General features: G+C 65.7%; 46 protein-coding genes and 1 pseudogene. 27 read left to right on the forward strand and 20 right to left on the reverse strand.

Features of this window, described 5'->3' with window-relative positions; all coding sequences use genetic code 11:
- The 10 genes from murD to B0E41_RS27000 form a co-directional block, all read left to right on the forward strand.
- Positions 1 to 1,074, forward strand: a 1,074-nt coding sequence (murD, locus tag B0E41_RS02505; RefSeq protein ID WP_143433625.1) for a UDP-N-acetylmuramoyl-L-alanine--D-glutamate ligase, incomplete at its 5' end; no start/stop codon positions are given.
- Positions 1,074 to 2,363, forward strand: coding sequence for a putative lipid II flippase FtsW (gene ftsW / locus B0E41_RS02510; RefSeq protein WP_077328566.1), 1,290 nt, complete (start codon positions 1,074 to 1,076; stop codon positions 2,361 to 2,363). The genes murD and ftsW, both read left to right, overlap by 1 nt.
- Before the next feature lie 82 nt (positions 2,364 to 2,445).
- A complete protein-coding gene (gene murG, locus B0E41_RS02515) occupies positions 2,446 to 3,525 on the forward strand; it encodes an undecaprenyldiphospho-muramoylpentapeptide beta-N-acetylglucosaminyltransferase (RefSeq protein ID WP_077328482.1) in 1,080 nt (359 codons plus the stop codon).
- Positions 3,522 to 4,931 carry a UDP-N-acetylmuramate--L-alanine ligase gene (gene murC, locus B0E41_RS02520; RefSeq protein WP_077328484.1) on the forward strand — a complete coding sequence of 470 codons (1,410 nt, stop codon included), beginning with the start codon at positions 3,522 to 3,524 and terminating at the stop codon, positions 4,929 to 4,931. The genes murG and murC overlap by 4 nt, the downstream gene beginning before the upstream one ends.
- Positions 4,928 to 5,893, forward strand: coding sequence for a D-alanine--D-alanine ligase (locus tag B0E41_RS02525; protein ID WP_077328486.1), 966 nt, complete (start codon positions 4,928 to 4,930; stop codon positions 5,891 to 5,893). Before murC ends, B0E41_RS02525 begins: the two co-directional genes overlap by 4 nt.
- 8 nt (positions 5,894 to 5,901) lie before the next feature.
- Entirely contained in the window at positions 5,902 to 6,696 is a 795-nt protein-coding gene (locus B0E41_RS02530; protein WP_077328488.1) for a cell division protein FtsQ/DivIB, read from the forward strand.
- 14 nt (positions 6,697 to 6,710) lie between these two features.
- Positions 6,711 to 7,940 (forward strand): cell division protein FtsA, encoded by a 1,230-nt coding sequence (gene ftsA / locus B0E41_RS02535; protein ID WP_077328490.1) that lies wholly within the window; start codon positions 6,711 to 6,713, stop codon positions 7,938 to 7,940.
- A 265-nt stretch (positions 7,941 to 8,205) separates the two neighbouring features.
- The gene (gene ftsZ / locus B0E41_RS02540) at positions 8,206 to 9,414 is read left to right on the forward strand and encodes a cell division protein FtsZ (protein ID WP_077328492.1); all 1,209 of its coding nucleotides are present in this window, start codon (positions 8,206 to 8,208) and stop codon (positions 9,412 to 9,414) included.
- Between the two features lie 377 nt (positions 9,415 to 9,791).
- Complete coding sequence (lpxC, locus tag B0E41_RS02545; RefSeq protein ID WP_077328494.1) at positions 9,792 to 10,715, forward strand: UDP-3-O-acyl-N-acetylglucosamine deacetylase; 924 nt, start codon at positions 9,792 to 9,794, stop codon at positions 10,713 to 10,715.
- A gap of 25 nt (positions 10,716 to 10,740) precedes the next feature.
- Positions 10,741 to 10,917, forward strand: coding sequence for a hypothetical protein (locus B0E41_RS27000; RefSeq protein ID WP_171984645.1), 177 nt, complete (start codon positions 10,741 to 10,743; stop codon positions 10,915 to 10,917).
- A gap of 30 nt (positions 10,918 to 10,947) precedes the next feature.
- Here B0E41_RS27000 and ruvC read toward each other — a convergent pair whose 3' ends face one another.
- The 7 genes from ruvC to B0E41_RS02580 all read right to left on the reverse strand — a co-directional run bounded on the left by ruvC (position 10,948) and on the right by B0E41_RS02580 (position 17,838).
- Positions 10,948 to 11,496, reverse strand: coding sequence for a crossover junction endodeoxyribonuclease RuvC (ruvC, locus tag B0E41_RS02550; RefSeq protein WP_077328496.1), 549 nt, complete (start codon positions 11,494 to 11,496; stop codon positions 10,948 to 10,950).
- A gap of 13 nt (positions 11,497 to 11,509) precedes the next feature.
- Positions 11,510 to 12,496 carry a phosphatidate cytidylyltransferase gene (locus B0E41_RS02555; protein ID WP_077328499.1) on the reverse strand — a complete coding sequence of 329 codons (987 nt, stop codon included), beginning with the start codon at positions 12,494 to 12,496 and terminating at the stop codon, positions 11,510 to 11,512.
- 37 nt (positions 12,497 to 12,533) lie between these two features.
- Entirely contained in the window at positions 12,534 to 13,151 is a 618-nt protein-coding gene (locus B0E41_RS02560; RefSeq protein WP_077328501.1) for a lysophospholipid acyltransferase family protein, read from the reverse strand.
- A 136-nt stretch (positions 13,152 to 13,287) separates the two neighbouring features.
- Positions 13,288 to 14,076, reverse strand: a complete 789-nt coding sequence (locus B0E41_RS02565; RefSeq protein WP_077328503.1) for a transglycosylase domain-containing protein — start codon at positions 14,074 to 14,076, stop codon at positions 13,288 to 13,290.
- 136 nt (positions 14,077 to 14,212) lie between these two features.
- Positions 14,213 to 15,079 carry a TonB family protein gene (locus B0E41_RS02570; RefSeq protein WP_253194552.1) on the reverse strand — a complete coding sequence of 289 codons (867 nt, stop codon included), beginning with the start codon at positions 15,077 to 15,079 and terminating at the stop codon, positions 14,213 to 14,215.
- A gap of 22 nt (positions 15,080 to 15,101) precedes the next feature.
- Positions 15,102 to 17,156 carry a ribonuclease catalytic domain-containing protein gene (locus B0E41_RS02575; RefSeq protein WP_077328505.1) on the reverse strand — a complete coding sequence of 685 codons (2,055 nt, stop codon included), beginning with the start codon at positions 17,154 to 17,156 and terminating at the stop codon, positions 15,102 to 15,104.
- Positions 17,157 to 17,205: 49 nt separating this feature from the next.
- Positions 17,206 to 17,838: a YqiA/YcfP family alpha/beta fold hydrolase gene (locus tag B0E41_RS02580; protein WP_077328507.1), complete on the reverse strand. Its 633-nt coding sequence runs from the start codon at positions 17,836 to 17,838 to the stop codon at positions 17,206 to 17,208.
- A 23-nt stretch (positions 17,839 to 17,861) separates the two neighbouring features.
- Here B0E41_RS02580 and rodA point away from each other — a divergent pair, with 23 nt between their 5' ends.
- From rodA to B0E41_RS02620, 8 genes are all read left to right on the forward strand, one after another.
- The gene (rodA, locus tag B0E41_RS02585; protein WP_077328510.1) at positions 17,862 to 19,016 is read left to right on the forward strand and encodes a rod shape-determining protein RodA; all 1,155 of its coding nucleotides are present in this window, start codon (positions 17,862 to 17,864) and stop codon (positions 19,014 to 19,016) included.
- Positions 19,013 to 20,014 carry an NAD(P)-dependent oxidoreductase gene (locus B0E41_RS02590; protein ID WP_077328512.1) on the forward strand — a complete coding sequence of 334 codons (1,002 nt, stop codon included), beginning with the start codon at positions 19,013 to 19,015 and terminating at the stop codon, positions 20,012 to 20,014. Before rodA ends, B0E41_RS02590 begins: the two co-directional genes overlap by 4 nt.
- A gap of 75 nt (positions 20,015 to 20,089) precedes the next feature.
- On the forward strand, positions 20,090 to 21,550 hold the full coding sequence (gene tldD, locus B0E41_RS02595; protein ID WP_077328572.1) for a metalloprotease TldD: 1,461 nt from the start codon (positions 20,090 to 20,092) through the stop codon (positions 21,548 to 21,550).
- 131 nt (positions 21,551 to 21,681) lie between these two features.
- Entirely contained in the window at positions 21,682 to 22,554 is an 873-nt protein-coding gene (locus B0E41_RS02600; RefSeq protein ID WP_077328514.1) for a chromate resistance protein ChrB domain-containing protein, read from the forward strand.
- Positions 22,551 to 23,918, forward strand: coding sequence for a chromate efflux transporter (gene chrA, locus B0E41_RS02605; protein ID WP_077328517.1), 1,368 nt, complete (start codon positions 22,551 to 22,553; stop codon positions 23,916 to 23,918). Before B0E41_RS02600 ends, chrA begins: the two co-directional genes overlap by 4 nt.
- 207 nt (positions 23,919 to 24,125) lie before the next feature.
- Positions 24,126 to 25,256, forward strand: a complete 1,131-nt coding sequence (locus tag B0E41_RS02610) for a 3-deoxy-7-phosphoheptulonate synthase (RefSeq protein WP_077328519.1) — start codon at positions 24,126 to 24,128, stop codon at positions 25,254 to 25,256.
- A 180-nt stretch (positions 25,257 to 25,436) separates the two neighbouring features.
- Positions 25,437 to 26,489 carry a hypothetical protein gene (locus B0E41_RS02615; protein WP_143433626.1) on the forward strand — a complete coding sequence of 351 codons (1,053 nt, stop codon included), beginning with the start codon at positions 25,437 to 25,439 and terminating at the stop codon, positions 26,487 to 26,489.
- Positions 26,490 to 26,568: 79 nt separating this feature from the next.
- A complete protein-coding gene (locus B0E41_RS02620) occupies positions 26,569 to 26,889 on the forward strand; it encodes a hypothetical protein (RefSeq protein ID WP_077328523.1) in 321 nt (106 codons plus the stop codon).
- 14 nt (positions 26,890 to 26,903) lie between these two features.
- Here B0E41_RS02620 and mpl read toward each other — a convergent pair whose 3' ends face one another.
- Positions 26,904 to 28,382 (reverse strand): UDP-N-acetylmuramate:L-alanyl-gamma-D-glutamyl-meso-diaminopimelate ligase, encoded by a 1,479-nt coding sequence (gene mpl / locus B0E41_RS02625; protein WP_077328525.1) that lies wholly within the window; start codon positions 28,380 to 28,382, stop codon positions 26,904 to 26,906.
- Between the two features lie 94 nt (positions 28,383 to 28,476).
- Here mpl and B0E41_RS02630 point away from each other — a divergent pair, with 94 nt between their 5' ends.
- The 7 genes from B0E41_RS02630 to B0E41_RS02660 all read left to right on the forward strand — a co-directional run bounded on the left by B0E41_RS02630 (position 28,477) and on the right by B0E41_RS02660 (position 34,729).
- The gene (locus B0E41_RS02630; protein WP_077328527.1) at positions 28,477 to 29,097 is read left to right on the forward strand and encodes a hypothetical protein; all 621 of its coding nucleotides are present in this window, start codon (positions 28,477 to 28,479) and stop codon (positions 29,095 to 29,097) included.
- Positions 29,094 to 29,615 (forward strand): TlpA disulfide reductase family protein, encoded by a 522-nt coding sequence (locus B0E41_RS02635; RefSeq protein WP_077328529.1) that lies wholly within the window; start codon positions 29,094 to 29,096, stop codon positions 29,613 to 29,615. Before B0E41_RS02630 ends, B0E41_RS02635 begins: the two co-directional genes overlap by 4 nt.
- Before the next feature lie 256 nt (positions 29,616 to 29,871).
- Complete coding sequence (gene accB / locus B0E41_RS02640) at positions 29,872 to 30,327, forward strand: acetyl-CoA carboxylase biotin carboxyl carrier protein (RefSeq protein ID WP_077328531.1); 456 nt, start codon at positions 29,872 to 29,874, stop codon at positions 30,325 to 30,327.
- A 14-nt stretch (positions 30,328 to 30,341) separates the two neighbouring features.
- Positions 30,342 to 31,691 carry an acetyl-CoA carboxylase biotin carboxylase subunit gene (gene accC, locus B0E41_RS02645; protein WP_077328533.1) on the forward strand — a complete coding sequence of 450 codons (1,350 nt, stop codon included), beginning with the start codon at positions 30,342 to 30,344 and terminating at the stop codon, positions 31,689 to 31,691.
- Between the two features lie 43 nt (positions 31,692 to 31,734).
- Positions 31,735 to 32,610 carry a 50S ribosomal protein L11 methyltransferase gene (gene prmA, locus B0E41_RS02650; RefSeq protein ID WP_253194556.1) on the forward strand — a complete coding sequence of 292 codons (876 nt, stop codon included), beginning with the start codon at positions 31,735 to 31,737 and terminating at the stop codon, positions 32,608 to 32,610.
- Positions 32,611 to 32,659: 49 nt separating this feature from the next.
- Positions 32,660 to 33,820 carry a DUF3426 domain-containing protein gene (locus B0E41_RS02655; protein WP_077328537.1) on the forward strand — a complete coding sequence of 387 codons (1,161 nt, stop codon included), beginning with the start codon at positions 32,660 to 32,662 and terminating at the stop codon, positions 33,818 to 33,820.
- Positions 33,821 to 33,835: 15 nt separating this feature from the next.
- On the forward strand, positions 33,836 to 34,729 hold the full coding sequence (locus B0E41_RS02660; RefSeq protein WP_077328540.1) for a carbohydrate kinase family protein: 894 nt from the start codon (positions 33,836 to 33,838) through the stop codon (positions 34,727 to 34,729).
- A gap of 68 nt (positions 34,730 to 34,797) precedes the next feature.
- Here B0E41_RS02660 and B0E41_RS02665 read toward each other — a convergent pair whose 3' ends face one another.
- The 8 genes from B0E41_RS02665 to ccsA all read right to left on the reverse strand — a co-directional run bounded on the left by B0E41_RS02665 (position 34,798) and on the right by ccsA (position 45,064).
- Positions 34,798 to 35,256 carry a histone gene (locus B0E41_RS02665; protein ID WP_077328542.1) on the reverse strand — a complete coding sequence of 153 codons (459 nt, stop codon included), beginning with the start codon at positions 35,254 to 35,256 and terminating at the stop codon, positions 34,798 to 34,800.
- A gap of 222 nt (positions 35,257 to 35,478) precedes the next feature.
- Positions 35,479 to 36,642: a ribonucleotide-diphosphate reductase subunit beta gene (locus B0E41_RS02670; RefSeq protein WP_077328544.1), complete on the reverse strand. Its 1,164-nt coding sequence runs from the start codon at positions 36,640 to 36,642 to the stop codon at positions 35,479 to 35,481.
- Positions 36,643 to 36,785: 143 nt separating this feature from the next.
- On the reverse strand, positions 36,786 to 39,629 hold the full coding sequence (locus B0E41_RS02675) for a ribonucleoside-diphosphate reductase subunit alpha (RefSeq protein ID WP_253194566.1): 2,844 nt from the start codon (positions 39,627 to 39,629) through the stop codon (positions 36,786 to 36,788).
- 476 nt (positions 39,630 to 40,105) lie between these two features.
- Positions 40,106 to 40,726 carry a 1,6-anhydro-N-acetylmuramyl-L-alanine amidase AmpD gene (gene ampD / locus B0E41_RS02680; RefSeq protein WP_077328548.1) on the reverse strand — a complete coding sequence of 207 codons (621 nt, stop codon included), beginning with the start codon at positions 40,724 to 40,726 and terminating at the stop codon, positions 40,106 to 40,108.
- Positions 40,710 to 42,191 (reverse strand): sigma-54 dependent transcriptional regulator, encoded by a 1,482-nt coding sequence (locus B0E41_RS02685; protein ID WP_077328550.1) that lies wholly within the window; start codon positions 42,189 to 42,191, stop codon positions 40,710 to 40,712. Before B0E41_RS02685 ends, ampD begins: the two co-directional genes overlap by 17 nt.
- Before the next feature lie 10 nt (positions 42,192 to 42,201).
- On the reverse strand, positions 42,202 to 43,878 hold the full coding sequence (locus B0E41_RS02690; RefSeq protein WP_253194564.1) for an ATP-binding protein: 1,677 nt from the start codon (positions 43,876 to 43,878) through the stop codon (positions 42,202 to 42,204).
- Between the two features lie 147 nt (positions 43,879 to 44,025).
- Positions 44,026 to 44,259, reverse strand: coding sequence for a PP0621 family protein (locus B0E41_RS02695; protein ID WP_077328554.1), 234 nt, complete (start codon positions 44,257 to 44,259; stop codon positions 44,026 to 44,028).
- Positions 44,260 to 44,263: 4 nt separating this feature from the next.
- The gene (gene ccsA, locus B0E41_RS02700) at positions 44,264 to 45,064 is read right to left on the reverse strand and encodes a cytochrome c biogenesis protein CcsA (RefSeq protein WP_143433627.1); all 801 of its coding nucleotides are present in this window, start codon (positions 45,062 to 45,064) and stop codon (positions 44,264 to 44,266) included.
- A gap of 158 nt (positions 45,065 to 45,222) precedes the next feature.
- On the opposite strand from ccsA, the gene ffh reads away from it, so the two are divergent.
- On the forward strand, positions 45,223 to 46,581 hold the full coding sequence (gene ffh, locus B0E41_RS02705) for a signal recognition particle protein (RefSeq protein WP_077328576.1): 1,359 nt from the start codon (positions 45,223 to 45,225) through the stop codon (positions 46,579 to 46,581).
- 166 nt (positions 46,582 to 46,747) lie between these two features.
- Positions 46,748 to 47,377, forward strand: coding sequence for a hypothetical protein (locus tag B0E41_RS02710; protein ID WP_077328556.1), 630 nt, complete (start codon positions 46,748 to 46,750; stop codon positions 47,375 to 47,377).
- A gap of 27 nt (positions 47,378 to 47,404) precedes the next feature.
- On the opposite strand, the gene mdoH is transcribed toward B0E41_RS02710, so the two are convergent.
- From mdoH to B0E41_RS27005, 4 genes and pseudogenes are all read right to left on the reverse strand, one after another.
- Positions 47,405 to 49,399 (reverse strand): glucans biosynthesis glucosyltransferase MdoH, encoded by a 1,995-nt coding sequence (gene mdoH, locus B0E41_RS02715; protein WP_077328558.1) that lies wholly within the window; start codon positions 49,397 to 49,399, stop codon positions 47,405 to 47,407.
- Positions 49,372 to 50,940 carry a glucan biosynthesis protein G gene (locus B0E41_RS02720; protein ID WP_077328560.1) on the reverse strand — a complete coding sequence of 523 codons (1,569 nt, stop codon included), beginning with the start codon at positions 50,938 to 50,940 and terminating at the stop codon, positions 49,372 to 49,374. Before B0E41_RS02720 ends, mdoH begins: the two co-directional genes overlap by 28 nt.
- Before the next feature lie 190 nt (positions 50,941 to 51,130).
- The gene (locus tag B0E41_RS02725; protein ID WP_077328562.1) at positions 51,131 to 52,564 is read right to left on the reverse strand and encodes a sigma 54-interacting transcriptional regulator; all 1,434 of its coding nucleotides are present in this window, start codon (positions 52,562 to 52,564) and stop codon (positions 51,131 to 51,133) included.
- Positions 52,561 to 52,974: pseudogene (locus tag B0E41_RS27005) on the reverse strand (hypothetical protein); the annotation flags it as partial. The pseudogene B0E41_RS27005 and the gene B0E41_RS02725, both read right to left, overlap by 4 nt.

Consider the following 52,974-nt stretch of genomic DNA (forward strand, 5'->3'; position numbering starts at 1 on the left):
CCCCCCATCGAACCCCCGCCGCCACCCCACCTGCCTGCGGCCTGGGTGCTCGAACTCTCCAGCTTCCAGCTCGACGGTACGGCCGGCGGTGCCTGGGACGGCGTGCCCACGGCGGCCACCGTGCTCAACATCACCGAAGACCACCTCGACTGGCACGGCTCCATGGCCGCCTATGGGCAGGCCAAGGCCGCCGTGTTCGGCGCGCAGGCGCTGATGCTGCTCAACCGCGACGATGCGCAGGTCATGGCGATGAAGCCCGCCAACGTGACGGTCAAGATCGGCGGCCGCAACCGCCAGCAGCCCGCGCGGCCTTGGGCCACCTTCGGGCTGGACGCGCCGAAGCGCCCGGGCGACTGGGGCATCGAATCCACGAACGGCATGGACTGGCTGGTGCGTGCGCTTGCGCTGGACGAGACCCGCAAGCGAGGCCGTGCCAGCGATGAAGAGGAAGAGATCTACTTCCAGCGCCTGATGCCGGTGGATGCCTTGCGCATCCGAGGGCGCCACAACGCAGCCAACGCGCTCGCGGCCCTGGCGCTGGCGAATTCCACCGGTGCCTTGCTGGCGCCCATGTTGCACGGCCTGCGCGAATACCGGGGTGAACCGCACCGGGTCGAGCCGATCGGCATCCTCAACGAGGTCGAGTACTTTGACGACAGCAAGGGCACCAACGTGGGTGCCACGCTGGCGGCCATCCTTGGACTCGGTGCCGACCGCCGCCTGGTCGTGATCCTGGGCGGTGACGGCAAAGGGCAGGACTTCGCCCCGCTGGCCGAGCCCCTGGCGCGCCATGCGCGCGCGGCGGTGCTGATCGGCCGCGACGCCGCCCGCATCCGCGAGCAGGTGCAGGGCGCTGCCGAACTCGCCGGTGTGCCGCTCTTGGATGCCGCGAGCCTGCCCGAAGCGGTGGGCCTGTGTGCGGCCCGCGCGCACAGCGGCGACGCGGTCCTGCTCTCGCCCGCCTGCGCCAGCATGGACATGTTCCGCGACTACAAACACCGCGCCGACGTGTTCGTCAATGCGGTGCGCGCACTGGCCGACGAGCAGGGCGTGAGCCTGGAGGGCGCGTCATGATGGCCGCACTGAACCAGGGCCTCGGCAAACTGCGCGCCAGCTTCGGTGCCATGCTGCCCCGCGTGGTCGGCCTGGGCAATGCGATCGGCGGCGACGGCCTGCCCGTGCGCCTGTCCAATCGCACCTACGCCGGCACGCGGCAAGGCCAGGTGCGAGAACTGGGCTTTGACCAGCCCTTGTTGTGGGTCGTGATGGCCTTGATGGCATGGGGCTTGGTGATGGTGTACTCCGCCTCGATTGCCTTGCCCGACAACCCGCGTTTCGCCAACTACGCGCCCACCCACTTCGCGGTGCGCCACGGCCTGTTCATCCTGATCGGCCTGATCGGCTCGCTGATCGTGTTCCAGGTGCCGATGCAGACCTGGGAGCGGTTCGCGCCCTGGCTGTTCGCGCTCGCGCTCTTGCTGCTGGTGCTGGTGCTGGTTCCCTTCATCGGCAAGGGCGTCAACGGCGCGCGGCGCTGGTTCTCGCTGGGCATCATCAGCTTCCAGCCCTCGGAGCTGGCCAAGCTCACCATCCTCCTGTACGCCGCCGACTACATGGTGCGCAAGATGGACGTGAAGGAACGCTTTTTCCGCGCCGTGGCGCCGATGGCGGTGGCCCTCGCGGTGGTCGGCATGCTGCTCCTGGCCGAGCCCGACATGGGCGCCTTCATGGTGATCGTCGTGATCGCCATGGGCATCCTGTTCCTGGGTGGAGTGAACGCGCGCATGTTCTTCCTGATCGCGCTGGTCGTGGTGGGCGCGTTTGCCTTGATGGTCATGATGAGCGAGTGGCGGCGCGAGCGCATCTTTGCCTATCTCGACCCCTGGAGCGAGCAGTACGCGCTGGGCAAGGGCTACCAGTTGTCGCACTCGCTGATCGCGTTCGGGCGCGGTGAGATCTTTGGCGTCGGGCTGGGGGGCAGCGTGGAAAAGCTCCACTGGCTGCCCGAGGCCCACACCGATTTCCTGCTCGCGGTGATCGGCGAAGAATTCGGCCTGATCGGCGTGCTGGTCGTGATCGGGGTCTTCATGTGGATGATCCGCCGCATCATGCACATCGGCCGCCAGGCCATTGCGCTCGATCAGGTGTTTGCCGGGCTGGTCGCGCAGGGCGTCGGTCTGTGGATCGGCTTTCAGGCTTTCATCAACATCGGCGTGAACCTCGGCGCCTTGCCCACCAAGGGTCTGACGCTGCCGCTGATGAGCTACGGCGGCTCCGCCATCCTGCTCGAACTGGTCGCACTGGCCATCGTGCTGCGGGTGGATTATGAAAACCGCCAGCTGATGAAGGGCGGTCGGTCATGACGCGGCGGTTTCATCAAAATAGCCAGGCAGGCGCGCAGCGGCTGCAGATGCGGCACGCATCTTTGATGAAGGGCGGTCGATCATGACGCGCCAACCTTGCGCCCTCATCATGGCCGGCGGCACCGGTGGCCACATCTTTCCCGGTCTGGCCGTGGCCGAAGCCTTGCGCGACAAGGGTTGGCGCGTGCACTGGCTGGGTTCACCTGGCAGCATGGAAAGCCGCCTGGTGCCGCCGCGTGGTTTTGCGCTGGAGCTGATCGATTTTGGTGGCGTGCGCGGCAAGGGTTTCAAGACCCTGTTCTTGTTGCCGCTGCGCCTGCTCCGCGCTTTCTGGCAGGCCCTGGGTGTGGTGGGGCGCGTCCAGCCGGACGTGCTGGTTGGGCTGGGTGGCTACATCACCTTCCCCGGCGGCATGATGGGCGTCTTGCGCGGCAAACCGCTGGTGCTGCACGAGCAGAACTCGGTCGCAGGTATGGCCAACAAGGTGTTGGCCGGCATCGCCGACCGCGTGTTCACCGCGTTCCCGAACGTGTTCAAGAAAGCCGAGTGGGTGGGCAACCCGTTGCGTGCGGAATTCCTGCGGCAACCCGCTCCCGCCGAGCGCTTTGCCGGCCGCAGCGGCCCGCTGCGTCTGCTGGTGGTCGGTGGCAGCCTGGGTGCCAAGGCGCTCAACGACACGGTGCCGCAGGCGCTCGCGCTGATCCCCGCGGCGCAGCGCCCCCAGGTGATCCACCAGAGCGGTGAGAAGCAGATCGATGCCTTGCGCGCCAACTACGAAGCGGCTGGCGTGGAGGCGCAGCTCACGCCCTTCATCGATGACACGGCCCGGGCGTTTGCCGAGGCCGACCTGATCGTGTGCCGCGCGGGCGCGAGCACGGTGACGGAAATCGCGGCGGTGGGAGCGGCGGCCTTGTTGGTGCCCTTCCCGCACGCGGTGGACGACCACCAGACCACCAACGCCCGCTTCCTGGTGGAGGCGGGCGGTGCCTGGCTCGTGCCGCAGCCCGCGTTCACGCCGGCGTCGTTGGCGGACACGTTGCAGAAGCTGACCCGCCCACAACTCATGGACATGGCCAGCAAGGCCCAACAGGTTCAGAAGACCGGCGCCGTCGCGGCCGTGGTGTCCGCGTGCGAGCAACTCGCGAAAGTCAAAACAACATGAAACACGCCATTCGCCATATCCACTTCGTCGGCATCGGTGGTTCCGGCATGAGCGGCATCGCCGAGGTCCTGCTCAACCAGGGCTACCAGATTTCCGGCAGCGACCTGGGGGAAAACGCGGCGACGCGCCGCCTCGAAGCCATGGGCGCGCAGGTGTTCAAGGGCCACGACTCGGCCTACATCCAGGGCGCAGACGCCATCGTCACGTCGACCGCGGTGAAAGAAGACAACCCCGAGGTGGTGGCCGCTCACGCGAAGCTGGTGCCGGTGGTGCCGCGCGCAGTGATGCTGGCCGAGCTGATGCGCATGAAAAAGGGCATCGCCATCGCCGGCACCCACGGAAAGACCACCACCACCAGCCTGGTGGCCAGTGTGCTGGCCGCGGCCCAACTGGACCCGACCTTCGTGATCGGCGGCCGCCTCAACAGCGCGGGCGCCAACGCCCAGCTCGGCTCGGGCGAGTACATCGTGGTCGAGGCCGACGAGTCGGATGCCTCGTTCCTGAACCTGCTGCCGGTGCTCTCGGTCGTCACCAACATCGATGCCGACCACATGGACACCTACGGCCACGACTTTGGCCGACTCAAGGGTGCCTTCATCGAGTTCCTGCACCGCATGCCGTTTTACGGTGCGGCGGTGGTGTGCGTGGACGACCCGGCGATCCGGGAGATCCTGCCGCAGATCGCACGCCCCATCACCGGCTACGGCGTCTCGGAAGACGCGCAAGTCCGCGCGCTGAATGTTCGCGCCGTCGGAGCTCAGATGCACTTCACGGTGCAGCGCAAGAACGGCGTGCAGATGGCCGACCTGGAGGTGGTGCTCAACCTGCCGGGTCACCACAACGTGCTCAACGCACTGGCCGCCATCGGCATCGCGGTCGAGCTGGGGGTGCCTGACGAAGCGGTGCTGCAGGCTCTGGCCGAGTTCAAGGGTGTGGGTCGACGCTTCCAGCGCTACGGCGAAGCGGCGTTGCCCTCAGGCGGCGAGGCGACCATCGTGGACGACTACGGCCACCACCCCGTGGAGATGGCGGCCACGCTGTCGGCCGCACGCGGTGCCTTCCCGGGGCGACGCCTCGTGCTGGCCTTCCAGCCGCACCGCTACAGCCGCACCCGCGACTGCTTTGAAGATTTTGTGAAGGTGATCGGCCACGCCGACGCCGTGTTGCTGGCCGAGGTGTACGCGGCCGGTGAGGCGCCCATCGTGGCCGCCGACGGCCGCTCGCTGGCGCGCGCGCTGCGCGTGGCGGGCAAGCTGGAGCCGGTGTTCGTGGACGACATCGCGGGCATGGCGCAGGCCGTGTTGGACAACGCACGCGATGGCGACGTGGTGCTTTGCATGGGCGCCGGAACCATCGGCGCGGTGGCGGGGCAGGTGATCGAGATGGCGCAGGGAGGCCGCAAATGAGCACGACGGTGGACGTGAAAACCATGGGCAAGGTGGCGGTGTTGCTGGGCGGGTGTTCCGCTGAGCGAGAGGTTTCGCTGATGTCGGGCAGCGGCGTGTTGGCCGCGTTGAAGGCCAAGGGCGTGGATGCTCACGCGTTCGACCCGGCCGAGCGCGATCTGTCGGAGCTGAAGCGCGAGGGCTTTGACCGCTGCTTCATTGCGCTGCATGGCCGTTTCGGCGAAGACGGCACGGTGCAGGGTGCGCTGGAGCTGTTGGGCATCCCCTACACCGGTCCCGGTGTCATGGCCTCGGCCGTGGCCATGGACAAGCTCATGACCAAGCGCATCTGGATCGCCGAGGGGCTCTCCACGCCGGCCTGGCGCCAGGTGAGGAGCGCCGCCGACACGTGCGCCGCTTTCGCCGCGCTCGGTTCGCCCATGATCGTCAAGCCCGTGCGCGAGGGTTCCACCATCGGTCTGACCAAGGTGACCACCCTGGAGCAATGCGACGCCGCCTACGCGCTCGCCTCGGGCCAGGACCCGATGGTGATGTGCGAGCAGTTCATTGCCGGCGACGAGGTGACCATTCCCGTGCTCGGCACCGGTACCGAAGCCCGCGCCCTGCCGGTGATCCGCATCGTGGCGCCCGACGGCAACTACGACTACCAGCACAAGTACTTCACCGACGACACGAAATACCTCGTGCCCTGCGGTCTGCCCGAAGGCGAGGAGGCCACCATCCAGGCGTTGGTGCTGCAGGCCTTCCAGGCGCTGGACTGCCGCGGCTGGGCGCGGGCCGACGTGATGATCGACGCGAAGACGCGCAAGCCCTACTTGCTGGAAATCAACACCTCGCCCGGCATGACCAGCCATTCGCTGGTGCCCATGTCGGCGCGCGCGGCCGGCCTGTCGTACGAAGACCTGTGCCTGACGCTGCTGGCCAGTGCGTCGCTGGACAACCCGGCCAGGCAACCCGGCTGAGAACCACCATGGCCCAAGCCGACCTGCCCCTGGACATCAAACTCATGACCCTGGCCACCCGTGGCCTGGTGATGGTGTTTGCCGTCCTGTGCCTGGGTGTGGTCGGCACCTGGATCGCCCGTCATCCGGTCTGGAACCTGCGCGCCATCGGCGTGCACGGCGAGGTGTCCCACCAGAACGCTGTGGGCCTGCGCGCGCAACTGGCCACCCAGATGCGCAAGCAGCTGAGCGCCAGCTTCCTCACCGTCGATCTGCAACAGGTCCGGACCCTGTTCGAAACCGTGCCGTGGGTGCGCCAGGCGCGGGTGCAACGTGAGTTTCCCAATCGCCTGCGGGTCACGCTGGAAGAGCACCAGGCGGTCGCGTGGTGGGGACAGGCCGGTTCGGGCCAGTTGGTCAGCCGCCTGGGCGAGGTGTTTGATGCGAGTCCCGACGATGGCGACGGCCTGCCCGAGCTGGCCGGCCCCGTGGAGCAGGCGCCGCAGGTGTGGGCGCTGTACCAGATGCTGTCGACCGAGCTGGCCCGGCTGGAGGTGGGCCTGGTGAGGCTGGAACTCAACGAGCGCGGCAACTGGCGCGCCGAACTCGACAACGGCGCCCGCATCGAGCTGGGCCGTGGCACGCCCGAAGACCTGCTGGAGCGCACCCGCCGTTTCACCGCCACGCTGGACCAGCTGACCCAGCGCTACCCCGGCACGCTGCAGACCGTGGACCTGCGTTACCCCAATGGCTACGCGCTGCGTGTGCAGGGCGTGACCACGGTGACCGAAGACGATCCCAAGAAACCAACACCAACCCGCTGAACAGAAAAACGATCATGGCCAAGGAATACAAGGATTTGGTGGTGGGACTGGACATTGGTACCGCCAAGATCATGGTGGTGGTGGCCGAGGTCCAGGCCACCGGCGAACTCAAGCTCGCGGGCCTGGGCGTGTCGGCCAGCCACGGCCTCAAGCGCGGCGTGGTGGTCAACATTGACGCCACGGTGCAGAGCATCCAGCAGGCACTGAAAGAAGCCGAGCTGATGGCCGACTGCCGAATCGCCCGCGTTTACACCGGCATCACCGGCAGCCACATCCGCGGCATCAACAGCAGCGGCATGGTGGCCATCAAGGACCGCGAGGTCACCCAGGCCGACGTGGCGCGCGTGATCGAAACCGCCAAAGCGATCAACATCTCCACCGACCAGCGCCTGCTGCTGGTCGAGCCACAGGAGTTCGTGATCGACGGCCAGGAGGTGAAAGAGCCCATCGGCATGAGCGGCATCCGCCTGGAAGCCAAGGTGCACATCGTGACCGGCGCGCAGAGTGCGGCCGAGAACATCATCAAGTGCGTGCGCCGCTGCGGCCTGGAGGTGGACCAGCTCATGCTCAACCCGCTGGCGTCGAGCCAGGCTGTGCTGACCGATGACGAGAAAGAGCTGGGCGTGGCGCTGGTGGACATCGGCGCCGGCACCACCGACGTGGCCATCTTTGCCGGGGGCGCGATCCGCCACACGGCGGTGATTCCCATCGCCGGTGACCTGATCACCAGCGACATCGCGATGGCGCTGCGCACGCCGACCAAAGACGCCGAAGACATCAAGGTCGAGCACGGTTGCGCCAAGCAGTTGCTGGCCAACCCGGACCAGCAGGTGGAGGTTCCTGGCCTGGGCGACCGCGGTCCGCGCATGCTCAGCCGTCAGGCGCTGGCCGGTGTGATCGAACCCCGGGTGGAAGAGATCTTTGCGCTGGTGCAGCAGGTGATCCGCGACTCGGGTTTTGAAGAGGTCTTGTCGTCGGGCATCGTGCTCACGGGTGGCAGCGCGGTGATGCCGGGCATGGTCGAACTTGGGGAGGACATCTTCCTCAAGCCGGTTCGCCGGGGCATGCCGCACTACGCCTCGGCGCTGTCCGACATGGTGGCCCAGCCCCGCGCAGCGACGGTCATGGGTTTGTTGGAAGAGGCGCGCATCGCCCGGGTGCGCGGCCACAAGGTGGCGCAGAAGGCGGGCTCCATGCAGAGCGCGCTGGACCGCATGAAAAACTGGTTTGTGGGGACATTCTGATGAATCGACTGATCACCCCTGCGCCGCGCCTGCAGCGCGTCACCCCCTCAAGGGGGCGGCACTGGTCGCCTGGCAAAGCCAGTTCGACGGTGCCCTGGTCGTTGCGCCTCCTCACCCGACCGAAATGTCGATCCCGATGCACCGATTGCACCGGACCGCCTGGCTGAGGCGCCTCACAGCACAACGATCCGAATCTGATTTTTGAATTTTTGAATTGAAACAACGCCCTGAACCCCATGGTCAAGGGCACACCCAGGAGAGCAACATGAGCATCGAAATGATTGAAGTCGAAGAATTCAACGCGGGCACCCAGATCAAGGTGATTGGCGTCGGTGGTGGCGGTGGCAACGCGGTGGACCACATGATTTCCCGCCACGTGCAAGGTGTGGAGTTCATCTGCGCCAACACCGACGCGCAGGCGCTCACCCGCAGCGCTGCTGGCCGCACCATCCAGCTCGGCGCGAGCGGGCTGGGCGCGGGCAGCAAGCCCGAGAAGGGCCGCGAGGCCGCCGAGCTGGCCATCGATGAAATCCGCAGCGCCATCGACGGCGCGCACATGCTCTTCATCACCGCCGGCATGGGCGGCGGCACCGGCACCGGTGCAGCGCCCGTGATCGCCCGCGTAGCCAAAGAAATGGGCATCCTGACCGTGGGCGTGGTCACCAAGCCCTTCGACTTCGAAGGCGGCAAGCGCATGCAGAACGCCGACGCCGGTCTGGCCGAGCTCGAAGCCAATGTGGATTCGCTGATCGTGGTGCTCAACGACAAGCTGCTGGAAGTGCTGGGCGACGAAGTCACGCAAGACGATGCCTTCGCCCATGCCAACGACGTGCTGAAAAACGCCGTGGGTGGCATTGCCGAGATCATCAATGAGTACGGCAACGTGAACGTCGACTTCGAAGACGTGCGCACCGTGATGGGCGAGCCTGGCAAGGCCATGATGGGCACGGCGGTGGCCGCCGGCCCGGACCGCGCGCGCATCGCAGCCGAACAGGCTGTGGCCTGCCCGCTGCTCGAAGGCATCGACCTCTCGGGCGCCAAGGGCGTGCTGGTGTTGGTCACCGCCGCGAAGGGGTCGCTCAAGCTGTCGGAGTCCAAGCTGGCCATGAACACGATCCGCGCCTACGCTTCGCCGGACGCGCACGTGATCTACGGTGCGGCCTACGACGATGAGCTGGGCGACGAGATGCGCGTCACGGTGGTTGCCACGGGCTTGAGCCGCCAGGGCGTCCGCCGCACCGCGCCGCCGCTGCAGGTGCTGCGCACCGGCACCGACAACACGCCGTTCCACGTGCCCACGGTGAACGCCGCCGTCGGTGGCCCCGGTGCCGCCCAGCCCGACTACAACTCCATGGCCGTGCCCAGCGTGTGGCGCACCAACCGCACCCAGGCCGCGGCCAAGGTGGATGCGCTGGCGTCGGGTGGCATGGACGATTTCGAGATTCCGGCGTTTTTGCGCAAGCAGGCAGATTGATCTACGAAGGGGGCGTGTCTGGGTATCGGGCCTGCACCTCGCGGGCTGGTGGGCGCGGTGCGCTCTACTCCGCGGCTGTCCCCCGGCCCGGCTGCGCCGGGCCTCCTCCTTTATGCCGCTGCGCAGAACGCACCGCGCCCACCAGCCGTTGGCACCTTGGCACACCAACGGCCGGCATGTCCACAGGCCATCGGCAACCGGGGTGAGTGGCGCAGCGAAATAAAGGAGGAGAGGCGGTGCAGCCGCCTCGGGGGACATTCGCGGAGCCGCTCACCGCGGTTGCCGATGACCGCTGCCGCCGGAGAACAAACCTCCAGCTATCGCAGCCATCGCCATTTCTCAAAGCGCTCCGGCGCAGCAAAACCTAAAATCCCTGGATGCTCGCTCAACGCACCCTGAAATCTCTCACCAAAGCCGTTGGCGTCGGCTTGCACAGCGGTCAGCGCGTGGAGCTGACGCTGCGCCCGGCCGCGCCCGACACCGGTATCGTGTTTCGCCGTGTCGATCTGCCCGACCCGGTGGAGATCCCGGTGAACGCCGATGCCGTGTCCGACACGCGCATGGCCTCGACCATCTCCAACGGTGGCGTGAAGGTGCAAACCATTGAGCACATCATGAGCGCGGCATCTGGGTTGGGGTTGGACAACCTCTACGTGGACATCACGGCCGAAGAGGTGCCCATCCTCGATGGCTCTTCGGCCTCGTTTGTCTACCTGCTGCAAAGCGCCGGCATCGCCATGCAGAAGGCGCCCAAGCGCTTCATCCGTATCAAGCGGCCGGTAGAGGTGCGCGAGGGTGAAGGGCGCTCGCTGAAGTGGGCGCGGCTGGACCCGTTTCATGGCTACAAGCTGGCCTTCGAGATCGAGTTCGACCACCCGGCGGTGAATTCCAGCGGCCAGCGCGTGGAGTTCGACATGGGCAGCGGGCGTTATGCGCGCGAGATCGCGCGCGCCCGCACCTTCGGGTTCACGCGTGACGTGGAGATGATGCGTTCCCACGGACTCGCGCTGGGTGGCGGACTGGACAACGCCATCGTGATGGACGACGTGAAGGTGCTGAATGCCGACGGCCTGCGTTACCAGGACGAGTTCGTCAAACACAAGATCCTCGACGCCATCGGTGACCTCTACATCATCGGCAAGCCGCTGCTGGCCGCCTACAGCGCCTTCCGCAGCGGCCACGCGCTGAACAACCTGCTGCTGCGCGCCTTGCTGGCGCAGCCCGAGGCCTATGAGGTGGTGAGCTTCGACCACGAGCGTGAGGCCCCCAGCGGGTTTGCGCAGCTGGCACCGGCCTGGTAACCCCCACCCTCGCCGGACGCCGACCATGCTGTTGCTGCGCTTCGCGCTGGTTCTGTTGCTGATCGTCTCGGGCGTGTGCTTCGCGGCCTACGCCGTCACCCGCAACCCACGCTACCTGCATTGGGGCTGGGTGGTTCTCAAGGTGGCCCTGTTTGCAGCGTTGGGGTTCTTCGGCATTCTGGTGCTTGAACGCCTGCTCTGAAGGGGACGCCCTGTCGCCGCGGCGCGGTCGTCAGTAGCTCCGGCCGCCTTTGTAAGCCGCGTGCGTTCGCGCCTGCAAAGGCGACACCTTGTTGATCGCCGCCACCGAGCGCGCCACCTGCGCGTGGGTGATGCACAGGCCCAATGCGTCGGCCGCGTCCTTGCCGGGCAGGCCGGGCAACTTCAGCAGCCGCTTCACCATCTCCTGCATCTGCGCCTTGTCGGCTCGGCCGTAGCCCACCACCGCTTTCTTCAATTGCAGCGCGGTGTACTCGGCCACCGTCAAGCCGTTGGCCACCAGCGCGGTCAGGCAACAGCCCCGCGCCTGACCCAGCAGCAGCGTGGCCTGGGGATTGACGTTGACAAACACGATCTCGCAGGCCGAGACGGCGGGCTCATAGCGTTTCACCACCTCGCTGATGCCGTCAAACAGGATCTTCAGGCGCTCGGGCAGCAGGGCGCCGTCCTTGGGGCTGGTCTGTATCGTGCCGCTGGCCACGTAGTGCAGGTCGGCGCCTTCGGCATCCACCACGCCAAAGCCAGTGCACTGAAGACCGGGGTCGATGCCGAGGATGCGCATGGTGATCGGTGCCTCAGAGGTTGAAGTTCCAGCGCACCGAGTGGAAAAACACCGGGGCTGCGAAACACAGGGCGTCCACCCGGTCCAGGAGACCGCTGGCGCCGGTGACCGAGCGGCCTGCCGAGCCCCAGTGCGTGATGCCACGGTCGCGCTTGATGGCCTTCATCACCAGGTGGCCGAGCGAGCCGGCGGCGCAGGCGATCAAGGCCATGGCCAGCGCGGGCAAGGGCTTGAAGGGCGTTAGGCCGGCCAGCGCCGCACCCAGCAGACCGCCCGCGAGCAGGCCGGCGGCCCAGCTCCGCCATTGAAAACTTTGACTGATGGCGGGTGCCACTGGCCTGTTGAGGCGCCACGCCACGAGGTGCTGCACCAGCATGCAGGTCTGCACCACCAGCACCAGGAAGAACACGAGGAAGGCGGTCTTGCCGGCAAACCGCGGGAAGTTGAGCAGCAGCAGGGCCGGTACATGGCTCATGCCATAGACGCAGACCATGATGCCCCACTGCAGCTTGGCGTTGCGCTCCAGAAAGCGCTGGGGATCGTTGCCCAGCGCGCTCACCACCGGAATGGCGAGGAACACGTAGACCGGGATGAACACGGTGAACAGGTTGAACTCGCGGTTCCAGACCAGCGCGTACTGCAGCGGCAGCACGACGAAGAAGGCCAGCACCAGGCTGCGGTGATCGCCCCGCCGGGTGGGGGAGAGACTGATGAACTCGCGCAGGATGAAGAACGACACGAAGCCGAACAGCGCGATGGCCACGCCGTCACCGGCCGCCCAACCCACCCAGAACACCAGCGCCATGAGCCAGGAATTGCGCAGCAGGGCCTGGTAGTCCTGCAGCCGCTGGTGCCGATCATGTGTCGGTTCGGCCTTCTTGCGCTCGCGCAACGACAGCAGCAAGGCCGCACCGCTGGCCAGCACCAGCAGGCCAAACAGGACCACGAACACCAGGCTGACCTGCTGCTCGGCGCTGAGACTGCGCAGGAAGGAGGTCATGCCGCGGTGGCCCGGTGGTGTGGGTGGATGTGCATGTTCAGACGTCTCTCAGCGCCATCACGGCCTCGCGCGCACGGCGCAGGAAATCGGCACGGGCTTCCTCCGGCCCCAGCGCCACGGGCTCGCCGAAGGTGACCGAACACAGCACCGGCACCGGAATCACCTCGCCCTTGGGGATCACGCGCTGCACGTTGTGGATCCACGCCGGCACCAACACCACGCGTGGGAACCGATGAGCCAGGTTGTACAGACCGGACTTGAACGGCTGCGGGTCCTCGTCGTGGCCGCGCGTGCCCTCGGGGAACAGGATCAGTGAGTCGCCGCTGTCGAGCGCGTCGATCAGGGGCTGCAGCGGGTCTTCATCGCCCTTGCGCTCCCGCTCCACATAGACCGCGTTGAAGACGGCGGTGGTGATCCAGCGCTTGAAGTTCGACGCGGTCCAGTAGTCCTTGGCCGCGATGGGGCGGGTGATGCTGCGCAACTCCTCGGGCAAAGCGGCCCACATCAGCACCAGGTCGGCGTGGCTCTGGTGGTTGGCGAAATAGATGCGCTGCTCGGCCTTGGGTGGGCAGCCGTACCAGCGGGCCTGTGCGCCCGTGAGCGCCCGCACCAAGCCCAGAAGGAAAAGGCCCATGGCCTTGGCTCGCCAGTTCATGAGCGAAGCCTTAAAAATAGACAAGGTGTCACGAGAGTGATGCCTGAACCCAGAGACACCGCGGAACGGGCTTCGCCCGGCCGCTGGTGTCGTTCCCCTGGGGGGAAGCCGCGAAGCGGCGCAGGGGGGAGCCTGTTCACGGCGCCTGCACGTCACCCATGCGGGCGACGATGGTGCTGGTGCGTCGCGCCAGATACGCCGAACCCGGGCGGGTTTCGAAGAACTTGGGGCTCGGCAACATCACCGCCAGGCGCGCGGCCTCGTGCGGGCTGAGCTTGGCCGCGGGCTTCTTGAAATAGCGCTGGGCGGCCGCTTCGGCGCCAAAGACACCTTCGCCCCACTCGACGCTGTTGAGGTAGATCTCCAGGATGCGCTCTTTGCTCAGCAGCGCTTCGAGCGTGAGCGTGAGCATCAGCTCCTGGCCCTTGCGCAACAGGTTGCGTTCGCCCGACAGCAGCAGGTTCTTGGCCAGTTGCTGGGTGATGGTCGATCCGCCCAGGATCTTGGGCGGCTTGATGGTCTTGAGCGCAGCCTCGACCGCCTCGGGCTTCTTCGCCAGCCGCTTCTCCAGTTGCTCGGTGCGCTTCTCGACCTGCTCCTGGCGCCGCTCGTTCTTGCTCCAGGCCGACTGGATGGCGTCCCAGTCCACGCCGCCATGCTCCACGAAACCGGCGTCTTCCGACGCCATCACCGCGCGCTTGAGGTGGGGGCTGATCTCGGTGTAGTCCACCCATTGCGAAGACCATTGCCATGTTTTGTCGGCCGTGGTGACGCTTTGCCCGGCCACCCGCCAGGCTTCGGAGCGCATGAACGCCGTGCTCTGTGGATCAACCACCACCATCAGCGCGATGCGCGCCACAAAGAACAGCTGCAAGGCCACACCGGCCAGCAACACCCACAACAGCCAACGACCAAAAGATCTCATGGAATTAATCGCACAACGCGACCGCAGCGGACAGAAGGGAAGTCAGCCCAGAACACCGCGGAACCGGCTTTGCCGGGCCGCTGGTGTTGCCCCCCTCCCAGGGGGTGGCGCCGAAGGCGACGCAGGGGGTCGCCATCTACTGCGCACTCAATTGCGTTTGCAAGGTGGCGTCGCGCGTGAAGCGGAAGCGCGAGACCACGACGATCTGGTCGGCGCGGCGGCGCATGCCGTCGTTGAATCGACCGAAGCCGAGGCTGCGCACGATGGATTGCGCGCGGCGGTCGAGCGTGGTGTTGCCTGAGGTCTGCACCACCTCCGTGTCCAGCACGGCACCGGTGTGGTTGACGGTGATCACCATGGTCAGTTCGCCATAGAGCTTGCGCCCGGCGGCCTCGGGGAAGTTGGTGGTGCCCCGGTCCTCGATCTTGCGGCGCAGCTCGTCGTAGTAGATGGCATACACCTCCTCCCGCGTCGCGGGGCTGATGTAGCGCTTCTTGGGTCGCGCATTTTCTTCATTGATGCGCCTCTCGATTTCGGCCAGTGTCTTCACCAGCGCCTGCCGCTTTTTCTCTCGCTCCACCGATTCCGGGCTCGGATTGACCGCTTGCAGATCGGGCGGCGGCAGGGTGGCCAGCTGTTGGCGCACCAGGGCCAGGATCTGGTTTTGCCGCTCCTTGAGCGCTTCGACCGCGTGCTCGTCTTCCTCGGGCGTGTCCCCCAGTCTGGCCTGGGCCACGGGCGGCAACGGCGAGGTGGCCCTCCCCTTTTCGGCATCGCCGCCACCGGCCAGTGAGGCCTGCGCGATGGCCCGCGCCTTCTCCGGCTTTTCGTTGCTTTTGGCGTTGACGAGAATGACCTCCAGCGGCGTGTCCTGGAACACGCGGTTGAAGCGCTCGGGGTCGACGAAGCGCACCGTCAGCAGGGCGGCGTGCACGGCCACGGACACCCCGAGCGCGAGCTGCAGGGTGGTCAGTTGCCGGAGGTATTTCAGGACCGGATTCACGGCGGCGATTATCGGTGTTGCCTCAGGATGCGGTGACGTCGGCGGCCGGGGCGTCGGCCTCGTTCACGTCGATGGCCAGCGCCAGCGGCGCGGCCAGGGTGTCGTCCTCGCCGTCCTCCGACTCCGTGTTGTCGTACACGTTGTCCACCGGCAGGTCCAGGCGCTCGATTACCGTGCCCGACACGTCCAGCGCCATCTCGTCCACAGCGCCCAGGCGCACGCGCACGTGGGCACCGCGAGGCAGGCCGTCGGCACCCATCACCGGCAGCACCAGCGGCAGGTGGTCGGCGCGCACCAGGTTGTCCTTGATGAGCGTGGCGGTCAGCTCGGTAATGCCCGCTTGCTGCAGGTGCTTGAGCGTCCAGAAGCGTTCCATGCCGTTCTGGAAACCGTTGTAGGCGGTGTAGGCCGCGTCGAAACCGCTGATCACGGCGAAGAGGTTGGCGTCCTTGGGCTTGAACGGCGCGACCAGCGCGGCGGTCTTGCCGTGGCGCGCGCAGGCAATGATCTGCCACTGGTTGACCATGTCCACGTAGCGGCGCAGGGGCGAGGTGCTCCAGGCGTAACTCTTGACGCCAATGCCCGCGTGCGGCTGCGCCTTGGTGCCCATGCGCACCTTCACGCCGGGCGCCAGGCTGGCCTGGCTGCGGTAGATGCCGGGCACGCCGCATTCGGCGAGCCAGTTGCCCCAACTGCTGTTGGCCAGGATCATGGCCTCAGCCACCATCAGGTCAAGCGGCGCGCCGCGCTGGCGGGTGCCGATGACCACCGTCTCGCTGCCGTCGGGCTCGGCGCCCGTTGTGCCGGTGAGCTTGAAGGTGTAGTCGGGTCGATTGAAGTTTTCCGGCTTGCCGCGCACCACTTCGCGCTGCGCTTTCAGGTGGCGGGCGAGGCGGAAGATGAAGGCCAGCGTGGGTTGCAGCGCGGCGATCTCGGGGGCCGCGTCACCGGCGGTGGCGCCTTCGGTCAGCCAGTCTTCGGTGATCACGGTGTCCAGCTGGTCGTGGCGCAGGTTCAATGCGATCGGCACACGTTCCAGCGCGGTTCGGCTGTCCTTCAGCTCCAGCGTGGTTTCGTCGAAGCGGACGTAGAGCGACACGGCCGGGCAGTCGCGCCCGGCCATCAGCGTGTAGGCCTGCACCACCTCGTCGGGCAGCATGGTGATCTTGTGGCCTGGCATGTAGACCGTGGACAGGCGCTGGCGCGCCACCTGGTCGATGGCGCTGTCTGGCAGCACGGCCAGGCCGGGCGCGGCGATGTGGATGCCCAGCGTCACGGTGCCCGAGCCCAGGCCCTGCAGCGAGAGCGCGTCGTCGATTTCGGTGGTCTGCGAGTCGTCGATGGAGAAGGCCTGCACGGCGGCCAGCGGCAGCTCGTCGGCGATCACCGGTGCCTGCAGCGCCGGGAAGCCCGTGCCCTTGGGGAACTGGTCGAACAGGAAGCGCTGCCAGTGGAACTGGTAGGCGCTGGTGATGGCGCCGGCCTTTTGCAGCAAGGGCAGCGGCGCGGTGTGGCTGTTGCGCGCGGCCTCGATCACGGCCTTGTACTCGGGCGCGTTCTTGTCGGGCTTGAACAGGATCTTGTAGAGCTGCTGTCGCACGGGCGCCGGGCAGCTGCCCGCGACCAGTTCGGCGGCCCAGGCGTCGATCTGTGCTTGCACCTGCTTTTTCTTCTCGATCGCGGCCAGCGCCTGGGCCAGGATCTCGGCCGGCGCCTTCTTGTAGCGGCCCTTGCCAGCGCGACGGAAGTAGTGCGGCGCGCCCTGCAGGCAGATCAGGGTCGCGACCTGTTGTTCGGTGGTGGCGTGGGCGCTGAAGTACTCGCGGGCCAGGTCGGCGAAACCGAACTCGTCTTCAGCCGCAAATTCGTAGGCCAACTCCAGCTCCATGGACTCGGCCAACGCGGTGGCGGCGGGCATGAGCTGGGCGGGGGCGGGCTTCTCGAAGCGCAGCAGGGCATTCGCGGCTTTGACCTTGAGGCGCTTGCCCGTGTCCAACTCCACTTGCATGGAGCTTTCCGCCTCGGACATCAGGCGACCGGTCATCAATTTGCCGGCTTCATCAAACAGGATGTGCATGGGTGGGATTGTCCCATGGACCCGAGGGGCGACCCGCCTCTCAGAGACGTCATCCTTTCAGGTTAAGAAATTCAAACAGCCCGTCGATGTGTTGGTCAAAATCGCTGATCGCGTGATCCCCGCCCGGGAGCAGCTTCACGTCGCCGCCAGCGCAAAACGCCAGCATTTCGCGCCAGTCGAGCACCTCGTCGTCGCGGGAGACGATGGCGTACAGGCTTTGCGGGGTGGTCGCGACGTCGGGCAGCCAGCGCTGGATGTCGTCGGCCAGCTCCGCCAGCTCATCCACAAACTCGGGTTCGAAATAGAACCGCTGTTCGGGGTCGTGCCAGGCGCTGTGCTCACCGATGTAGCGCGCGAGATCACGCTGAGGGACGGCCGCCGGGTTGAGCAGGGCGGCTCGGCAGCCGGTCTGCAGCGCCAGCCAGCGTGCGTAAAACCCGCCCAGCGACGAGCCGACCACCGCCATGCCCTGGCGTGGCCAGCCGGCGACCCGTTGCTGCAACCCTTGCATGGCCTCGCGGGGCGAGGGTGGCAGCTGCGGACAGCACCAGACCACGCCCGGATGCCGCTCGGCCACCCGCTGTGCCACCTGCCTTGCCTTGGCCGACTGGGGTGAGGAACGAAAGCCATGCAGGTACAGCAGGTGGGTGGTGACAGGCGGGTGACTGGTTGGAGGGGTCATGGGCGAAGGATAATCGGGCGCTCATGGCTGCTGTATTCGACAAACCCACCCTTTTGCAACGCATCATCCCGATCTTTCAGGGGTTTGACGGGTTGCTCGCATTGGCGATATTGATCATGGCCGGCGCCGGGTTGATGACCATGTATTCGGTCGGCTTCGACCATGGGACCCGGTTCGTGAGCCATGGCCGCAACATGATGCTGGCCGCCTTCGTGTTGTTCTTCGTGGCCCAGGTGCCGCCGCAGCGGCTGATGGCGCTGGCGGTGCCCCTGTATGCCTTGGGCGTGGCCCTGTTGTTGGCGGTGTTTCTCTTCGGCATCCAGAAGAAGGGTGCGCAGCGCTGGCTCAACGTGGGCGTCGTGATCCAGCCCAGCGAGCTGATGAAGGTGGCCATGCCGCTGATGCTGGCGTGGTGGTTTCAGCGGCGTGAAGGCATGCTCAAGCCACTGGACTTTGCCGTGGCGGTCGTGCTGCTGGCCGTGCCCGCCGCGCTCATCCTCAAGCAGCCAGACCTGGGCACCACCCTGCTGGTGATGGCCTCGGGTCTGGCCGTGATTTTTTTTGCTGGACTGAGCTGGAAACTGATCGTTCCACCGGTGCTCGTCGGGTTGGTCGGCGTGGGCGTGTTGATCGCCATGGAGCCTCAGTGGTGTGCGCCGGACGTGGACTGGAAAGTTCTGCACGAGTACCAGCGCCAGCGGATATGCACACTGCTGGACCCGTCCAAAGACCCGCTGGGCAAGGGTTTTCACATCATCCAGGGCATGATCGCCATCGGTTCCGGCGGCGTCTGGGGCAAGGGCTTCATGCAAGGCACGCAGACCCATTTGGAGTTCATTCCCGAACGCACCACCGACTTCATTTACGCGGCCTTTTCCGAAGAATTCGGGCTGGTCGGCACGCTCACGCTGATGCTGGGGTTCATCTTCCTCATCGTGCGCGGCCTGACGATTGCGCTCGAAGCGCCGACCCTGTTTTCGCGTTTGCTGGCCGGGGCCATGACGCTCAACATCTTTGTCTACGCTTTTGTGAACATGGGCATGGTCAGCGGCATCCTGCCGGTGGTGGGCGTGCCACTGCCGTTCATCAGCTATGGCGGTACCGCCATGGTCACCCTGGGTGTGGTGCTGGGCATTCTGATGTCCATCGCCAAGTCCAAACGACTGATGCAGTCGTGACGGGTGATGGCCCCCACGCTCCGCCGCTGCCCCCCGAGTGGGCTGATCCGGCTTGGGGCGGCCCGGCGCCGGATCGTGGCCCCCACACTCCGCCGCTGCGCGGGTCGCTGCCTCCGGTCCAGGTCGCGCTGATCGGCGCCGGAAACATGGGTGGCGCCATGGCTGCTCGGCTGTGTGCGCTGGGCTGGTCTGTGGTGGTGTGCGACATCGACCCTGCGCGACAGCAGCAGGCGCTTGATGCCGGGGCCTACCTTGCCAATGCCCCGGACACCGCCGCGCGGGCCTTGACGGCCGACGGCGTGTTGATCGTGTGTGTGGTGGATGCAGCACAGTCGCGCGAGGTGCTGCTGGGTGCGCAAGGGGCTCTGGCCGCCATGTTGTCTGGCCAGACTGTGATGCTGTGCCCCACCATCGCCCCCACAGACGCCGAAGCATTGGCCACGGCCCTGGCCGAGCATGGGGTCGGCTGCATCGATGCCCCGATGTCCGGTGGCCCGGTGCGGGCGCGCGACGGGAGTATGAGCTTGATGTTGGCCGGTCCTGCCGCGTTGCTGGCGCGGCACGAAGCCTTGCTTGGCACGATGTCCTCCCAACGGTTCGTCATCAGCGAGCGCGTGGGCGATGGCGCTCGCACCAAGCTGGTCAACAACCTGGTGGCGGGCATCAATCTGGTGGGCGCGGCCGAGGTGCTGGCGCTGGCCGAGCGCCTGGGGCTGGATCTGGGCACGACGCTGGACGTGATCGAGCGGTCCAGCGGCCAGAGCTGGATCGGCTCTGACCGCATGCGCCGCGCCATCGCGGGCGATCTTGCGCCCCGCGCTCACGTGACTTTGCTGGAAAAAGACACCCGGCTCGCGGTGGAAGCGTCGCGGGAAGCCGGGTTCAACGGCCCTCTGGGTGCTGCGGCGGCCAGCGTCTTCGCGCAGGCCCACGCCGCGGGCATGGCCGATCTGGACGATGCCTCGCTGCTCCAGCTGTTGCGGCAAACCCGTCGCTGATGCGCGCACCGCGCCCGGCGGTCTCGAAAACCACGCGCCCGGCGCGCCAACCCCTCCCTCCCTACAATGGCCCTCATGATTGCACGCGAACCCACCCTTGCCCGTCTCGCCACCGCCGAAAACCTGTTGCTCATGCCCTATGGCCTGAGTCCGTCCCTGCTGCAAAAGGCGTTGGGCGAAATCATGTCCCACGGCGTCGATGACGCGGACCTTTATTTCCAGACCACACGCAGCGAAGGCTGGAGCCTGGAAGAGGGCATCGTCAAGACCGGCAGCTTCAGCATCGACCAGGGCGTGGGTGTGCGCGCCGTCAGTGGCGAGAAGACCGCCTTCGCCTATTCGGACGACTTATCCTGGGACTCGCTGATCGACGCTGCCCGCACGGTGCGCTCCATTTCCGGCCAGGGGCAGAGCCGCAAGGTCCGCACCCCGTCGACCAAGGTGTCCAAATCGCGTTCGCTCTACCCGGGCCTGGACCCGATCGGTACCCTGGACAGCACCGCCAAGGTGGCGCTGCTGGGCAAGGTGGAAACCCTGGCCAAGGCCAAGGACCCGCGTGTGGTGCAGGTCATGGCGGGTCTGGCCGCCGAACACGATGTGGTGCTGATTGCCCGCGCTGACGGCACCCTGGCCGCCGATGTGCGGCCGCTGATCCGGCTGTCGGTGACGGTGATCGCCGAGCAGAACGGCCGCCGCGAGGTGGGCAGTTCCGGCGGCGGTGGCCGCTACGGCCTGGCTTACTTTGACGAGGCCATGGTGCAGTCCTATGTGGACGAAGCTGTCTCCTCGGCCCTGACCAACCTTGACGCACGGCCCGCGCCCGCAGGCGAGATGACCGTGGTGCTCGGCCCGGGCTGGCCCGGCGTGCTGCTGCACGAGGCGGTCGGCCATGGCCTGGAGGGTGACTTCAACCGCAAGGGTTCGAGCGCGTTCGCTGGCCGCATCGGCCAGCGCGTGGCGGCCAAGGGGGTGACCGTGCTCGACGACGGCACCATTGCCGACCGCCGCGGCTCGCTCAATGTGGACGACGAAGGCCAGACCACGCAGAAAAACGTGCTGATCGAAGACGGCATCCTCAAGGGTTACATCCAGGACGCCATGAACGCGCGCCTGATGGGCGTCAAGCCCACGGGCAACGGCCGCCGCGAGAGTTACGCGCACGTGCCGATGCCGCGCATGACCAACACCTACATGCTGGGTGGCGACAAGAGCGCCGAGGAAATCGTGGCCAGCATGAAAAAGGGGCTGTACGCCACCAACTTCGGGGGTGGTCAGGTGGACATCACCAGCGGCAAGTTCGTGTTCTCCGCCAGCCAGGCCTACTGGGTGGAAAACGGGCAGATCCAGTACCCGGTGAAAGGCGCCACGCTGGTCGGCAGCGGCCCCGAGTCGCTCAAGAAGATCAGCATGATCGGCAACGACATGCGGCTGGACAGCGGCGTCGGCACCTGCGGCAAAGAAGGCCAGAGCGTGCCGGTGGGTGTGGGGCAGCCGACGCTGCGCATCGACGGCCTGACGGTCGGCGGCACCGCCTGACTGGGCGTTCCGTATCGTGTCTACGCAAGGCTGTTAGTATTCGGCCTTCGGGAAAACAGCCTCCCGAATTCCTCTCGGAATAGACGGTCCCGTCCAAGTGCTGGCCACCTCCTTTTTGTGGAGCGCCACCCATGGACCCCGTTGAATTGAACCCGAAACACGCCATCAGCCCCAGCGCCTTCGCCGCGCTCCTGGGCCGGCCCGATACCCCTCTGATCCTGGACGTGCGCCGCACCGAGCGCTTTGAGTTCAGTCCTTCGCTGCTGCCGTTGGCGCTGCACGTGGCTCCCGAAAGCCTCGACACCTGGCTGAAGGAGCGCCCCCCGCAATCCGCCGTCGTGTGCTGCGTGTACGGTCACCAGGTCAGTGAGCATGCCGCTACCCAGTTGCGCGACGCTGGCTGGGAGGCGCGTTACCTGCTGGGTGGCATTGAGGGCGGTGAGCCCGGTGTGGACAGTCCCGCGCTGTTGCAGGCGCTGGGCGCATCGCCCGCGCCGCTGCTGCGCAAGCGCCCCGACCTGGGCGTCACCGGTGCCGGCGGTTCCCGATGGATCACCCGCGCCTGCCCCAAGATTGATCGCATTGCCTGCCCTTGGCTGATCCGCCGCTTCATCGACCGGGATGCGGTGTTTTTTTACGTGCCCACCACCGAGGTGCTGGCGCAGGCCAGTCTGCGCCAGGCCGTGGCCTTCGACATCCCTGGGGCGCCGATCTCGCACGAAGGCGAACGCTGCAGCTTCGACACCTTGCTGAGCGCCTTCAGCCTGAGTCTGCCCGCGCTCGACTTGTTGGCCGTGATCGTGCGTGGGGCCGACACCGATCGGCTGGAGCTGGCCACGCCCGCCGCAGGTTTGCTGGCCGTGTCGCTGGGCATGTCGCGGCGGCACGCGGACGACGATCACGCCATGCTGGAGGCCATGATGCCGGTGTACGACGCGCTCTATGCCTGGTGCGTCGATCAAGCCGGCGGTCGTGCCGAAACCCACAACTGGAGACCGCAATGACCGCGCCGCGTCACGTGAATGTCTGGGAAGCCCTGCGTTTCTGGCTCAAGCTGGGCTTCATCAGCTTCGGTGGCCCGGCCGGTCAGATCGCCGTCATGCACCGCGAACTCGTGGAGCAGAAGCGCTGGATCAGCGAGCAGCGCTTTTTGCACGCGCTGAACTACTGCATGCTGCTGCCCGGCCCCGAGGCGCAGCAGCTCGCGACCTACATCGGCTGGCTGTTGCACCGCAGCTGGGGCGGTGTGGTGGCCGGGGTGCTGTTCGTGTTGCCGTCGCTGCTGATCCTGATCGGCCTGAGCTGGGTCTATGTGGTTCATGGCCAGGTGGCCTGGGTGGCGGGCCTGCTGTACGGCATCAAACCGGCGGTGGCGGCGCTGGTCTTGCAGGCGGTGCACCGCATGGGCAGCAAGACGCTGCGGCACCCGAAGCGTGCGCCGCTGCTGTGGGCCGTGGCGGTGGGCAGCTTTGTGGCTCTGGCCGTTTTTGCGGTGCCGTTCCCCGCCGTCGTGCTGGTGGCGGCGCTGGTGGGTTGGGCGGGCGGACGCTGGGTGCCGGACCAGTTCGCACGCGTCGGAGGCGGGCATGCGTCGGCGGGCACGGCCGCGCCCCATGAGCCAGCCGTGATCGACGATCACACACCCACGCCCGCCCACGCGCGCTTCAGCCGGGTGCGATTGATGCGCGTGCTGTTGTGGGGCGCGGTGCTGTGGGCCGTTCCGATGGGCTTGCTGGTGGCCTGGCAAGGCTGGAGCGGAACGCTGGCTGCCATGGGCTGGTTTTTCACCAAGGCGGCGCTGCTCACCTTTGGCGGCGCCTACGCGGTGCTGCCTTATGTGTACCAGGGCGCGGTGGTGGAACATGGCTGGCTGCTTGGGTCGCAGATGATCGACGGCTTGGCGCTGGGTGAAACCACACCGGGGCCGCTCATCATGGTGGTGGCCTTTGTGGCTTTCCTCGGCGGCTGGGGCCAGCAGGTGCTGGGGCCAGAGGCGCTGTTCCTGGGCGCAGCACTGGCGGCGTTGGTGGTGACCTGGTTCACCTTCCTGCCATCGTTCATCTTCATCCTGGCGGGCGGTCCGCTGGTCGAAAGCACGCACGGCAAGCTGCATTTCACCGCGCCCCTGACCGCGATCACTGCATCGGTGGTGGGCGTGATCGCCAGCCTGGCGCTGTTCTTTCTGTTTCATGTGGCGTACCCGTCGGGCATGGCCGGCGGATGGCAGCGCCCGGACTGGGCGGCGCTGGTCTTGGTGGCGCTCGCTGCGTTGGCGTTGATCCGGTTCAAGCAGGGTGTGATCCGGGTCATCGTGGCCTGCGCGTTGGCTGGCTGGGCCTGGCGCAGCCTCTACGGCGTTCACCTGTAAGACGCCTGTGCTATCCGCTGTGCTACATTCGCGACCTATGCAAACGCGCGCCGCCATCTTTTTTGGCTTTTACTTTTGGTTCTCAGTCCCCGGCGGACGAGAGGCCACGGTGTAAGCGCAACGCAACCGAACCTCCCAAAACCGCCGGGCCCCACGCCCGGCGGTTTTTTTTTGCCACTTTCTTTCGCCAACCCGAGGAGTTCCGTGATGACCGCCAAAGCCACCCCCGTCAGCGCCGATGCCTGGCATGCCCGTTCTGTCGACAAAACCAGCCAGACCGACGACGAACGCATCAAGGACATCACTGTGCTCCCGCCTCCCGAACACCTGATCCGCTTTTTCCCCATCGGCGGCACGCCGGTGGAGGGCCTCATCAGCCAGACCCGTCAGTCCATCCACAACATCCTGCGCGGCAAGGACGATCGCCTGCTGGTGATCATCGGCCCGTGCTCGATCCACGACCCCGCTGCTGCGCTGGACTACGCGCGCCGCCTGAAGCCGCTGCGTGACCAATACGCCGACACGCTGGAAATCGTGATGCGCGTCTACTTCGAAAAGCCGCGCACGACGGTGGGCTGGAAGGGGCTGATCAACGACCCTTACCTGGATCAGAGCTTCCGCATCGACGAGGGCTTGCGCATCGCTCGCCAGTTGTTGATCGACATCAACCGCATCGGCTTGCCCGCGGGCAGCGAATTTCTGGACGTGATTTCACCGCAGTACATCGGTGACCTGATCAGTTGGGGTGCCATCGGCGCGCGCACCACCGAGAGCCAGGTGCACCGCGAACTGGCCTCGGGGCTGTCGGCGCCCATCGGTTTCAAGAACGGCACCGACGGCAACATCCGTATCGCGACCGATGCGATCCAAGCCGCTGCGCGCGGGCACCATTTCCTGTCGGTGCACAAGAACGGTCAAGTGGCCATCGTTCAGACCAACGGCAACAAAGACTGCCACGTCATCCTGCGCGGCGGCAAGATGCCCAACTACGACGCCGCCCATGTGGCCGCAGCGGTCAAGGATCTGGAAGCCGCCAAGCTGACGCCGCGCCTCATGGTGGACTGCAGTCACGCCAACAGCAGCAAGCAGCATGAGAAGCAGCTCGATGTGGCGCGCGACATTGCTCGCCAGATCGAGGGCGGTTCAACGAGTGTGTTCGGCGTGATGATCGAAAGCCACATCGAAGCCGGTGCCCAGAAGTTCACCCCAGGCAAGGACGACGTCAGTCAGCTGAACTATGGTCAGAGCATCACCGACGCCTGCCTCGGCTGGAGCGACTCGCTTCAGGCACTCGAGGTGCTGTCGCAGGCGGTGCAGCGCGCACGTGCTGGGCACTGACTGATGCGCGCGACCTGACCCGGTCCTGGGGCGCTTTCTGTCGCGGTGTTGACACCACATCGGTCGGTCTGTGTGCATCGCGCTTGATATTCTGGCTTTGCTGCCGATGTTCTAATTGATGGCCCCAAGCTTGCCTGATGAGCAGCAGCCGGGGGTGGCACGTTGTTGTTGGGAGTTCGTGTGGAGCAGCCAGTTCTGGGTTTGGGTTTGTTGGGGTTTTCCGATCCGGCAGGCGCACGTCTGCAGGCTTGGGCGGCACTGGCGCCCGCTGGATGGCCCGAGTGGCGCACGTGCGATCCGCACGTTGCCGACGCCTGGATGATTGCTGGCGACGCGGTGGAGGTTCTGGGCCGTGACGAGGTGGTGATCCGGCACCCGCACGGCACCGACGAGCGTTTGACGCTCAATCGCGCCGAGGTGGACCGACCGCTGGCTTTTGCTGCACCGCTGCCCGAAGGGTTTGCTTCGGCCGAATTTTTCGACGCTGAAAGCGAAACCAGCGTGCGCCAGCGGCTGCAACGTTTTGAAGCCTGGTTGCGGCCGCTGCGCAGCCAGTTTGCGCTGGGTGAACAGTTGGTGGACCGGCTGGCCACCTACCGTGCGGGGGGTGTGGTCCATGTGTCCCTCGCTGGCAAGTTGCTCGCTGTGATCGACATCCAGCGCTGGCAGGCTGGGCTCCTGATTCCCGCGCGGCCGGTGGACCTGTCGATGGCCGAGTGGGTGCACGGGGCATCCTTGTCCAAAGAAATCCCTTCATCGTTCATCCGCTTGCCATTGCACCGTCTGATGTGGACCTACGCTGTGCGCACCCGGCGAGATGTGTTGCCGGCGCGTTACCGCGAACAGCGCCTGTATCTGCGGCGGGTGCCCCGCCTGCCCGCGCGTTGGTTCGACGAGTTTCACCTCATCCTGATGCGAGAACTGATGGTCCGTCCGGCCCATTTCAGCCAACTGCTGGAGCGCACCGGTTGGCCCGAGCCGGCGCTGGCGCACCGCGTCGGCGCGCTGTACCACGCGGGCGGTCTGACGACCGACTCCGAAAGCGCGCGTCGGGCTGAGACCGAGACCCGCCGGGCCATGGTGGCCCTTCAGTTTGATCATGTCGACCGCGAGTCCGAAGTGCAGAGCCACGGCGAACTCTCGACGATGGGGCCCTCCAGCATCATGCGTGAGTCGGTGCATTCTCCTTTGCGCGTGTCGACCGGCAAGCCCGGTCTGGACACTGCGCGTTAGCGGTGAAAACCTTGCGCTGCCGCAAACCGGTTCTTTCGTCCGTGAAGCAGACTTCACGTCGTATCCAAGGAGTTCCCATATGCGCAGTCAAGTCACCGTGACCTGGGGTGAGCCGTCCACCTACCGTTTTGATCTCGAAGAGGTCCAGCCCATGCCACACGACCTGGCCCGGTCCTGGCTGGACGAGCAGTTCACGACGCTGGACTGCGAACCCATCCGCCTGACCGGCAAGGTGCTGACCGCCGACAAGATTCTGGCGGTGGCCCAGGCGGTGGGTCAGGAACACTTCCGCGAACCCAATCATCGCGATTGGGCGATGAGTTTTGCGCGCGCCGCCAGTGCGGCACTCGCCAAACCCGTGGTGGTGGTGGATCTGGCGACGATGTCGCTGGGTTACTGATCGGCGTCCGAGGTTCAGCGCAGCGCTGCCAGCAGGCGGGCGTGCACTCCGCCAAAGCCGCCGTTGCTCATGCAGACGATGTGGTCCCCGCCGCGCACGGCAGACACCACCTGGCTCACCAGTTCGTCGATGTTGGGGGCAACATGCGCCTTTTCGCCCATGGGGAGCAGCGCTGCCGTGGCGTCCCAGTCGAGCCCGCCGGAGTGACAGAACGCCAGGTCGGCCGCTTCCAGGCTCCAGGGCAGTTGCGATTTCATGGTGCCCAGCTTCATGGTGTTGCTGCGCGGTTCGAACACGGCCAGGATGCGTCCACCCGATGCTCCGAGCCTGCGTCGCAGGCCGTCGAGTGTGGTGCGAATGGCGGTGGGATGGTGGGCGAAATCGTCGTACACCGTGATCGGCAGGCCGTCGCGCAAGACGGTTCCACGAACCTCCATGCGGCGCCGCACGTTCTCGAACTGGCCGAGGGCGGCCGCGGCATCGGCGGGCGCCACGCCCACATGCTGGGCTGCCGCAATCGCCGCCAGGGCGTTGAGCTGGTTGTGCACACCGGTGAGCGCCCACTCCACCCGGGCGACCCGCTGGCCGCGCTCCATCACGTCGAAAGCATGGGGCTCGCCCACCGCGGTGAAATCGCTGACCGTTGCACCGAAGCTGCGCACCTCGCTCCAGACACCTTTGTGCAGCACCCGGTCCAGACTCTCTTCGAGGCCATTGACGACCACCCGCCCCGAGGGCGGCACGGTGCGCAACAGGTGGTGAAACTGGCGTTCGATGGCGGCCAGGTCGTCGAAAATATCGGCGTGGTCAAACTCCAGGTTGTTCAACACCGCCGTGCGCGGGCGGTAATGCACAAACTTGCTGCGCTTGTCGAAGAACGCGGTGTCGTATTCGTCCGCTTCGATGACGAATGTTGGCCCCCACGCTCCGCCGCTTCGCGGGTCGCTGCCCCCCGGGGGGGCTGTTTCGCCTTGGGGCGGCCCGGCGGCGAAACGGCCTGTTCCGGCCACCGCTACCTTGCCCAATCGAGCTGAAACACCAAAATTCATCGGCACGCCGCCAACGAGAAACCCCGGTTGAAGTCCGGCCGATTCCAGCACCCAGGCCAGCATGGCGGTGGTGGTGGTTTTGCCGTGGGTGCCGGCCACGGCCAGCACGTGTCGGCCTTGCAGCACATGTTCGGCCAGCCATTGTGGGCCGCTGGTGTAGGGCGCACCCGCTTCGAGGATGGCTTCCATCAGGGGAAACTTCGGTGCGCCATCGGGCAGGCGTGCGCGACTGACCACGTTGCCCACCACATACATGTCGGGTTGGAGCGCCATCTGGTCGACGGCAAAACCCTCGATCAGGTCGATGCCGAGCGCTCGCAGCTGGTCGCTCATGGGCGGGTAGACACCGGCGTCGCAGCCGGTCACTCGGTGACCCGATTCGCGTGCGAGCGCGGCCAGGCCACCCATGAACGTGCCGCAAATGCCCAAGATGTGAATATGCATGCGCCGATTTTAGGCGGCGCCTGGCCCTGGACCTGTGAGTGTTGGGGAGAGCTTCGGAGCGTGCCGACGGCCGTCAGCGAGGCACAATCGCGGCATGAGTGAGTTTCGCGCAGACCAGACCGATGAAATCGCCGCCGTCGCGGCGCGCTTCGTGGTGGAAGAGGGGCTGGAATACGCCGCAGCCAAGCGCCGTGCGGGCAAGCAGCTGGGCTTGTCCTCGCGAGCGCCCTGGCCCGACAACGCCTCGATGGACACGGCGGTGCGAGAGTACATCGACCTGTTTTGCGCCGACACCCAGCCCCAGGAATTGCACGCTCTGCGCGAACTGGCCCTGGTCTGGATGGAGCGACTCGCGGTTTTCCACCCCCTGGTCGGCGGGGCGGTGTGGCGTGGCACCGCCACGCGGCACAGCGACATCTATATCCAGCTGTTTTGCGACGACGCCAAGTCCGCCGAGTGGACCCTGCTGGACCATGGGGTGGAGTACCACCCGGGCTCGATCCATGGCTGGAAGGGGGAGCCCGTGGATGCGCTGACCGTGCGATGCCGGTGCGAGGCGCTCGGGCAGTGGGTGCTGGTTCATCTGCTGGTGCAGGATCGCGACGATGTTCGCGGGGCACTCAAGCCGGATGCCCAGGGCCGCCGTCCTCGCGGCGATGTGAACGGCCTGAGAGCGCTTTTGTTGGCATCGGTCGGGCAGGGGCAAGACGAATGATGCAACGGCGCCTCTGGATGGGTGGTGTGGCCGCCGTCGCGATGGCCGCTGGCGCGGGCGCCGCTTGGTGGCGCCTGCGACCGGGCGAGCTGTTGTCGGGCGCAGAGGCGGCTTTCTGGGCCACGGAGTTACCGGGTGTGCGGGGCGAGACAGTGGCATTGCAACGGTTTCTGGGTCGCCCCTTGCTGGTGAATTTCTGGGCGACCTGGTGCCCTCCGTGTGTGGAGGAACTGCCGTTGGTCAATGCTTTTTACCGCGCGAACGAGCCGGCCGGCTGGCAGGTGCTGGGCTTGGCGGTGGATCAGGCCGCACCCGTGCGCAGCTTTCTTCAGCGTTTGCCATTGGATTTTCCCGTCGCCTTGGCCGGTTTGGCCGGTACCGAATTGGGCCGCAGCCTGGGCAACGCAAGCGGAGGGCTACCGTTCACCGTCGTGTTCGGTGCCGACGGCACCGTGATGCACCGCAAGCTGGGCAAGTTGAGCGAGTCGGACCTCTCGCTGTGGGCAGGACTGGTCTGAGAGGGGTTTGGCGAAGCGGCTCAGCGGCAGATGGGCGGGTGTTACGAACCGCGTTGAAAAGCGGGTAAAGTTCTTTCAATTTGTGTCTGTGCGCCACCCGCATGGCCTGTTAAGCGGTAGCCGTCGAGGGTGATGAACGGTTTGTCACACGGTTCAACCCTCGTGTACACTGCGCACCCCGGTACCTTGATCAGCCTCGATTTCGATGAAATTGGGTGAAGTTGAATCAATTTGGCCGCATTTCGTTGGAGAAATCATGGATTTAAGAAAACTGAAGACACTGATTGATCTGGTGTCTGAATCGAACGTGTCTGAGCTGGAGATCACCGAGGCCGAAGGCAAGGTACGGATCGTCAAGAGTGCCCCTGTGAGCATGGCCGCCCCGGTCGCTTACACCATGGCACCCGCCGCCGCGCCGTTGGCCGCTCCCGTTGCCGCCGCCCCTGTGGTGGCTGAGGTGGTGCCTGCAGAGCCCTTGGGTCATGTGGTCAAGTCGCCGATGGTGGGCACCTTCTACCGGGCATCCAGCCCTGGGGCCAAGCCCTTTGTGGAGCTGGGCGATGCGATCAAAGAAGGGGAAACCATCTGCATCGTCGAAGCGATGAAGATCCTCAACGAAATCGAGGCCGACAAGAGTGGCACCGTGACGCAGATCCTGGTGGAGAACGGCCAGGCGGTGGAATACGGCCAACCGCTGTACGTGATCGAATAAGCGACCGAACGCCCATGTTCAAGAAAATCCTGATCGCCAACCGCGGCGAGATTGCCCTCCGGGTGCAGCGCGCCTGCCGCGAAATGGGCATCAAGGCCGTGATGGTCTATTCCGAAGCCGACCGCGACGCCAAGTACGTGAAGCTGGCAGACGAGGCGGTCTGCATCGGCCCCGCTCAGTCGGCGCAGAGTTACCTCAGCATGCCGGCCATCATCTCGGCCGCCGAGGTGACCGACGCTGAGGCCATTCACCCTGGCTACGGTTTCTTGTCGGAAAACGCCGACTTCGCCGAGCGAGTGGAGCAAAGCGGCTTCACCTTCATTGGCCCCTCGCCCGAGTCGATCCGCCTGATGGGCGACAAGGTTTCGGCCAAGCAGGCCATGATCCGCGCTGGCGTGCCCTGCGTGCCCGGCTCGGAGGGCGCTTTGCCGGCCGATCCGGTGGTGATCAAGCGCACCGCCAAGACGATCGGTTACCCGGTCATCATCAAGGCGGCGGGCGGTGGCGGCGGTCGCGGCATGCGTGTCGTGCACACCGAAGCGGCGCTGCTGCACGCGGTGCAGACGACAAAGGCCGAAGCCGGGGCTGCCTTCGGCAACCCCGAGGTGTACATGGAGAAGTTTCTCCAGAACCCCCGCCACATCGAGATCCAGATCATGGCCGACACGCACCGCAACGCGGTGTACCTCGGCGAGCGTGACTGCTCCATGCAGCGGCGCCATCAGAAGGTGATCGAAGAGGCGCCGGCACCGGGCATTCCACGCCGCCTGATCGAAAAAATCGGCGAGCGCTGCGCAGCGGCCTGCAAGAAAATCGGCTACCGAGGTGCCGGCACCTTCGAATTCCTGTTCGAAAACGGCGAGTTTTATTTCATCGAGATGAACACGCGCGTGCAGGTGGAGCACCCGGTGACCGAGTGGATCACGGGAGTGGACATCGTGCGCACCCAGATCGCGGTGGCGGCGGGCGAAAAACTGCCGTTCACGCAGCGCCAGGTGCAGTTGCGTGGCCATGCCATCGAGTGCCGCATCAACGCCGAAGACGCCTACAAGTTCACGCCCTCGCCCGGCCGCATCACCACCTGGCACATGCCCGGTGGTCCGGGCGTGCGTGTGGACTCGCATGCGTACACCAACTACTTCGTGCCGCCCAACTACGACTCCATGATCGGCAAGCTGATCGTGCACGGCGACACGCGCGAGCAGGCCCTGGCCCGCATGCGCACGGCGCTGGCCGAGGCGGTGGTGGAAGGCATCAAGACCAACATCCCGCTGCATCGCGAGCTGATGGTGGACGCCAGCTTCGTGGCCGGTGGCACCAACATCCACTACCTGGAAGAGTGGCTCTCCCAACGTGAACGCTGATCTTGCTTCCCAGACCCAGCCATCAGCTGGGTCTCTCTTTGAGTTGGTCTTGCTCGTCCCCGAGGCCGGCGTCGAACCGGTCAGCGACGCGCTGGTCGAACTCGATGCGCTGAGCGTCTCGGTGGAAGATGCCGACGCCCTGACGCCCTCCGAGCAGGCGCTGTTTGGTGAACCGGGCATGCCTGCGCCGAAGGCGGGATGGAACCGCTCGCGGGTGGTGGCGCTGTTCCCTACCGAAGCCGCTGCCCGTGAAACCGCAGCGCTGCTGGTGTTCCAGGACTTCTTTGATGGTTGTGAAGTGCTGGGCGTGCAGGCCGTGGCCGAACAGGACTGGGTGCGCTTGACCCAATCGCAGTTCGATCCGGTGGAGATCACGCCCACGTTCTGGATCGTGCCCACCTGGCACGAGCCACCGGCCGCAGCGCGCGAGGTGATCCGGCTCGACCCAGGGTTGGCGTTCGGTACCGGGACACACCCCACCACGCGCATGTGCCTGAGATGGACCGCACGCCATGGCGTTGAGGGCCAGCGTGTCCTGGACTACGGCTGTGGCTCGGGCATCCTGGCGATCGGCGCGGCCAAGTTCGGTGCGGCGGACATTGTGGCGGTCGACATCGACCCGGCCGCGGTCGAGTCAACGCATCTCAACGCCAGAGCCAACCACGTGAGCCTGCAATCCGGGCTGCCCGATCAGGCCAAGGGCGAGTTTGATGTCGTGCTGGCCAACATCCTGGCCACACCGCTCAAGGTGCTCGCCCCGCTGCTGTGTGGGCACGTGCGAGCCGGTGGGCACCTGGTGCTCGCGGGCATCCTGTCGCGCCAAGCGGATGAACTGAAAGAGGCTTACGCGCCCTGGATTTCCCTCTCGGTCAGCGACGAAGAGGATGGCTGGATCCTCATGACGGCCGAGAAGGCCTGAGCGTGTGGGCGGGCGCTGATCGCGCGGGGCCGCCTGCAATAATCTGCGCATGAGTTACACCACCCGCTGCCCGGCCTGCGGAACGATGTTCAAGGTCGTTCCCGACCAGCTCAAGATTTCCGACGGCTGGGTGCGTTGTGGCCACTGCGCCGATGTGTTCGACGCCACCTTGTATCTGGAAGGCGAGGCCACGCCGGCGCCGGTGGTCACTCCTCCAGTGGCAGCGCCGTCCATGGCAACCGGCCCCGAACCCATGTCGCCGTCGCAGGCCTTGAACGACGATGCCGAAGGTGACTGGTTGCTGGAACCCAGCCCCTGGCGGTCAGAACCCGATCCGGCGGAAGCGTGGACGACGGCGGAATTCCAGGCACTTGAGGGTCTGCGTGACGACCATGCCACGTCGGACATCGATGCCAGGCTTCCCGTTCCCGAGTCCGCCGATCACCCCGATGAACTTCTTGCGCCATCATCAACCGGTGCGCTGAAAGCGTCGCTGGAGTTTGTGGATGAGCTCAAGCAGTTTGCGCTGGGTGCGTCCAAGGCCCAGGCCGAAACCGCAGAGCCGGAATCGGCGCCAGTCCCTAAGGCTGTGGCGACAGTGTCCAAGACTGCCGTGGCAATCCCCGTCGACCCGGTGCCCCCCGGGCCGGCCCAGGTGCCGCCGGACGAGCCTTCGAGCGCAGATGTGTCCGAGCCCGGTTTTGTTCGTGAGGCGCGCCGCAAGGCATTTTGGCGTTCGCCGTTGATGCGCAGCTTGCTGGCGTCAGCCTCGGTGCTGTTGGCGCTGCTGCTGGTGATGCAATGGGCGGTCCAGGATCGAGACAGGCTTGCCGCCCAGTACCCAGCCGCAGTGCCCTTGCTCTCCAGCCTGTGTCGTCCTTTTGCTTGCCAGCTCGGACCTGTGCGCCGGATCGAATCGGTGGTCATTGACAGCTCCAATCTCGTGCGGCGCCTGGGCAATTTCTATTCTTTCGATCTGGTGCTCAAGAACAGCGCGCCCATGGCGGTGGCCGTGCCGGCATTGGAGTTGAGCCTCACCGACACGCGCGATGCCGTTGTTTCGCGGCGGGTGTTTTTGCCCGACGAACTGCCTGGTGCACCCGTGTTGTTGCCGTCCCATGGCTCTTTGTCGATGAGCCTGCGATTGTCCATCGCCGACAGCGGTGTCTCGTCCATGACGGGCTACCGCGCCTTGGTCTTTTACCCCTGAACCTCCGCTTCTTACATGTCCATCCTCATTTGTGGCTCCCTGGCCTTCGACACCATCATGACGTTTGAGGGGCGCTTCGCCGAGCAGATTCTGCCGAGCCAGCTGCACATTCTCAACGTGTCGTTCCTGGTGCCTGGTTTGCGCCGCGAATACGGGGGATGTGCGGGCAACATTGCCTACGGCCTGCGGCAGCTCGGGTCGCCCGCAGTGCCCCTGGCCATGGTGGGCAATGACGCGCAGGACTACCTGGGGCGCTTGCAAGACCTCGGGGTGGACACGCGCTTCATCGGCACCACGTCGGACAACTACACGGCCCAGGCGATGATCATGACCGACCGCGACAACAACCAGATCACCGCGTTTCACCCAGGAGCCATGTCCGATGCTCAAAAGAATGTGGTGCCGTCCGACGCCGGCATCCGTCTGGCCATCGTGGCGCCCGATGGCCGCGATGCCATGCTCTCCCACGCCGAGCAGTTGCACTCGGCTGGCATTCCTTTCGTGTTCGATCCGGGTCAGGGCCTGCCCATGTTCAACGGCGAAGAGTTGGCGCACTTCATTGAGCTCGCGAGTTGGGTCACCGTCAACGACTACGAAGGCCAGATGCTGTGTGATCGCACCGGCCTGAGTTTTGAAGCCATTGCCGCAAAGGTCAGTGGCCTCATCATCACCTTGGGTGAGCAAGGTTGCGAGGTCTGGGAGCAGGGCAACAAGACCCTTGTACCGGGTGTGAAGGCGGCTGAGGTGCTCGACCCCACCGGTTGCGGCGATGCCTTCCGCGCCGCTTTGCTGCATGGTATTGCGCAGGGCTGGGGTCTGGTCCGCTGCGCTGATCTGGGCAACCGCATCGGCGCCACCAAAATTGCGAGCCGTGGTGGACAGAACTATCGGTTCAGTAGCGCGGACTGACGGCTGAATTTGGGCACAAAAAAGCCCGACGCTTTCACGTCGGGCCAGGTGTCATCTCAAGGACGACTTCAGGGCTTGCTGGACGTTGGAAACGGCCAGGCAGCCTGAGGGTTCAGCTTGGTTTGAGCTGCTGGTGCCGCTGGGGCTGCCGGCTTCTTGGCCGGCTCAGCTTTTTTTGCTGGGGCTGCCTTCTTCACGACGGCCTTTTTTGCCGGAGCGGCTTTCTTCGCAGGGGCAGCGGCTTTCTTCGCCGGAGCCGCCTTCTTCACGGCGGCTTTTTTGGCCGGTGCTGCCTTCTTCGCAGGGGCAGCGGCTTTCTTCGCCGGAGCGGCCTTCTTCACGACGGCGGCTTTTTTGGCCGGTGCTGCCTTCTTCGTAGGGGCAGCGGCTTTCTTCGCCGGTGCTGCCTTCTTCACGACGACGGCTTTCTTAGCCGGTGCTGCCTTCTTCGCAGGTGCTGCTTTTTTCACAGCGACTTTTTTTGCCGGAGCGGCCTTTTTGGCCGGGGCTTTTTTCGCAGTTGCCATTGTTTTCTCCTTGATCAAGTTGCAAAGAGCACTTCAACCGGCCAGGTGCCAGCGAAGTGATTCAATGCCCTGGGTTCGCGTGAATGCATCCACGACAGACCCCAAGGCCTTGAATACGGTGACAAAGCCCTGCTGTCCGGGCAAGAGCACGGGCAGCAGGGCTTTGATGTGACGACGAACATGGTGTGAACGATGGAGGGGCAGGCCGGGCGACTGAACGTGTCAGTCCCAGGACAACGCGCCTCCCGATTGGTACTCGATCACCCGTGTTTCAAAGAAATTGCGTTCCTTCTTGAGATCGATCATTTCGCTCATCCATGGGAACGGGTTTTCTTCGTTCGGGAACATGGGCTCCAGACCGATCTGCGTGGCGCGCCGGTTGGCGATGTAACGCAGGTAGCCTTTGAACATGGACGCGTTCATGCCGAGCACGCCGCGCGGCATGGTGTCTTCGGCGTAGCGGTATTCGAGCTCGACAGCCTTGATGAACAGCGACTTGATCTCGGCCTTGAACTCGGCCGTCCACAGCATCGGGTTCTCCATCTTGATCGCGTTGATCAGATCGATGCCGAAGTTGCAGTGCATGGACTCGTCGCGCAGGATGTACTGGTACTGCTCGGCGGCACCGGTCATCTTGTTCTGCCGGCCCAGCGCCAGGATCTGCGTGAAGCCCACGTAGAAGAACAGTCCTTCCATCAGACAGGCAAACACGATCAGGCTCTTGAGCAAGGTCTGGTCGTTTTCCGGCGAGCCGGTGTTGAAGTTCGGGTCCATGATCGCTTCGATGAAGGGGATCAGGAACTCGTCCTTGTCACGGATCGATTGGACTTCGTTGTAGGCGTTGAAGATCTCGGACTCGTCCAGGCCGAGGGACTCCACGATGTACTGGTAAGCGTGGGTGTGGATCGCTTCTTCAAAGGCCTGTCGCAACAGGAACTGGCGGCACTCGGGCGCCGTGATGTGGCGGTAGGTGCCCAGCACGATGTTGTTGGCAGCCAGCGAATCGGCGGTCGTGAAGAAGCCGAGGTTGCGCTTGACGATGCGACGTTCATCTTCGGTCAGGCCGTTGGGGTCTTTCCAGAGCGCGATGTCGCGGCTCATGTTCACCTCTTGTGGCATCCAGTGGTTGGCACAGGTGGCGAGGTATTTTTCCCAAGCCCACTTGTACTTGAACGGCACCAGCTGATTGACGTCGGTCTTGCCGTTGATGATGCGCTTATCGGCCGCGTTGACGCGGTGTGCACTCGGTGTGGCTTTGGGTACAGCGAAAGCAGGAGCGGGATTTGTCGCGGAGGACAGTGACGCTTGCACACCCTGCATGGGAGGTGGCAGGGGAATCGATGCGGGCTTCGAGGAGGGAGTAACTTGATCGTCCCAGGTCAACATAGGTGTGTCCAATTCGGTGGATTATCGAAGTGTCTGCATGAAATGCAAAGGACTCATGCGAGTGATGAATGTTTTGTGTTGCGGTGTCGCATCGAATGCGCGACGTTCGACACCACCACACGCACACGCATCACATGCAGTGGTCATTGGCAGGCTTCGCAACCGGGGTCGTCGATCGCGCAAAACTTGATGTCGGTCGCGGGTTCAACAGCCATTGCAGCGGCCACCGGTGCGCTCATCGCCACCTCATTGCCGTGCACCGAAACCGCGTTGAGTTGACCCGTGCGGCCTGTGGATTTTTCGGCCTGCGTGGCCGAGGTGGTGCGCAGGTAGTAGGTGGTCTTGAGGCCGCGCAACCAAGCGAGCTTGTAGGTGTCGTCGAGCTTCTTGCCCGAGGCGCCGGCCATGTAGATGTTCAGGCTCTGCGCCTGGTCGATCCACTTCTGACGGCGTGCTGCGGCTTCCACCAGCCACAGCGGTTCCACCTCGAACGCGGTGGCGTAGAGCGCTTTCACTTCTTGGGGCACGCGGTCGATGGAGCGCAGCGAGCCGTCGAAGTGTTTGAGGTCCATGACCATCACGTCGTCCCACAGGCCCAGGCGCTTCAGGTCTTTCACCAGATAGCCGTTGATGACGGTGAACTCGCCCGACAGGTTGGACTTGACCGAGAGGTTGCCGAAGCAGGGTTCGATGGACGCGTCCACGCCGATGATGTTGGAGATGGTCGCGGTCGGTGCGATGGCCACGCAGTTGGAGTTGCGCATGCCGTCTTGCGCGATCTTCTGGCGCAGCGCGTCCCAGTCCAGGCTGCTGCTGCGGTCCACGTCCACATAACCACCGCGCTCACGCGCCAGCAGGTCGATGGTGTCGGGGGGCAGGATGCCCTGGTCCCACAGCGAGCCCTTGTAGCTGGCGTATCGGCCGCGCTCGCGGGCCAGTTCGGTGGAGGCCCAGTAGGCGTGGTAACACACCGCTTCCATCGAGCGGTCAGCGAACTCGACCGCGTCGTTGGAGGCGTAGGGGATGCGCAGCTCGTACAACGCGTCCTGGAAGCCCATGATGCCGAGCCCGACCGGGCGGTGGCGCATGTTGGAGTCGCGAGCCTTCTTGACCGCGTAGTAGTTGATGTCGATCACGTTGTCGAGCATGCGCATCGCCGTCTTGATCGTCTTCTGCAGCTTCTGATGATCAACACCGCCGTCCTTCAGGTGCTTGAGCAGGTTGATCGAACCGAGGTTGCAGACCGCGGTTTCGGTGTCGCTGGTATTGAGCGTGATCTCGGTGCAGAGGTTGGAGCTGTGCACCACGCCGGCGTGTTGCTGCGGGCTGCGCACGTTGCAGGCGTCCTTGAAGGTGATCCAGGGATGGCCGGTTTCAAACAGCATGGTGAGCATCTTGCGCCACAGATCCGACGCAGGCACCTTGCGGCTGGGCTTGATCTCGCCGCGTTCTGCCTTGGCTTCGTAAGCCACATAGGCCGTTTCGAAATCGGCACCGAACAGGTCGTGCAGGTCGGGCACGTTGTTGGGTGAGAACAGGGTCCAGTCGCCCTTTTCCATCACGCGCTTCATGAAGAGGTCGGGAATCCAGTTCGCCGTGTTCATGTCGTGCGTGCGGCGGCGGTCATCGCCGGTGTTCTTGCGCAGCTCCAGGAACTCTTCGATGTCCAGGTGCCAGGTTTCCAGGTAGGTGCAGACCGCGCCCTTGCGCTTGCCACCCTGGTTCACCGCGACGGCGGTGTCGTTCACCACTTTCAGGAACGGCACCACACCTTGCGACTCGCCATTGGTGCCTTTGATGTGGGCGCCGAGCGCACGCACGCGGGTCCAGTCGTTGCCGAGGCCGCCGGCGAACTTGGAGAGCAGCGCGTTTTCCTTGATCGACTCGTAGATGCCGTCGAGATCGTCGGGCACGGTGGTCAGGTAGCAGCTGGAGAGCTGCGAGCGCAGCGTGCCCGCGTTGAACAGCGTGGGCGTGGACGACATGAAGTCGAACGAGGACAGCACCTCGTAGAACTCGATGGCGCGTGCCTCGCGGTCGATTTCATTCAGCGACAGACCCATGGCCACGCGCATGAAGAAGGCCTGTGGCAGCTCGATGCGGCTCTTGCGCACGTGCAGAAAGTAGCGGTCGTACAGGGTCTGCAGGCCGAGGTAGTCGAACTGCAGGTCGCGCTCGGGCTTGAGTGCCGCGCCCAGACGGGCCAGGTCGAACTGCTGCAGCTTCTCGTCGAGCAGTTCGTTTTGCACGCCTTTCTTGATGAACTGTGGGAAGTAGTCGGCATAGCGCGCGCCCATCTCGGTGGACGGCACTTCTTCGCCGATCACTTCCTTGACGATGGTGTGCAGCAGCAGGCGTGCGGTGGCGTAGGTGTAGTCCGGGTCTTTTTCGATCAGCGTGCGCGCGGCCAGGATGGAGGCCTTGTAGACCTCTTCGATCGGCACGCCGTCGTACAGGTTGCGCTTGGTCTCGGCGACGATGGGGTCGGCCTTGACATCTTTGCCCAGGCCTTTGCAGGCGTCTTCGATCAGGTGCTGCAGGCGGTTCAGGTCGAGCGGCACGCGCTGGCCGCCGTCCATCACATGCAACAAGGCCTCGGCCGGCTTTTGCGCTTCGGCCTGGTGGGCGCGCTCTTGCGTGCGGCGCTCGCGGTACAGCACGTAGGCGCGGGCCACTTCATGGTGACCGCTGCGCATCAGGCCGAGTTCGACATGGTCTTGCACGTCTTCAATGTGGAAGGTGCCGCCGCCGGGGCGCGAACGCACCAGGGCGCGAACCACGGTCTGGGTCAATGCGTCCACCGTTTCGCGCACGCTGGCCGACGCAGCACCCTGCGTGCCATGCACCGCCAGGAACGCCTTCATCAAGGCCACGGCAATTTTGCTGGGCTCGAAGGACACCACGGCGCCATTGCGGCGAATGATCTGGTAGTGGGCAAAGACCGAGGTCTGAGCTTCCGTCGATGCGGCGGACGTGCCTCCGTGCATCACGTGGGACGGGGTGTTGTGAGACGCGGTGGATGGATGGATCTGCATGGTTCCTCTTTCTTTCGTTTGTTTTGCGTCGCGGGCCTTTGAGTGCCAAGCCGGGGAGCTGGGGTAGGGCGCATCGGTCGGTGCAGTCGGTGCTTTGGGCTGGGCGGTGTGCTCTCAAGGCCGCTTTTGACTGGGTGACCGTTTGGCGCAGCGCACACTATATCTGGTGTGTGGCCCCTCTTCAAGCCACTACCGGTAGTGGTTGTAGAAAAAAGAGGCTGCATCGAAACGGTGCCGTTTCGTTAGGTAAAACCGGCGGCGTCGTTCATGCGAAAGGTGACTTCGGGTGGCGCAGCGCGGAGCAGCGGTGGTGTTGATTCCAGACTGCTGGTGCCAACAACGGCGCATGTTGCCGCTGGATTTGCCGTCGAAAACCGCGCCGATGCTGGCGCGGCCAGGTGGTGGCGCTCGATGACTTCAGGGCGGGGTCACCCCCGAAGCTGAAAAGCTCCGATCACGCACTCGGGAAAACACCCATGTGCCCAACCGAGATCCTGCTGGAGCCGAGCCCAGTCGAAGCCGGGACCAGGATCTAGTTTGCGACCCGGTGCGATGTGCTCATGGCCGGCGATGTGGGCGATGGCGTGGCGTTCTTGCACACGCCGGCACAGCTGGGCCAGCGTGGCGTACTGTGCGGGCTCGAAGGTCTGGCCTTCCAGGCCTTCCAGTTCAATGCCAATGGAGTCGTCGTTGCATTGCGAACGACCGCGCCAGCACGACACACCGGCGTGCCAGGCTCGGTCGTCGGTGCTGACGAACTGCAGCAGCGTTCCATCGCGGCGCACAAAAAAATGCGACGAGACCTCCATGCCACGGATCTGTTCGAAGTACGGGTGGGCCGACCAGTCCAGCTGGTTGGTGAACAGCTGCTCCACTTCCGGGCCGCCGTATTCGCCAGGGGGCAGGCTGATCGAATGCAGCACGATCAGGTCGATCACGGCCGCGTCCGGGCGAGGTCCGTGGTTCGGCGAGGGCACCCTGCGAGCCTCCATGAGCCAGCCGCCGTCCCAGGCCAGTCCACCCTCTCTGGTGTCAGGCGTTGTCGTCATCGTCAGACGGCATGGTGATGCCCAGCCGTTGGATGCGGTAGCGCATCTGGCGCAGGTTCAAACCCAGGCGCGTCGCTGCGGCCGTGCGGTTGAAGTCACATTCCTTGAGCGCCTTGAGCAGCACCTGCCGTTCCTGCTCGTCGAGAAAGACCTGAAGATCGGCGGGGATGCCCGAGCCTGTGGCGTCCGTCGAGGTGGGGTTGGTGGCGGGCGCAAGCCCTTTGGGCTCGGCCCGGTGCTGACCTTCGCCCTCGCCGGGATCGGCGAAGTCATGCGCTTGCAGCGTGGTGCCGGTGCTGAGCGCCATGGCGCGCTGCAACAGGTTTTCCAGCTCACGAACATTGCCGGCCAGCTCGCGCGACTGGAGCCAGACCTCAGCGTCGGCCGACAGGGTGGGTGTCGCATCACCGGACTCGCTGCAGATGCGTTGCAGCAGTGCCTGCACCAGCTCGGGCATGTCCTCCCGGCGCTCGCGCAAGGCCGGTGTGCGCAGCCCGATCACGTTGAGGCGGTAGAACAGGTCTTGACGGAATTCACCGCTCTTGACCAGCGCCGCCACGTCGCGATGGGTGGCGCTCACCAGCCGCACATCCACGCTTTCTTCCTGCACGCCGCCCAAAGGGCGCACGCGCCGCTCCTGGATCACGCGCAGCAGCTTGGCCTGCATGCCCAGCGGCAGGTCACCGATCTCGTCCAGAAACAGGGTGCCGCCCTTGGCTGCCTGGAAATAGCCTTCGCGGTCTTGGGTGGCGCCGGTGTAAGCCCCTTTGCGGGCACCAAAAAACTCGGCCTCAATCAGGTTGTCGGGAATGGCGCCGCAGTTGACCGCGACAAACGGCCCAGCCGCGCGGTGGCTGCACTCGTGCACCGCACGCGCCACCAACTCTTTGCCGGTGCCCGACTCCCCGAGGATCAGCACCGGGGCCATGCTGGTGGACACTTTCTCGATGCGGCTGCGGATCTGAACCATGCTGGGCGAGGTGCCCACGATGCGTTCGAGGGCTTTCACGCCGCCCGGAGGCGGCGGCGCACTGCGGGCCAGCCCATCGTTCGACAGCGCGCGTGGCAGTGTGGCGGCCGGAGGATGGCGCTGGCCCTGGATCGCCGCACTGACGGCTGTGCGCAACTGCTTGAGGTCCACCGGTTTGGTGAGGTAGTCGAAAGCACCGGCCTTGAGCGCTTCGACCGCGTTCTCTGCCGAACCGTACGCGGTGATCACGATGGACTTCTCGCTGCGCTGCTGGGTGGCCAACTCGCGCAGCAACTCCAGGCCCAGGCCATCGGGCAAACGCATGTCGGTGATCAACACATCGAAGCGGCGCTGGGCGAGCCACTCGCGGGCTTGGGTCAGGTCGGGTGCTGAGATCACCTCATGGCCTTCGCGAAGCAGGGTGAGCTCGTAGAGGGTTCGGAGGTCAGGTTCGTCGTCGACGACCAGCACACACGCATTGGGGGAGACGGACATGGGGGACGCTTCAGAGCGTGGAGAGTGAAGGGGGTTCAGACTGCGACAAACCGGGTCGCGTGTAGGCCACCGAATCGCTGGGCGGATAGCTCAGGCTCTGCTGGACCGGGGCACGGGGCGTCCCTTTGATGATCGGCGCGAGCACATAGAACTCGTTGCCTTCCAGTTGGTCGAGGCGGCTGCGCTGGTAGGCGATCTGCGCGCCGTAGCGTTCGCACAGCTCCCGGCAGATGTACAAGCCCAGACCGCTGGAGCGGCTCTCGGAAGAAAAGAACGGTTCGAACAAATGCCGCAGCACGCTGGCCTCCAGCGGCACACCGTCGCTCCAGACCGAGATGCGCACCCGGTCGTTGCCATGGGGTTGCGAGATCACCCGGATCGACGACGGGCGGCCACTGGCGTGACGCAAGGCGTTGTCCAGCAGGTTGATCAGCAGGCGGCGCAGGTGCTCGGGGTCAAAGCCGATGTGGGCGCCCGGCGCATGGGGGTGGACGCCCAGCACGCCCTGGGCCTTGTTCTGTTTGTTCCACTCGTGGGTGATCTGGCGCAGGGTCTGGTCGACCGGCAGCACGATCACGGAGTCGCCCTGACTGGGTTGCGCCCTGGCGACGTTGAGGATGTCGTCGACGATGCGCGCGAGCCGCTGCGCGTTCTGCTCGATCATGCGGGTCAGGCGCTTCTGCCCGGGTTCCGACACCTCTTCGTCCAGCAGCGCATTGGCCTGGGTGATGGCCGAGAGCGGGTTGCGGATCTCGTGGGCCACCGCCGCGGACATGCGGCCCATGGACGCGAGTTTCTCGGTGCGAACCTTCGCTTCCACCTCGCGCAGGTCTTCCAGAAACAGCACACACAACTCTGCCTGACGGCCACTCTGTGAGCTGGTCAGGCGGGTGCGGGCGAAGAAGCGGTGGGTGGTGAGCTCGTCGAGGTCGATCCGCACCTCCGACTCGAGCCCGTCGCTGTGCATGAAGGTCTTGTCCACGAGGCGGGCGATGCCACTCCAGCCCGGGCGGGCCGACAGCAACAGCTTGGCGGCATGTGGATAGTTGTCGCCCATCAGCATGTTCTGGGCCGCCGGGTTGGCGTTGCGCACCACGCCATGGCGGTCCACCACCAGCACACCTTCACTCAGGCTTTCGATGATCAGTTCATTGACCTGTGCCTGGGTGCGCGCGGCCGCCTGGCTGGTCTGTGCCAGCACCTCTTCCCGCGCCAGGCGCTGCGCCAGCTGGTTGGCCAGGAAGGCGATCAGGAAAAAACCGGTGCCTGTCAAACCTGCCTGCAGCAGGCTGGCGGTGGACACGGTGCTGAGCAAGGGTGCACTCAGCGCCGCGTCGCCCAACAGGTACAGGGTGACCCCGGCCGCGGTGGCCAGGGCCAGTGTCACCGACCCCAGGATGGAGGCCAGCAGCACCGGCAACGCAAACAGGGGTGTGTAGTTGATGCCGCTTTGCTGAAAATACTGGAGGACGGCGAAGACCACCAGGTCAACGCCGATCGACATCAGCCACTGGACCTTGAACGGTTTGCCTGGCTCAATCGGCCGGGTCCAGAACAGCACCGCGAGCGCCATGCTGAGGTGCAGCGCGCTGACCAGCACCAGCCATTTGGGGCCACCGCTCTGGGTGAGCAGCACAAACACCTGCAAGGCCAGCAACACCAGCGCGATGAGCACCCTTGCGCGCATGAACGCGCGCCAGAGCCGAACGTAAGCCCGCACCCGATGCGCCTGACCCTGGCTGCCGGACCCAGCCTCCAGGGTGGAAAACCAGGACGGGGCGAACTGGGAGGAAGGTCCTCGCGCCATGTCAGCGCCCGGATCGCGAGTCGGTGCTCACGGCGATGGCCCTTCGTTCTGCCGGCGATGTTCCTGGCAGCAATAGACGCCCTGTTGACCCTTGATCACCTCGACCTCGGGCAAATGGGTGCCGCAGTGGTCGCAGGCCACCATGGCCACCGGCTTGCCCGGCGCGCGAGCGGGCGGAGCGCCGGGGCGTTCGTTCAGGCGGTTGTTGCGCCAGATCCAGAAAGCCACCAGCACCACCCCCAGAACCAGAAGGAATTTCATGGGGTCAGGCGCGCTGGAGGACGACTTCGAGCACGAATCGCGAGCCGGCGTAGCCCAGCAGCAGAAAGCCCGCCCCCAGGTAGAGGGTGCGCACCGCTACCCGGCCGCGCCAGCCCAGGCGCCAGCGGCCCCAGAGCAGCACGCCCATGATGAGCCAGGCCAGCACGGAGAACACGGTCTTGTGGTTCCATACCCAGCGTTCGTTGATGAGCTCGGAGAACCAGCCGCCGACCAGCAGTGTCGCGCTCAGCAGCACAAAGCCCGCCGCCACGAAACGGAACGTGAGGCGTTCCAGGGTGAGCAGGGGCATCGAGGTTTCCGAAGTGGCGCCTTGTCGCATGGCCTTTTCCGCTCGCTGCATGAGCCAGGCGTGCACCACGGCCGCAGCGATCAGGCCGTAGGAGGCAATGCCCAAGGCCCAGTGCAGCGGCATCCAGTTGGACGGCAAAGCGTGGTACTCGGCCCCGGGGAAGAACAGGGCCAGCAGTATCGCCAGTGTGCCCAGCACCGCCAGCGTCCAGCGGGCCTTGAGCTGCGGGTACATCCGGCTCTCGATGAGGTACACGGAGAGCACCAGCCAGGCGGTGACCGAGAGCGCCGGAGCAAAGCCGAAACGGGCTGGCGTGTCCAGCAGCGCCATGGCCAACACGACCAGGTGCAGCAGCCAGGCCGAGGCCAGCACACCACGCGTCTGGGCGGGTGTCATGCGCGGGTGGGCCCAGGCCAGGAAGGCATACGACAGCGCCGCCACCGCCGACAGCAGCGCTGCGGGCGGGTTGGTCGTGAGGGCGGGCATCAGGTTCATGGCGTCGGTGTGAAAACCGGTGTCGGGCGCAGGGCGCGGCTAAAATCGTCAGCAGAGTTTAAAGCGTCTTGGCCGTGCGAACCGCTGGCGTTCCGCCACGCGACCAGGACCCCGGCCAGTCCGCTGCCGCCACCACCCACCCGACCCGAGCGCACCCCATGGCATCAGCCCTTTCCGACCGTCTCTCACGCATCGTCAAGGAAATGCGCGGCCAGGCCCGCATCACCGAGGCCAACGTCACCGACATGCTGCGCGAGGTGCGCATGGCCTTGCTGGAGGCCGACGTGGCGCTGCCCGTGGTGCGCGATTTCATCGCCCGGGTGAAAGAGAAAGCGCTGGGCCAGGAAGTGGTGGGTTCGCTCACACCGGGCCAGGTGCTGGTCAGTGTGGTCAACCGCGAACTCGCCGCCACCATGGGCCACGGCGTGGCCGACATCAACCTCGCGGCGCAACCGCCGGCGGTGATCCTGATGGCGGGTCTGCAGGGTGCGGGCAAGACGACCACCACCGCCAAGCTGGCCAAGCACCTGATCGAAAAACGCAAGAAGAAGGTGCTCACGGTGTCGGGCGACGTCTACCGCCCGGCCGCCATCGAACAGCTCAAGACCGTGACCGCGCAGGCCGGGGCTGAATGGTTCCCGAGCACGCCCGACCAGAAGCCGGTGGACATCGCGCGCGCGGCCATCGACTACGCCCGCAAGCACTACTTTGATGTGCTGCTGGTGGACACGGCCGGTCGCCTCGCCATCGACGAGGCGCTGATGCGCGAGATCCAGGAACTGCACGCGGTGCTGAACCCGGTGGAGACGCTCTTCGTGGTGGACGCCATGCAGGGCCAGGACGCGATCAACACCGCCAAGGCCTTCAGCGCAGCGCTGCCGCTGACCGGCATCATCCTCACCAAACTCGACGGCGACTCGCGCGGTGGCGCGGCGCTGTCCGTGCGTCAGGTTACTGGCGCGCCGATCAAGTTCGCCGGCACGTCGGAGAAGATCGATGGCCTGGAGGTGTTCGACGCCGAGCGCCACGCCGGCCGCATCCTCGGCATGGGCGACATCCTGGCGCTGGTCGAGCAGGTCACTGCCGGGGTCGACATGGCGGCGGCGGAGAAGCTTGCGGCCAAGGTCAAGAGCGGTGGCGACTTTGATCTGAACGACTTCCTTGACCAGATCCGACAGATGAAACAGATGGGTGGCCTCTCCAGCCTGATGGACAAGCTGCCCGGCAACATGGCCGCCAAGGCCACCGAGGCCGACCTCACTCGAGCCGAAAAAGACATCAAGCGCAAGGAAGGCATCATCTGCAGCATGACGCTGCGGGAGCGCACCAAGCCCGAGATCATCAAGGCCACGCGCAAGCGCCGCATCGCCGCCGGTGCGGGCGTGCACGTGCAGGAAGTCAACCGCCTGCTCAAGGAGTTTGAGCAGATGCAGGGCATGATGAAAAAGATGAAGGGTGGCGGCCTGATGAAGATGATGAAGCGCATGGGTGGCATGAAGGGCATGCCCAGGATGTGACTCCCCCTGCGCCGCCTGCGGCGTCACCCCCCGAGGGGGAGGCACTGGCCGTCCGGCGAAGCCGGCCCGTCGGTGCCCTGGACGCTGGCGCCGTGTTGTTGTGTTGAGCAGGCGTCACTGACCGATGTCAAGACAGTGGCGCGGCCGTTGGCTCACACTGAGCCGCATGTTGTTTTTCATGGAACTGGCGCTCGGCCTGCTTTGCCTGGGGATTGCGTTGTGGCTCAAGCCCTGGCGCATGCTGGATGGCCCATTGCTGACACCGGCCTTGGCGGGGTTGGCCGTTCTGCCGTGGTTGTGGCTGCTGCCACAGCACATGCCGAAGGGCCTGGCGGTGCAGTTCTCTGGCGCGAGCCTGCTGGTGTTGATGTTGGGCTGGCCGCTGGCGGTGGTGGTGCTCAGCGGTGTGGCCTTGGTGGTCTGGGGCGTTGGTGATGTGGGCCCGGTGCTGGCGGTGTCCCAGTGGGTCTGGATCGGTCTGGCGCCCGCGACGCTCGCCCTGTTCATTGGCGCCGCGTTGCGACGCTGGCTGCCGCCCAACCCGTTCGTTTACACGCTGGGCCGGGGCTTTCTGGGCACGGCCGCGGCCGTGTTCCTCTCGGGTCTGTTGATGGAGCTGATCTACCGGCTGGCCGGCGGTGTGGCGCTGGAGCAGGCGCTCGTGGCGCGCTGGCTCATGGCCTGGGGCGATGCCTTCCTCACCGGCATGTTGTGCGCCATCTTCGTGGCCTTTGCGCCGAAGTGGCTCGCCACCTGGTCCGACGAGCGTTACCTGAAACCTCCCCCCGGTCCCTGACCGACACGGTCAAGCGCGGGGCCAGGTTCAGGCGAGCTTGAGCAGCGACAGGCGCGAGGCGTGGCGCCAGGCCCGGCGCAGCACCGCGGGCGACCAGGACTCTTCCGGAATCAGCAAGGCGCCGCGCGCGCGCATCCAGCCGCCGAGTTCAACGTGTCCCGTGGCCACGGTGAACGGCACGGCCAGCACCAGTGGCAGGGTCACCGGCAGCATCCAGAGCAGCGCGTCGGGGTTGAGGGCGGCCACGCCGACCAGCATCAGACCGACCACGGCAGCGATGGGCGCCAACTGGGCCGCCGCACCGCGCCAGGCCACGCCATTGGCTTCCCGAGGCGGTGACTTCCAGTCGAGCTGGATGCCGGTCACGGCCACCAACACGAACAGCGAGTGCGCCACCATGCGGATGGGCGCCTGGATCAGCGCCAGCGCGCTCTCCAGTCCGGCGCTGACCAGCAGGTTGCCGACACCACCGAAGCGTTTTTGTTCACCCTTGAGGAACACCGCCAGCAGGCCCAGCAGGCGCGGCAGGAACAGCAGACAGAGCGTCCACCCCCACAGCACCAGGCGCTCGTCCGACACGCTGTGCAGCGACGCCAGTGGGTCCGGGTGGCTCAACACCAGCGCCGTGCCCAGCGCCATGAAGGCCAGCCACAGTGGTGCGGCCAGGTAGGACATGGCGCCGATGCCGAACATGAAGCGGTGCACGCGGTGGATGCCGGGTTCGGCGATCAGGCGCGAGTTCTGCAGGTTGCCCTGGCACCAGCGGCGGTCGCGCTGCAGTTCGGACAGCAGGTCTGGCGGCTGTTGTTCGTAGCTGCCGGTGAGGTCGGACACCAGCCACACGTGGTAACCGGCGCGGCGCATCAGCGCGGCCTCGACGAAGTCGTGCGACATGATGCCGCCGGACATGCCGCCCTTGCCTTTGATGGGTGCCAGCGCACAGTGCTTCATGAACGGCGCCACGCGGATGATGGCGTTGTGGCCCCAGTAGTGCGACTCGCCGAGCTGCCAGAACTGCATGCCCAAGGTGAACAACTGGCCCGTCACTCGCGAGCCGAACTGCTGCGCGCGCGCATGCAAAGTGGCATGGCCGATGGCCTGTGTGGCGGTCTGGATGATGCCGGCGCGCGGGTTGGCTTCCATCAATTGGGTCAGCGACACCAGGCAGCTGCCGCTCATGACGCTGTCGGCGTCGAGCACCACCATGTAGCGGTAGTCCTTGCCCCAGCGGCGGCAGAAATCGGCCACGTTGCCGGCCTTGCGGTGGGTGCGGCGGCTGCGCAGGCGGTAATAGACCTCGATCGGCGGCTGGCCGGTCTGTTCTGCCAGGGCGGCGCGCAAGGCCTCCCATGCCTGGCGCTCGGCCGCAGCGATGGCGGGGTCGTAGCTGTCCGACAGCACGAACACGTCGAACTGGCCCGCGTGGCCGGTGCCGATCAGCGATTCGCAGGTGGCCCGCAGGCCGGCGAACACGGTGGCCACGTCTTCGTTGCAGATCGGCATGATGAGGGCGGTGCGCGCCTCGGGGTTCATGGCGTGGTCGCGCACCGAGGCGGCCGTGAGCGTGTGGCGGTCGCCGCGCAGCATCACCCAAAAACCCATCAGCGCGGTCACGAAACCCGTGACGACCCAAGCCGAGAGCAGCACGAACAGCGCCAGTTGAGACATCTGCAGCCAGGTGTTTTCACCGTCGGGCTGGGCGCGGTGGTAGAGGCTGGCAGCCAGCAGGGTGCTCAGCACCGTCAGCACGGTAAACACCGTGCGACGGCGCTGGCCAGCGGTCTCCCAGGCCATGGGCCGGGGGCCGCGAACGGTCTGGGCCTGCGCTTGCCCGGGCAGGCAGGCGCTGACCACCGACAGCACATTGGCGCCGATGCTCTTCCAGAAACCTCGCCATGGCTGGGGCACCATGGACCCGCGGCGCACCGGCGGTGCGGTCACGGCGTTGGGGTGGCGCTCCTCGCGCAACCGGCTGCGGCCGCTCGTGGCGGGCGTCACTCGGGCAAGAGTAGGTGTGTCCATGTTTCGCTCAGGGTGTGGTTCTGGTGTTGGAGAAAGGCACGCAGTTCGACCGGGCGGGCCGGGTCGATGCGTTCCAGGCGGATCACGGCGCGCCAGGTCTGGGTGGCGGGGTTCGGGAAGGCCAGCGCTTCGAGCACGCGGCCGTTGCTGTCGGTGCTGACCATGGCCCGCACGTCGGCGCCCACGGGCAGGGCCGCCAAGGACGGGCCGGCAAAATCAAGCACGAACTTGGGCTGGAGGGACTGTTCCTGGGGGCTGAGCTTGGTGTAGCCGTAGCCCCGGCGGCTCTGGGTCACCCAGGCCGACGGTGGGCGCTGCAGGTCGTCGCCCTGCCACGCCAGCTCGTAGGCCAGTTCCAATGCTTCGCCGGGCAAGGGCGTGCGGGCCGGCACCCAGTACGCGACGATGTTGTCGTGCGTTTCGTCGGGCGTGGGCAGTTGCACCAGCTCCACCCGACCTGGTCCCCAGTCGCTCAGCGGCTTGACCCAGACGCTGGGACGGCGCTCGTAACGCGCCTCCACGTCTTCGTAGCTGACAAAGGCGCGGTCGCGCTGCATCAGGCCAAAACCGCGCAACTGCTGCATGGAGAAGGAGCTGACCACCACCTGGCGCGGGTTCTGCAACGGACGCCACAGCCACTCGCCTTCGCCGGTGACCACCATCAGGCCGTCGGAGTCGTGAACCTCGGGGCGGAAGTCGGTGGCGTGGCGCTGGTTTTCGCCGAAGTTGAACATGCTGGTGAGCGGGGCCAGGCCCAGCGTGGTCACCGGTGCGCTGCCCGTGCGCAGGTACACCCGCGCGTGCACCGTCATGGTGGTCTGGCTGCCCGGGCGGATCACGAAACGGTAGGCGCCGGTGCTGCGGGGCGACTCCAGCAGGGCGTAGACCGTGACCTGCGTGGCGCCGGGGGCCGGGCGCTCCAGCCAGAACTCGGTGAAGCGGGGGAATTCTTCGGCGCCGGCGCCCACGGTGTCGATGGCCAGGCCGCGCGCCGACAGGCCGTACTGCTGGTTCTTGCCGAGGGCCCGGAAGTAGCTCGCACCCACGAAGGCCGCGACTTCATCCATCGTGCCCGGCCGGTTCACCGGGTGGAGCAGCCGGAAACCGGCGTAGCCGACGTCGCCCCAGAGGGTGGGGTCCACGATCTGCCGGCCGTATTCGAAGCGCTCGCTTTTGAACGGGATGCGCTTGGCAACACCGTCGGTGATTTCGTGAACCCGAACCGTGTCGGTCTGGGTTCCGCCCGGGTGGAAGAACTGGGCATGGAACGGCAGCTGTTCGGTGAACCAGGTGGCGCGTTCATCGCGAAAACGGATGAACCGCATCTGGTCGTAGTCCAGTGCTTTCAGCTCGGCCGGCAGCTTGTCGCCGTTTGCGCGGTAGGGGGCTTGCGCACGGGTCTGGGCCAGCTGGCTCAGGGTGGCCCAGTCGAACGCCTGGGCCATCGCGGGAGCCGCGGCCAGCATGGCCAGCAGTGCGAAAAACGTGGTCCAGCGACGGCGCGCGAGGTGGGCTGAAACAGGTGAAAAAGGGCGGGGCATGCCTTGATTAGGGCAAACCCTGTGCCAGGTCTTAAAAAGCCTTTTGAATCAACAGCTTGTTGGAAATTGTTGATGTCAGAGGCCTGCGGTGGGACTCTGGCGCGGCCTCATCGCCTGTTTTTGTCGCCAGATGGCGACAGCCTGGGGTCGGTGATTAGAAAAAGCCTTTTGAATCAAAGGCTTTCTGCTGTCACGTATCAGCGACAGGGTCGGTGCCTTCGTCGCCCGATCCGCTTCCGTTGTCGCTTTTGAACAGGCCCGGTGTCAGCGCGTGTTTCTGCAGCAGGCGGTAGAACTCCGTGCGGTTGCGCTGCGCCAGGCGGGCCGCGTCGGCCACGTTGCCGTCGGTCATCTTCAGCAGATCCACCAGGTACTCGCGTTCGAAGCGTTGCCGCGCGTCGGCGAAGCTCAGCACCTCCACCGAGGGCGTGCGCAGCGCGCGCTGCACCAGCGCCAGCGACACCAGGGGCGTGGTGGACAGGGCGCACACCTGTTCGACCACGTTGTAGAGCTGGCGCACGTTGCCGGGCCAGGCCGACATCGTCAGCGCCTTGAGCGCTTCGGGCGCGAAGCCGGAGCTGCGCTTGCTGTATTTGGCGGCCAGCTTGGCCAGAAAGTGGTTGGCCAGCAGGGCAATGTCTTCGCGCCGCTCGGCCAGCGTGGGCAGGGTCAGCGTGACCACGTTGAGGCGGTAGTAGAGGTCTTCGCGGAACTGGCCCTGGGCCATGGCGGCTTCCAGGTCGCGGTGGGTGGCCGAGATGATGCGCACGTCCACCGGCAGCGACTGACTGGAGCCGAGCGGGCGCACCGCGCGCTCCTGCAGCACGCGCAGCAGCTTGACCTGCAGGGCCGGTGGCATGTCACCGATTTCGTCGAGCAGCAGCGTGCCGCCGTCGGCCGCCTGGAACAGGCCCTTGTGGTTGGCCACGGCGTCGGTGAAGGCGCCTTTCATGTGGCCGAACAGCTCGGATTCGAGCAGGGCCTCGGGGATGGCGCCGCAGTTGACCGCGATGAAGGGCCGTTTGGCGCGCGGGCTGGCGCGGTGGATGGCCCGTGCCAGCACTTCCTTGCCGGTGCCGCTGTCGCCACGCAGCAGCACGCTGGCGTCGGACTGCGCGACCATGCGGGCTTCGGCCAGCAGATCGGCCATGCGGTTGGAGCGGCTGACGATCTCGGCGCGCCACTGTTCGTCGGCAGGGTGGCTGGGCCCTGCCGGGGCGCTCATGGCCAGGGCCTGGGCGATCTTCTCCAACAGCTCCCGCGCTTCGTAGGGTTTGGTGAGGTAGCCGAAGACGCCGCGCGCGGTGGCCTCCACCGCGTCGGGAATGGTGCCGTGCGCGGTGAGCAGGATCACCGGCAGCGAGGGGTGGCGCGTGCGGACCTCGTCGAACAGCGCCAGGCCGTCGCGCCCGGGCAGGCGCACGTCCGACAGCACCAGCTGCGGCCGCTCGATGTCGAGCTGGCTGAGCGCCGCTTCGGCGGACCCGACCGCCGTTACCTGGTACCCCGCAGCGCCGAGCCGCATCGACAGCAGGCGCAGCATGTCGGGGTCGTCGTCCACCACCAGCAGGCGCCCGCGCGACCCGGCAGGGATCGACGGCGTGCGCTCGATGTCGGTGTTCATGGCGCCGTGCCCCGGCCAGAGCCTGGTCCGGGTGCCCGGGGCGTGAGGCTGCGTTCGATGTCGCGCATGGCGTCGAGCCGGTCGTTCAGCATGTCGATGCGGCGCTGGTTGTCGCGCAGCTGTTGCGCCTGCCGGTCCACCGTGTCTTCGAGGCGCCGCAGATCGCTCAGGCTGGTCGCCAGCAGCCGCGCCAGCGGCTTGAACGGCGCGCTCTCCGGCGCCGGATGCGTCGCCACCCGCTGCAGCAGGCTGAGTGCGCGTGCCGAGGCCGCCGGCTGGTGGAGGTGCATCAGCACCAGCGCGCTCTGCAGCTGGAGCGATGGCACGGCGCCTGGATCGCCGAGCGCGTTCAATTCCTGCAACAGCTCGTTGCTGGACAGCCCTCGCAGGCGTTCGGCATAGCCCATCAC

This window comes from Hydrogenophaga sp. A37 (assembly GCF_002001205.1).
Lineage (GTDB): Bacteria > Pseudomonadota > Gammaproteobacteria > Burkholderiales > Burkholderiaceae_C > Hydrogenophaga.

Bases quoted from the DNA above. Each gene is read 5' to 3' on its own strand.
- accC (WP_077328533.1), top strand. From the start codon at position 30,342: ATGTTCAAGAAAATCCTGATCGCCAACCGCGGCGAGATTGCCCTCCGG.
- B0E41_RS02660 (WP_077328540.1), top strand. From the start codon at position 33,836: ATGTCCATCCTCATTTGTGGCTCCCTGGCCTTCGACACCATCATGACG.
- B0E41_RS02670 (WP_077328544.1), bottom strand. From the start codon at position 36,642: ATGTTGACCTGGGACGATCAAGTTACTCCCTCCTCGAAGCCCGCATCG.
- murG (WP_077328482.1), top strand. From the start codon at position 2,446: ATGACGCGCCAACCTTGCGCCCTCATCATGGCCGGCGGCACCGGTGGC.
- murC (WP_077328484.1), top strand. From the start codon at position 3,522: ATGAAACACGCCATTCGCCATATCCACTTCGTCGGCATCGGTGGTTCC.
- B0E41_RS02710 (WP_077328556.1), top strand. From the start codon at position 46,748: ATGTTGTTTTTCATGGAACTGGCGCTCGGCCTGCTTTGCCTGGGGATT.
- B0E41_RS02665 (WP_077328542.1), bottom strand. From the start codon at position 35,256: ATGGCAACTGCGAAAAAAGCCCCGGCCAAAAAGGCCGCTCCGGCAAAA.
- B0E41_RS02655 (WP_077328537.1), top strand. From the start codon at position 32,660: ATGAGTTACACCACCCGCTGCCCGGCCTGCGGAACGATGTTCAAGGTC.
- B0E41_RS27000 (WP_171984645.1), top strand. From the start codon at position 10,741: ATGCTGTTGCTGCGCTTCGCGCTGGTTCTGTTGCTGATCGTCTCGGGC.
- tldD (WP_077328572.1), top strand. From the start codon at position 20,090: ATGATTGCACGCGAACCCACCCTTGCCCGTCTCGCCACCGCCGAAAAC.
- B0E41_RS02695 (WP_077328554.1), bottom strand. From the start codon at position 44,259: ATGAAATTCCTTCTGGTTCTGGGGGTGGTGCTGGTGGCTTTCTGGATC.
- accB (WP_077328531.1), top strand. From the start codon at position 29,872: ATGGATTTAAGAAAACTGAAGACACTGATTGATCTGGTGTCTGAATCG.
- chrA (WP_077328517.1), top strand. From the start codon at position 22,551: ATGACCGCGCCGCGTCACGTGAATGTCTGGGAAGCCCTGCGTTTCTGG.
- ruvC (WP_077328496.1), bottom strand. From the start codon at position 11,496: ATGCGCATCCTCGGCATCGACCCCGGTCTTCAGTGCACTGGCTTTGGC.
- lpxC (WP_077328494.1), top strand. From the start codon at position 9,792: ATGCTCGCTCAACGCACCCTGAAATCTCTCACCAAAGCCGTTGGCGTC.
- B0E41_RS02560 (WP_077328501.1), bottom strand. From the start codon at position 13,151: ATGAACTGGCGAGCCAAGGCCATGGGCCTTTTCCTTCTGGGCTTGGTG.
- B0E41_RS02675 (WP_253194566.1), bottom strand. From the start codon at position 39,629: ATGCACGGAGGCACGTCCGCCGCATCGACGGAAGCTCAGACCTCGGTC.
- ftsW (WP_077328566.1), top strand. From the start codon at position 1,074: ATGGCCGCACTGAACCAGGGCCTCGGCAAACTGCGCGCCAGCTTCGGT.
- ffh (WP_077328576.1), top strand. From the start codon at position 45,223: ATGGCATCAGCCCTTTCCGACCGTCTCTCACGCATCGTCAAGGAAATG.
- B0E41_RS02600 (WP_077328514.1), top strand. From the start codon at position 21,682: ATGGACCCCGTTGAATTGAACCCGAAACACGCCATCAGCCCCAGCGCC.
- B0E41_RS02575 (WP_077328505.1), bottom strand. From the start codon at position 17,156: ATGCACATCCTGTTTGATGAAGCCGGCAAATTGATGACCGGTCGCCTG.
- B0E41_RS02725 (WP_077328562.1), bottom strand. From the start codon at position 52,564: ATGAACACCGACATCGAGCGCACGCCGTCGATCCCTGCCGGGTCGCGC.
- mpl (WP_077328525.1), bottom strand. From the start codon at position 28,382: ATGCATATTCACATCTTGGGCATTTGCGGCACGTTCATGGGTGGCCTG.
- B0E41_RS02685 (WP_077328550.1), bottom strand. From the start codon at position 42,191: ATGTCCGTCTCCCCCAATGCGTGTGTGCTGGTCGTCGACGACGAACCT.
- B0E41_RS02565 (WP_077328503.1), bottom strand. From the start codon at position 14,076: ATGAGATCTTTTGGTCGTTGGCTGTTGTGGGTGTTGCTGGCCGGTGTG.
- B0E41_RS02630 (WP_077328527.1), top strand. From the start codon at position 28,477: ATGAGTGAGTTTCGCGCAGACCAGACCGATGAAATCGCCGCCGTCGCG.
- B0E41_RS02720 (WP_077328560.1), bottom strand. From the start codon at position 50,940: ATGCCCCGCCCTTTTTCACCTGTTTCAGCCCACCTCGCGCGCCGTCGC.
- B0E41_RS02690 (WP_253194564.1), bottom strand. From the start codon at position 43,878: ATGCGCGCAAGGGTGCTCATCGCGCTGGTGTTGCTGGCCTTGCAGGTG.
- ampD (WP_077328548.1), bottom strand. From the start codon at position 40,726: ATGACGACAACGCCTGACACCAGAGAGGGTGGACTGGCCTGGGACGGC.
- B0E41_RS02620 (WP_077328523.1), top strand. From the start codon at position 26,569: ATGCGCAGTCAAGTCACCGTGACCTGGGGTGAGCCGTCCACCTACCGT.
- ftsZ (WP_077328492.1), top strand. From the start codon at position 8,206: ATGAGCATCGAAATGATTGAAGTCGAAGAATTCAACGCGGGCACCCAG.
- rodA (WP_077328510.1), top strand. From the start codon at position 17,862: ATGGCTGCTGTATTCGACAAACCCACCCTTTTGCAACGCATCATCCCG.
- B0E41_RS02635 (WP_077328529.1), top strand. From the start codon at position 29,094: ATGATGCAACGGCGCCTCTGGATGGGTGGTGTGGCCGCCGTCGCGATG.
- B0E41_RS02525 (WP_077328486.1), top strand. From the start codon at position 4,928: ATGAGCACGACGGTGGACGTGAAAACCATGGGCAAGGTGGCGGTGTTG.
- ftsA (WP_077328490.1), top strand. From the start codon at position 6,711: ATGGCCAAGGAATACAAGGATTTGGTGGTGGGACTGGACATTGGTACC.
- B0E41_RS02555 (WP_077328499.1), bottom strand. From the start codon at position 12,496: ATGACCTCCTTCCTGCGCAGTCTCAGCGCCGAGCAGCAGGTCAGCCTG.
- mdoH (WP_077328558.1), bottom strand. From the start codon at position 49,399: ATGGACACACCTACTCTTGCCCGAGTGACGCCCGCCACGAGCGGCCGC.
- B0E41_RS02580 (WP_077328507.1), bottom strand. From the start codon at position 17,838: ATGACCCCTCCAACCAGTCACCCGCCTGTCACCACCCACCTGCTGTAC.
- B0E41_RS02610 (WP_077328519.1), top strand. From the start codon at position 24,126: ATGACCGCCAAAGCCACCCCCGTCAGCGCCGATGCCTGGCATGCCCGT.
- ccsA (WP_143433627.1), bottom strand. From the start codon at position 45,064: ATGAACCTGATGCCCGCCCTCACGACCAACCCGCCCGCAGCGCTGCTG.
- B0E41_RS02530 (WP_077328488.1), top strand. From the start codon at position 5,902: ATGGCCCAAGCCGACCTGCCCCTGGACATCAAACTCATGACCCTGGCC.